The 51470-nt window shown below is 72.6% G+C and carries 61 protein-coding genes and 1 tRNA gene; 31 read left to right on the top strand and 31 right to left on the bottom strand.

Features of this window, described 5'->3' with window-relative positions; translation table 11 throughout:
- The 4 genes from SZ60_RS04105 to SZ60_RS17775 all read left to right on the top strand — a co-directional run.
- Nucleotides 1-1076, top strand: a 1076-nt coding sequence (locus SZ60_RS04105; protein WP_369700687.1) for a FecCD family ABC transporter permease, incomplete at its 5' end; no start/stop codon positions are given.
- On the top strand, nucleotides 1073-1948 hold the full coding sequence (locus SZ60_RS04100) for an ABC transporter ATP-binding protein (RefSeq protein WP_043593905.1): 876 nt from the start codon (nucleotides 1073-1075) through the stop codon (nucleotides 1946-1948). The genes SZ60_RS04105 and SZ60_RS04100, both read left to right, overlap by 4 nt.
- Before the next feature lie 42 nt (nucleotides 1949-1990).
- Nucleotides 1991-2824, top strand: a complete 834-nt coding sequence (locus SZ60_RS04095; protein ID WP_043593904.1) for an SDR family NAD(P)-dependent oxidoreductase — start codon at nucleotides 1991-1993, stop codon at nucleotides 2822-2824.
- A gap of 92 nt (nucleotides 2825-2916) precedes the next feature.
- Nucleotides 2917-3039: a hypothetical protein gene (locus tag SZ60_RS17775; RefSeq protein WP_255349700.1), complete on the top strand. Its 123-nt coding sequence runs from the start codon at nucleotides 2917-2919 to the stop codon at nucleotides 3037-3039.
- Here SZ60_RS17775 and SZ60_RS17080 read toward each other — a convergent pair.
- Nucleotides 3036-3188, bottom strand: coding sequence for a hypothetical protein (locus tag SZ60_RS17080; RefSeq protein WP_156155479.1), 153 nt, complete (start codon nucleotides 3186-3188; stop codon nucleotides 3036-3038). The two genes, SZ60_RS17775 and SZ60_RS17080, sit on opposite strands and share 4 nt — an antisense overlap.
- A 240-nt stretch (nucleotides 3189-3428) precedes the next feature.
- Between SZ60_RS17080 and SZ60_RS04090 the strand changes: the two genes are divergently transcribed.
- The 4 genes from SZ60_RS04090 (at nucleotide 3429) to SZ60_RS17390 (ending at nucleotide 8463) form a co-directional block, all read left to right on the top strand.
- Nucleotides 3429-4916, top strand: a complete 1488-nt coding sequence (locus SZ60_RS04090; RefSeq protein ID WP_052505145.1) for an alpha/beta hydrolase — start codon at nucleotides 3429-3431, stop codon at nucleotides 4914-4916.
- Nucleotides 4913-6526, top strand: coding sequence for a GMC family oxidoreductase (locus SZ60_RS04085; protein WP_082059854.1), 1614 nt, complete (start codon nucleotides 4913-4915; stop codon nucleotides 6524-6526). Before SZ60_RS04090 ends, SZ60_RS04085 begins: the two co-directional genes overlap by 4 nt.
- 171 nt (nucleotides 6527-6697) lie before the next feature.
- Nucleotides 6698-7999, top strand: a complete 1302-nt coding sequence (locus tag SZ60_RS17395) for a hypothetical protein (protein WP_043593902.1) — start codon at nucleotides 6698-6700, stop codon at nucleotides 7997-7999.
- A gap of 110 nt (nucleotides 8000-8109) precedes the next feature.
- Nucleotides 8110-8463 (top strand): DUF2809 domain-containing protein, encoded by a 354-nt coding sequence (locus SZ60_RS17390; protein WP_052505144.1) that lies wholly within the window; start codon nucleotides 8110-8112, stop codon nucleotides 8461-8463.
- A gap of 132 nt (nucleotides 8464-8595) precedes the next feature.
- Here SZ60_RS17390 and SZ60_RS04070 read toward each other — a convergent pair whose 3' ends face one another.
- The 3 genes from SZ60_RS04070 to SZ60_RS04060 form a co-directional block, all read right to left on the bottom strand.
- The gene (locus SZ60_RS04070) at nucleotides 8596-10749 is read right to left on the bottom strand and encodes an iron ABC transporter permease (RefSeq protein WP_082059852.1); all 2154 of its coding nucleotides are present in this window, start codon (nucleotides 10747-10749) and stop codon (nucleotides 8596-8598) included.
- An 8-nt stretch (nucleotides 10750-10757) separates the two neighbouring features.
- Nucleotides 10758-11732 (bottom strand): iron-siderophore ABC transporter substrate-binding protein, encoded by a 975-nt coding sequence (locus SZ60_RS04065; protein WP_231567044.1) that lies wholly within the window; start codon nucleotides 11730-11732, stop codon nucleotides 10758-10760.
- An 89-nt stretch (nucleotides 11733-11821) separates the two neighbouring features.
- Nucleotides 11822-12766, bottom strand: a complete 945-nt coding sequence (locus tag SZ60_RS04060) for an ABC transporter ATP-binding protein (protein ID WP_192118199.1) — start codon at nucleotides 12764-12766, stop codon at nucleotides 11822-11824.
- Nucleotides 12767-12894: 128 nt separating this feature from the next.
- On the opposite strand from SZ60_RS04060, the gene SZ60_RS04055 reads away from it, so the two are divergent.
- The 8 genes from SZ60_RS04055 to SZ60_RS04020 all read left to right on the top strand — a co-directional run bounded on the left by SZ60_RS04055 (nucleotide 12895) and on the right by SZ60_RS04020 (nucleotide 20118).
- The gene (locus SZ60_RS04055; protein WP_052505143.1) at nucleotides 12895-13374 is read left to right on the top strand and encodes a hypothetical protein; all 480 of its coding nucleotides are present in this window, start codon (nucleotides 12895-12897) and stop codon (nucleotides 13372-13374) included.
- Between the two features lie 71 nt (nucleotides 13375-13445).
- Entirely contained in the window at nucleotides 13446-14402 is a 957-nt protein-coding gene (gene bla / locus SZ60_RS04050) for a class A beta-lactamase (RefSeq protein WP_043593900.1), read from the top strand.
- Nucleotides 14403-14589: 187 nt separating this feature from the next.
- Nucleotides 14590-15726 (top strand): ABC transporter substrate-binding protein, encoded by a 1137-nt coding sequence (locus SZ60_RS04045; protein ID WP_043593898.1) that lies wholly within the window; start codon nucleotides 14590-14592, stop codon nucleotides 15724-15726.
- Entirely contained in the window at nucleotides 15726-16700 is a 975-nt protein-coding gene (locus tag SZ60_RS04040; protein WP_156155478.1) for an ABC transporter permease subunit, read from the top strand. Before SZ60_RS04045 ends, SZ60_RS04040 begins: the two co-directional genes overlap by 1 nt.
- Nucleotides 16697-17548 carry an ABC transporter permease subunit gene (locus SZ60_RS04035; RefSeq protein ID WP_082059850.1) on the top strand — a complete coding sequence of 284 codons (852 nt, stop codon included), beginning with the start codon at nucleotides 16697-16699 and terminating at the stop codon, nucleotides 17546-17548. The genes SZ60_RS04040 and SZ60_RS04035 overlap by 4 nt, the downstream gene beginning before the upstream one ends.
- A complete protein-coding gene (locus tag SZ60_RS04030) occupies nucleotides 17545-18630 on the top strand; it encodes an ABC transporter ATP-binding protein (RefSeq protein ID WP_043593897.1) in 1086 nt (361 codons plus the stop codon). The genes SZ60_RS04035 and SZ60_RS04030 overlap by 4 nt, the downstream gene beginning before the upstream one ends.
- A gap of 70 nt (nucleotides 18631-18700) precedes the next feature.
- Entirely contained in the window at nucleotides 18701-19018 is a 318-nt protein-coding gene (locus SZ60_RS04025; protein ID WP_137847784.1) for a hypothetical protein, read from the top strand.
- 23 nt (nucleotides 19019-19041) lie between these two features.
- Nucleotides 19042-20118, top strand: coding sequence for a DUF418 domain-containing protein (locus tag SZ60_RS04020; RefSeq protein ID WP_156155477.1), 1077 nt, complete (start codon nucleotides 19042-19044; stop codon nucleotides 20116-20118).
- A gap of 66 nt (nucleotides 20119-20184) precedes the next feature.
- Here the strand turns inward: SZ60_RS04020 and SZ60_RS04015 are convergent, their stop codons facing one another.
- Entirely contained in the window at nucleotides 20185-20469 is a 285-nt protein-coding gene (locus tag SZ60_RS04015; RefSeq protein WP_043593892.1) for a hypothetical protein, read from the bottom strand.
- A 177-nt stretch (nucleotides 20470-20646) separates the two neighbouring features.
- Between SZ60_RS04015 and glsA the strand changes: the two genes are divergently transcribed.
- Complete coding sequence (gene glsA / locus SZ60_RS04010; RefSeq protein ID WP_043593891.1) at nucleotides 20647-21585, top strand: glutaminase A; 939 nt, start codon at nucleotides 20647-20649, stop codon at nucleotides 21583-21585.
- 252 nt (nucleotides 21586-21837) lie between these two features.
- Here the strand turns inward: glsA and SZ60_RS04005 are convergent, their stop codons facing one another.
- The 17 genes from SZ60_RS04005 to SZ60_RS03925 all read right to left on the bottom strand — a co-directional run bounded on the left by SZ60_RS04005 (nucleotide 21838) and on the right by SZ60_RS03925 (nucleotide 32638).
- Nucleotides 21838-22293 carry an SRPBCC family protein gene (locus tag SZ60_RS04005; RefSeq protein ID WP_043593890.1) on the bottom strand — a complete coding sequence of 152 codons (456 nt, stop codon included), beginning with the start codon at nucleotides 22291-22293 and terminating at the stop codon, nucleotides 21838-21840.
- Between the two features lie 295 nt (nucleotides 22294-22588).
- Nucleotides 22589-23044 carry an Hsp20/alpha crystallin family protein gene (locus SZ60_RS04000; RefSeq protein ID WP_043593889.1) on the bottom strand — a complete coding sequence of 152 codons (456 nt, stop codon included), beginning with the start codon at nucleotides 23042-23044 and terminating at the stop codon, nucleotides 22589-22591.
- 126 nt (nucleotides 23045-23170) lie between these two features.
- Nucleotides 23171-23482 carry a hypothetical protein gene (locus SZ60_RS03995; RefSeq protein ID WP_156155476.1) on the bottom strand — a complete coding sequence of 104 codons (312 nt, stop codon included), beginning with the start codon at nucleotides 23480-23482 and terminating at the stop codon, nucleotides 23171-23173.
- Entirely contained in the window at nucleotides 23479-24075 is a 597-nt protein-coding gene (locus tag SZ60_RS03990) for a hypothetical protein (protein WP_043593886.1), read from the bottom strand. Before SZ60_RS03990 ends, SZ60_RS03995 begins: the two co-directional genes overlap by 4 nt.
- A 1-nt stretch (nucleotide 24076) precedes the next feature.
- On the bottom strand, nucleotides 24077-24412 hold the full coding sequence (locus tag SZ60_RS03985) for a hypothetical protein (protein WP_043593884.1): 336 nt from the start codon (nucleotides 24410-24412) through the stop codon (nucleotides 24077-24079).
- 99 nt (nucleotides 24413-24511) lie between these two features.
- Nucleotides 24512-24703 (bottom strand): hypothetical protein, encoded by a 192-nt coding sequence (locus SZ60_RS03980; protein WP_156155475.1) that lies wholly within the window; start codon nucleotides 24701-24703, stop codon nucleotides 24512-24514.
- Between the two features lie 125 nt (nucleotides 24704-24828).
- On the bottom strand, nucleotides 24829-25470 hold the full coding sequence (locus tag SZ60_RS03975) for a hypothetical protein (RefSeq protein ID WP_156155474.1): 642 nt from the start codon (nucleotides 25468-25470) through the stop codon (nucleotides 24829-24831).
- Between the two features lie 106 nt (nucleotides 25471-25576).
- On the bottom strand, nucleotides 25577-25876 hold the full coding sequence (locus SZ60_RS03970) for an Imm59 family immunity protein (RefSeq protein ID WP_043593879.1): 300 nt from the start codon (nucleotides 25874-25876) through the stop codon (nucleotides 25577-25579).
- A 15-nt stretch (nucleotides 25877-25891) separates the two neighbouring features.
- A complete protein-coding gene (locus SZ60_RS03965; RefSeq protein ID WP_043593878.1) occupies nucleotides 25892-26227 on the bottom strand; it encodes a hypothetical protein in 336 nt (111 codons plus the stop codon).
- Nucleotides 26228-26240: 13 nt separating this feature from the next.
- Nucleotides 26241-28502 (bottom strand): TNT domain-containing protein, encoded by a 2262-nt coding sequence (locus tag SZ60_RS03960; RefSeq protein WP_043593876.1) that lies wholly within the window; start codon nucleotides 28500-28502, stop codon nucleotides 26241-26243.
- Nucleotides 28499-28891 (bottom strand): DUF6507 family protein, encoded by a 393-nt coding sequence (locus tag SZ60_RS03955; protein ID WP_052505142.1) that lies wholly within the window; start codon nucleotides 28889-28891, stop codon nucleotides 28499-28501. The genes SZ60_RS03960 and SZ60_RS03955 overlap by 4 nt, the downstream gene beginning before the upstream one ends.
- Entirely contained in the window at nucleotides 28888-29310 is a 423-nt protein-coding gene (locus SZ60_RS03950) for a hypothetical protein (protein WP_043593874.1), read from the bottom strand. Before SZ60_RS03950 ends, SZ60_RS03955 begins: the two co-directional genes overlap by 4 nt.
- Complete coding sequence (locus tag SZ60_RS03945) at nucleotides 29300-30433, bottom strand: DUF6177 family protein (RefSeq protein WP_043593872.1); 1134 nt, start codon at nucleotides 30431-30433, stop codon at nucleotides 29300-29302. The genes SZ60_RS03950 and SZ60_RS03945 overlap by 11 nt, the downstream gene beginning before the upstream one ends.
- Nucleotides 30434-30603: 170 nt before the next feature.
- Nucleotides 30604-30674 (bottom strand) — tRNA-Gly (locus SZ60_RS03940).
- A gap of 166 nt (nucleotides 30675-30840) precedes the next feature.
- Nucleotides 30841-31353, bottom strand: coding sequence for a hypothetical protein (locus SZ60_RS03935; protein WP_043593870.1), 513 nt, complete (start codon nucleotides 31351-31353; stop codon nucleotides 30841-30843).
- Complete coding sequence (locus SZ60_RS03930; RefSeq protein WP_052505141.1) at nucleotides 31350-32087, bottom strand: hypothetical protein; 738 nt, start codon at nucleotides 32085-32087, stop codon at nucleotides 31350-31352. The genes SZ60_RS03935 and SZ60_RS03930 overlap by 4 nt, the downstream gene beginning before the upstream one ends.
- Nucleotides 32084-32638 (bottom strand): RNA polymerase sigma factor, encoded by a 555-nt coding sequence (locus SZ60_RS03925; protein WP_043593869.1) that lies wholly within the window; start codon nucleotides 32636-32638, stop codon nucleotides 32084-32086. Before SZ60_RS03925 ends, SZ60_RS03930 begins: the two co-directional genes overlap by 4 nt.
- A gap of 262 nt (nucleotides 32639-32900) precedes the next feature.
- Here SZ60_RS03925 and SZ60_RS03920 point away from each other — a divergent pair, with 262 nt between their 5' ends.
- From SZ60_RS03920 to SZ60_RS03900, 5 genes are read left to right on the top strand one after another with little or no spacing between them, the layout of a single operon-like run.
- On the top strand, nucleotides 32901-33374 hold the full coding sequence (locus tag SZ60_RS03920; protein WP_043593867.1) for an Asp23/Gls24 family envelope stress response protein: 474 nt from the start codon (nucleotides 32901-32903) through the stop codon (nucleotides 33372-33374).
- Nucleotides 33371-33562 carry a DUF2273 domain-containing protein gene (locus SZ60_RS03915; RefSeq protein ID WP_043593866.1) on the top strand — a complete coding sequence of 64 codons (192 nt, stop codon included), beginning with the start codon at nucleotides 33371-33373 and terminating at the stop codon, nucleotides 33560-33562. Before SZ60_RS03920 ends, SZ60_RS03915 begins: the two co-directional genes overlap by 4 nt.
- Nucleotides 33559-33966 carry a hypothetical protein gene (locus SZ60_RS03910; RefSeq protein ID WP_043593864.1) on the top strand — a complete coding sequence of 136 codons (408 nt, stop codon included), beginning with the start codon at nucleotides 33559-33561 and terminating at the stop codon, nucleotides 33964-33966. The genes SZ60_RS03915 and SZ60_RS03910 overlap by 4 nt, the downstream gene beginning before the upstream one ends.
- Nucleotides 33963-34553 (top strand): hypothetical protein, encoded by a 591-nt coding sequence (locus SZ60_RS03905; protein WP_052505140.1) that lies wholly within the window; start codon nucleotides 33963-33965, stop codon nucleotides 34551-34553. Before SZ60_RS03910 ends, SZ60_RS03905 begins: the two co-directional genes overlap by 4 nt.
- Complete coding sequence (locus SZ60_RS03900; RefSeq protein WP_043593862.1) at nucleotides 34550-35155, top strand: hypothetical protein; 606 nt, start codon at nucleotides 34550-34552, stop codon at nucleotides 35153-35155. The genes SZ60_RS03905 and SZ60_RS03900 overlap by 4 nt, the downstream gene beginning before the upstream one ends.
- A 76-nt stretch (nucleotides 35156-35231) precedes the next feature.
- Here SZ60_RS03900 and SZ60_RS03895 read toward each other — a convergent pair whose 3' ends face one another.
- Complete coding sequence (locus SZ60_RS03895) at nucleotides 35232-36212, bottom strand: NAD(P)H-quinone oxidoreductase (RefSeq protein ID WP_043593860.1); 981 nt, start codon at nucleotides 36210-36212, stop codon at nucleotides 35232-35234.
- 49 nt (nucleotides 36213-36261) lie between these two features.
- On the opposite strand from SZ60_RS03895, the gene dcd reads away from it, so the two are divergent.
- Nucleotides 36262-36849: a dCTP deaminase gene (dcd, locus tag SZ60_RS03890; protein ID WP_043593858.1), complete on the top strand. Its 588-nt coding sequence runs from the start codon at nucleotides 36262-36264 to the stop codon at nucleotides 36847-36849.
- Between the two features lie 311 nt (nucleotides 36850-37160).
- Here the strand turns inward: dcd and SZ60_RS16310 are convergent, their stop codons facing one another.
- The gene (locus tag SZ60_RS16310; RefSeq protein WP_197073497.1) at nucleotides 37161-38270 is read right to left on the bottom strand and encodes a helix-turn-helix transcriptional regulator; all 1110 of its coding nucleotides are present in this window, start codon (nucleotides 38268-38270) and stop codon (nucleotides 37161-37163) included.
- A gap of 176 nt (nucleotides 38271-38446) precedes the next feature.
- On the opposite strand from SZ60_RS16310, the gene SZ60_RS03880 reads away from it, so the two are divergent.
- Nucleotides 38447-39484 (top strand): aldo/keto reductase, encoded by a 1038-nt coding sequence (locus tag SZ60_RS03880; RefSeq protein ID WP_043593856.1) that lies wholly within the window; start codon nucleotides 38447-38449, stop codon nucleotides 39482-39484.
- 167 nt (nucleotides 39485-39651) lie between these two features.
- Here SZ60_RS03880 and SZ60_RS03875 read toward each other — a convergent pair whose 3' ends face one another.
- Together SZ60_RS03875 and SZ60_RS03870 are read right to left on the bottom strand one after the other, a co-directional pair.
- Nucleotides 39652-40497, bottom strand: a complete 846-nt coding sequence (locus SZ60_RS03875) for a tryptophan-rich sensory protein (protein WP_043593854.1) — start codon at nucleotides 40495-40497, stop codon at nucleotides 39652-39654.
- A gap of 81 nt (nucleotides 40498-40578) precedes the next feature.
- Nucleotides 40579-41040 carry a DUF3817 domain-containing protein gene (locus tag SZ60_RS03870; RefSeq protein ID WP_043593853.1) on the bottom strand — a complete coding sequence of 154 codons (462 nt, stop codon included), beginning with the start codon at nucleotides 41038-41040 and terminating at the stop codon, nucleotides 40579-40581.
- A 179-nt stretch (nucleotides 41041-41219) separates the two neighbouring features.
- Between SZ60_RS03870 and SZ60_RS03865 the strand changes: the two genes are divergently transcribed.
- Nucleotides 41220-41897 carry an SDR family NAD(P)-dependent oxidoreductase gene (locus SZ60_RS03865; RefSeq protein WP_043593851.1) on the top strand — a complete coding sequence of 226 codons (678 nt, stop codon included), beginning with the start codon at nucleotides 41220-41222 and terminating at the stop codon, nucleotides 41895-41897.
- Nucleotides 41898-42103: 206 nt separating this feature from the next.
- On the opposite strand, the gene SZ60_RS03860 is transcribed toward SZ60_RS03865, so the two are convergent.
- Both SZ60_RS03860 and SZ60_RS03855 read right to left on the bottom strand, forming a co-directional pair.
- On the bottom strand, nucleotides 42104-43096 hold the full coding sequence (locus SZ60_RS03860) for a hypothetical protein (protein WP_052505138.1): 993 nt from the start codon (nucleotides 43094-43096) through the stop codon (nucleotides 42104-42106).
- Nucleotides 43093-43671 carry a molybdopterin-dependent oxidoreductase gene (locus SZ60_RS03855; protein WP_043593848.1) on the bottom strand — a complete coding sequence of 193 codons (579 nt, stop codon included), beginning with the start codon at nucleotides 43669-43671 and terminating at the stop codon, nucleotides 43093-43095. Before SZ60_RS03855 ends, SZ60_RS03860 begins: the two co-directional genes overlap by 4 nt.
- 197 nt (nucleotides 43672-43868) lie before the next feature.
- On the opposite strand from SZ60_RS03855, the gene SZ60_RS03850 reads away from it, so the two are divergent.
- From SZ60_RS03850 to SZ60_RS03835, 4 genes are all read left to right on the top strand, one after another.
- Nucleotides 43869-44489, top strand: coding sequence for a superoxide dismutase (locus SZ60_RS03850; protein WP_043593847.1), 621 nt, complete (start codon nucleotides 43869-43871; stop codon nucleotides 44487-44489).
- A 166-nt stretch (nucleotides 44490-44655) separates the two neighbouring features.
- Nucleotides 44656-45915, top strand: a complete 1260-nt coding sequence (locus tag SZ60_RS03845; protein ID WP_043593845.1) for a sensor histidine kinase — start codon at nucleotides 44656-44658, stop codon at nucleotides 45913-45915.
- The gene (locus SZ60_RS03840) at nucleotides 45912-46649 is read left to right on the top strand and encodes a response regulator transcription factor (RefSeq protein ID WP_043593843.1); all 738 of its coding nucleotides are present in this window, start codon (nucleotides 45912-45914) and stop codon (nucleotides 46647-46649) included. Before SZ60_RS03845 ends, SZ60_RS03840 begins: the two co-directional genes overlap by 4 nt.
- The gene (locus tag SZ60_RS03835; protein ID WP_043593842.1) at nucleotides 46646-47611 is read left to right on the top strand and encodes a hypothetical protein; all 966 of its coding nucleotides are present in this window, start codon (nucleotides 46646-46648) and stop codon (nucleotides 47609-47611) included. The genes SZ60_RS03840 and SZ60_RS03835 overlap by 4 nt, the downstream gene beginning before the upstream one ends.
- 44 nt (nucleotides 47612-47655) lie before the next feature.
- Here SZ60_RS03835 and SZ60_RS03830 read toward each other — a convergent pair whose 3' ends face one another.
- Nucleotides 47656-48333, bottom strand: a complete 678-nt coding sequence (locus tag SZ60_RS03830) for a ScbR family autoregulator-binding transcription factor (RefSeq protein ID WP_043593840.1) — start codon at nucleotides 48331-48333, stop codon at nucleotides 47656-47658.
- A 214-nt stretch (nucleotides 48334-48547) separates the two neighbouring features.
- Here SZ60_RS03830 and SZ60_RS03825 point away from each other — a divergent pair, with 214 nt between their 5' ends.
- A complete protein-coding gene (locus SZ60_RS03825; RefSeq protein WP_043593839.1) occupies nucleotides 48548-49024 on the top strand; it encodes an N-acetyltransferase in 477 nt (158 codons plus the stop codon).
- Here SZ60_RS03825 and SZ60_RS03820 read toward each other — a convergent pair.
- Nucleotides 49014-49985, bottom strand: coding sequence for an EamA family transporter (locus SZ60_RS03820; protein WP_043593837.1), 972 nt, complete (start codon nucleotides 49983-49985; stop codon nucleotides 49014-49016). The genes SZ60_RS03825 and SZ60_RS03820 overlap by 11 nt on opposite strands.
- 71 nt (nucleotides 49986-50056) lie before the next feature.
- Here SZ60_RS03820 and SZ60_RS03815 point away from each other — a divergent pair, with 71 nt between their 5' ends.
- Complete coding sequence (locus SZ60_RS03815) at nucleotides 50057-50989, top strand: LysR family transcriptional regulator (RefSeq protein ID WP_043593835.1); 933 nt, start codon at nucleotides 50057-50059, stop codon at nucleotides 50987-50989.
- Nucleotides 50990-51085: 96 nt separating this feature from the next.
- On the opposite strand, the gene SZ60_RS03810 is transcribed toward SZ60_RS03815, so the two are convergent.
- On the bottom strand, nucleotides 51086-51470 hold a 385-nt coding region (locus tag SZ60_RS03810; RefSeq protein WP_156155472.1), incomplete at its 5' end, for a M23 family metallopeptidase.

Below are 51470 nucleotides of genomic sequence, written 5' to 3'. Positions count from 1 at the left end.
GTCGCCCGACCCGGGGCCCGGGCACGCCGTCGGGTCCGCGGCCGACGCCGGCATCCCCGGGTGTCGGCCCGCGCCTCCTGCGCTCGTGGCGCTCGACCGGCGGACGGCGACGCACGGCGACGCTGACGCTGGTCGTGGTGGCCGTCGTCGTCGCGATCGTCGCCCTCGGCATCGGCGACTACCCGCTCAGCCCTCCCGAGGTCGTGCGGGCCCTGTTCGGCGGCGACGGGTTCGCCTCGACCATCGTGCTGAACTGGCGGCTGCCGCGCGTCCTCGCGGCCCTCGTCTTCGGCGCCGCCCTCGGCGTCTCGGGCACGATCTTCCAGTCGTTGACCCGCAACCCGCTGGGCTCGCCCGACGTGATCGGCTTCTCGACCGGCGCCTACACCGGGGCGATCGTCGTCATCGTGTCGGGTGCGGCCTCGACGATCGGCACGGCGGCCGGAGCCCTGACCGGCGGGCTCGTGACCGCGTTGGTGGTCTACCTGCTCGCCTACCGCCGCGGCGTGCACGGGCTGCGGCTGATCATCGTGGGCATCGGCGTCACCGCCCTGCTGCACTCGGTCAACAGCTGGTTGCTGCTGCGCGCCCAGACCGAGGTCGCGCTGACCGCGTCGTTCTGGGGGGCCGGCTCGCTCGCGCTCGTCGGCTGGAAGCAGCTCGTCCCGGCGCTCGTGCTGCTCGTCGTGCTGACCCCGCTCGTCATGGGGTTGTCACGGCCGCTGCGCCAGCTCGAACTCGGCGACGACGCCGCCCGGTCGCACGGCCTCGGCGCCGAACGGTCCCGCCTGGCGCTCGTCGTGGTCGGCGTCGCGCTGACCGCCGTGGTCACCGCCAGCACCGGGCCGATCGCGTTCGTGGCCCTGGCCGCGCCGCAGCTGGCCCGCCGCCTGGTGCGGTCGGCCGGGGTGCCGCTCGTCGCGGGCGGGCTCGTCGGCGGGGTGCTGCTGCTCGTCGCCGACCTGGTCGCCCAGCACGTGGCCGCCAACCCGGTGCCGGTCGGCCTCGTCACCCTCGTGATCGGCGGGGTCTACCTGATCACGCTGCTCGTCTCGGAATCCCGGAGGTCCGCGTGAACGCCGACGCCACCCGCCCGCCCGCACCCGACGCGACCGGTGCGCCCGACACGACCGGTGCGCCCGACGCCGCCCGCGCCTCCGACGGGGCCCGCGCCTCCCGCCTCGTCGCCCGCGGAGCACACCTCGCCTACGACCGCCGGACGGTGAGCGAGGCCGTCGACGCCGACGTGCGCGACGGCTCGTTCACGGTCATCGTCGGGCCGAACGCCTGCGGGAAGTCGACCTTGCTGAGGGCCTTCGCGCGCCTCCTGAAGCCCCGGTCGGGGTCGGTCCTGCTCGACGGACGCGAGCTCGCGGGCGTGCCGGCGAAAGAGGTGGCGCGCATCGTCGGGTTGCTGCCCCAGACCTCGACCGCGCCCGACGGCATCACGGTCGCCGAACTCGTCTCGCGTGGCCGCTACCCGCACCAAGGGCTCTTCCGGCAGTGGACCGCGAACGACCGCGAGGCCGTGGACGCCGCCCTGGTCGAGACCGACCTGACCGAGCTGGTCGACGTACCGGTCGACGAACTGTCGGGCGGGCAGCGCCAGCGCGTGTGGGTCGCGATGGCGCTCGCGCAGCAGACCCCGGTGCTGCTGCTCGACGAGCCGACGACCTACCTCGACATCGCGCACCAGTACGACCTGCTCGACCTCTTCGCCCGGCTGCACGGGCAGGGCACGACCGTGGTCGCGGTGCTGCACGACCTCAACCAGGCCGCGCGGTACGCGACCGACCTGATCGTGATGGCCGACGGCGACGTCGTCGCGACGGGAACCCCGGCCGAGGTGCTGACCGAGCAGCTGGTGACCGACGTGTTCGACCTGCCCTGCGTCGTCGTGCCGGACCCCGTGACCGGGTCGCCGATGGTCGTGCCGCGCCGCCGCTGAGGCCGGGTGGGCACCCGGGGTGCCGGCGAGCAGGATGGACCCATGAAGATCGAACTCGACGGCACCACCGCACTCGTCACCGGATCGACCCAGGGCATCGGCTTCGCGATCGCCCGGGGGCTGGCAGCAGCCGGGGCCCGCGTCATCGTGAACGGACGCTCGACCGAGACCACGGACGCGGCCCGGGCGCGCCTCCTCGAATCGTTGGCGAGCGACGCCGACTTCGCGGCCCTCGACGACGAGACCCAGGAGGCGCGGGTCGTCACGCTCGCGGCCGACCTGGCCACCGAGGCGGGCGCCCGGGCAGCGGTCGCGGCCTTCCCCGAGGTCGACGTGCTCGTGAACAACCTCGGTGTCTTCGGATCGGCCGACGCCCTGAGCATCGACGACGACGAGTGGCGGCGGTACTTCGAGACGAACGTGCTGTCGGCCGTGCGGCTGACGCGGGCCTACCTGCCCGGCATGATGCAGCGCGGCTGGGGTCGCGTGCAGTACATCGCGAGCGACTCGGCGATCGTGACGCCGGTCGAGATGATCCACTACGGGGTGTCGAAGACGGCGCTGCTGGGGGTGTCGCGGGGGTTCGCGAAGGCGGCGGCGGGTTCGGGCGTGACGGTCAACAGCGTCGTCGCCGGGCCGACGCACACGGGTGGCGTCGAGGAGTTCGTGCGCGAGCTGGTCGGCGACGACCTGCCCTGGGAGGAGGCCCAGCACGAGTTCATGCTGAAGCACCGGCCGCAGTCGCTCATCCAGCGACTGATCGAGCCGGAGGAGATCGCCAACATGGTGGTCTACCTCAGCTCGCGCCTCGCCTCGGCGACGACGGGCGGGGCACTGCGGGTCGACGGCGGCTACGTCGACGCGATCGTCCCGTAGGGCCGGCAGCGATGTCGCACCACCGATGTGCTGTCGAACCACGCACATCGGCGGTTCGACACCACATCGGTGGTGCGACCCCGGGCCAAAGGGTGCGGAACGGACGCTTCGTCGTCGAGCGCGTCCTCGCGGCGAACCTGCAGATCGGCCCCCGGCAGACCGTGCCGGGGGCCGTGGTCTCGGAGCCCGGGCTGCGTTCGCCGGGCTCGGGCTAGCGGGTGCGGGCGGCGGGACGTCCGCCGCGACCACGACGGTCGGCACGCGGGGCACGGGAGGGCAGCACCGCCGCGACCAGGAAGAAGACGATGCCGAAGATGACGACGATCGACCCGATGACCATGAGGGCGATGATGACGGTTTCCATCCGCCCATCCTCCCGGGCGGGCGGGGCGCGCACAAGGCGCGACTGCTGAGCATCCGCCGCCCGCGCCTCCTCGGGGTACGCCTCCCAGCGTGCCGACCACCGTCCTCGGGCAGACAGTCGTACCACCGGCACGGTCCGCACGCCCTCTTTCGGCCCGATGTCGGCGGCCGGACGTAGCGTCGTCCTAGTCGGGACGACGGGGGACGTCGCCCGGCACCACGTCTTCTCCGAGGAGTCCGAGTGACCAGCGACACCACCACACGCCCCACCCTGTTCTGCCTGCACGCGCTCGGCATGAGCCGGCTCGAGTACGGTCCCGTCACAGACTCGCTCGGCGACGACTTCGAGGTGGTCGCCCTCGACCTGCCCGGCTTCGGCGACGCCTCCACGGTCGACGGCGTGACCGTCGACGACATGGTCCGTCAGGTCACCCGGCAGATCCGGCGCCACGGCGCCACCCGCTGGCTGCTCGTCGGCCACAGCATGGGCGGCAAGATCGCCTCGATCGTCGCCGCTCGCACGCTCGCCGGGCAGGGCGGCCTCTTCGGTCTCGCCGGGGTCGTGCTGCTCGCGGCGTCCCCGCCGTCACCCGAACCGATGAGCGAGTCGAACCGCGATCAGATGATCGCCGCGGCCGCCGACGGCCCGCTCGACGCCGACACGACCCGCTCCTTCGTCGACGACAACGTGGGCGCCCCGTTGCCCGCCGTGCTCGACGACCAGGCCCTCGCCGACCTGCACCGCACCTCCCCCGAGGCGTGGACCGCCTGGTTCGACCGCGGCAGCCGCGAGGACTGGTCGGCCGAGGTCGGCACCCTCGACCTGCCCGCCCTGATCGTCGCCGGTGGCGCCGACGGGCCGCTGGGCGAGGACGCCCAGCGCCGCCTCAACGGTGCCGTCTACCCGCGCGCCACGCACCTCACCCTCGACGGCGCCGGCCACCTGTTGCCGCTCGAGCGCCCGACCGAGGTCGCTGCGGCCGTCCTCGACTTCTGGCGCGACGACGCGGGGCGGGCTCCGGTCATGTCGGACGACTTCGCCCGCGTCATCGCGTCGAGCCGCACCGCCTCGAACACCCGCGGCATCCTCGCCCGGCGCGCCGTCGCCGACGACCCGCGATACGCCCCGCAGGTGCTGACCGAGGCGCAGCTGACCACGTTGCGTGCCGTGGCCTCCCGCGTCGTGCCGCAGGACGACCCCACACACGCGATCGACCTCGCCGCACGGGTCGACGCCCAGCTCGCCGCCGGCTACGGCGACGGCTGGCGCAACGCCGACCTGCCGAGCGACCCCGAGGCCTACGCGCTGGGCCTCGACGCCCTCGCCGACTTCACCGGCGTGACGGACGAGCAGCAGGACGAGCGGCTCGCCGCGATCGTCGCGGGCGATCCCGACGACGCCCTCGGCACCGTCGGCGACAGCGGTGGCGGCGACTCGCACCACGGCGGCGACCAGGACGACGCCGGCCTGACCGGCGGCACCCCCGGGGGGACGGGGCAGCCCAGCGCCGACGAGGCGCATCCGTTCTCGGTCGAGCAGCTCACCGCGTGGTTCGAGGACTGCCGCGTCGACCTGGTCAAGCTCTGGCTCGCCCACCCCGCGACGATGGAACGCATCGGCTTCGACGGTTTCGCGAACGGCCGTGCCGGTCGCGCCCTGCAAGGATTCAGCCGGCTCGGTGCCGGCCAACGAGAGGGCTGGGAACCAGCCATGGAGGTCACCCGATGAAGCTCGACGGACAACGCACGTACGACGAGTCCGAGGTCGTCGACGCGGTCGTGATCGGCACCGGCGCCGGCGGCGCCCCGATCCTCGCCAAGCTCGCCCTGCAGGGGCTCACGGTCGTCGCCCTCGAAGCCGGCCCGAACTTCGAGCCCGACGAGTACACGCAGGACGAGATCGAGGCCGTCAAGATCAACTGGATGGACGAGCGCCTCAGCGGCGGCGAGACCCCGACCGCCTTCGGCCAGAACAACAGCGGCAAGGGCGTCGGCGGTTCGACCCTGCACTGGGGTGCGTTCACGCCCCGCCCCGACGAGCGCGATCTCAAGCTGAAGTCGCTGACCGGCAAGGGCGAGGACTGGCCGGTCGACCACGCCGAGCTGATCGGGTACATCGAAGAGGTCGAGCACTTCGTCGGCGTCTCCGGGCCGGCCGACTACCCGTGGGACCCGTCGCGTTCGTACCTGATGCCGCCGCCCGCCCGCAACGCGTCGAGCGACATGATGATCCGCGGCTGCGAGGCCCTCGGCATCCGGGCCACGGATGCCCCCGCCGCCCTGGTCAGCCGTGACTGGCGCCAGGAGCACGTCGGCACCCGCCCGGCCTGCGTCGGTTGCGGCAGCTGCCACCAGGGCTGCCGCAGCGGCGCCAAGGTCAGCATGGACACCAGCTACCTGCCGATGGCCGTCGCGAACGGGGCCGAGATCCGCCCCGAGTCGATGGTCACGGGCATCGAGCTCGACGACGCCGGTGAGGTGTCGGCCGTGGTCTACGTCCGCGACGGGGTCGAGCACCGCCAGCGCACCGCCGCGCTCTTCCTCTGCGCGGGCGGCGTCGAGACGCCGCGCCTGCTGCTGCACGCCGGCATCGCCAACAGCAGCGACCAGGTCGGCCGCAACTTCATGGCCCACGGGGCCACCCAGGTCTGGGGCACCTTCGACACCGAGATGCGCGGCTACCGCGGGTACCCGTCGTCGATCATCACCGAAGACACCATGCGGCCCGAGGGCGTCGACTTCGTCGGCGGCTACCTGATCCAGAGCCTCGGCGCGATGCCGTTGACGCTGGCCACGACCCTGGCGCGCGGCGCCGGCCTCTGGGGCCCCGAACTCGTGAAGGCGCTCGACGACTACCGCTTCATGGCCGGCGTCGGCATCAACGCCGAGTGCCTGCCGAGCGAGCAGAACCGCCTGACGCTGTCCGACGAGGTCGACGAGTTCGGCATGCCCAAGGTCGTCGTCACCTTCACGCCGGGCGAGAACGAGAAGGCGATCGACGACCACGCCGTCGAGACGATGACCGCGATCGTCGAGGCAGCCGGGGGCCGTGACATCCGCGTGCTGGCCCGCACGGCGCACACGATCGGCACCTGCCGCATGGGCACCGATCCGACGACGGCCGTGGTCGACCCCGACGGACGCAGCTTCGACGTGCCCAACCTCTGGATCGCCGACAACTCGGTCTTCCCGAGCGCCGTCGTCGCCAACCCCGCACTGACGATCATGGCCCTCGGCCTGCGCACCGCCGACCGCTTCCTGGCGAGCGCCGGGCTGACGGGCACCGTCGCCGGCGAGCGCGTCGGCGCGGACGTCTCGCGCGTGGTCGACGCGGCCTGAGCCGCCCGACCCGACCCGCGCCTCCTGAGCCCCGAGCCCAGGAGGCGCGGGTCTCGTCGGCGAGGAACGCCCCCTGGCGCCGTCGGTCGGCTGGTCGGGGTCGTCCTCCCGGCGCGCGGCGTGGTCCCCGAGACGGACGCGGCCCGTCGGGCCGGTTCGTAGGCTCGAGACATGGCCTCTCCCACGCTGCACCGGGCGATCGCGGCATCGGTGGCGACCGTCGTCGTCGCGTGCGGCCTCACGTCGTGCTTCTTCGCCGAACCACCGCCCGAGGGGTCCGAGGAGTCCCTGGCCGAGCTCGCCGATCGGATCGCAGCCGTCGACGGTGTCGCCTCGGTCGAGACCCGCCTGCAGCAGCGTGACGCGAAGGACGACCCCTTCACCTGGGACGCCTACGTCGAGGTCACCGCGGACGGCCCCGACCTGGCGGTCGCCACCCTCGTCGACGGCGTGGTGGGCGACGGCGTCACGGGCACCACCCTCGACATCGACCTCGACGTCCCCGGCGGTCCGGGCCTCGCCCCGGTCACCGTCGATCCGACGTCGGAGGTCCAGGTCGGACTGGCGGGCGACCTGCGCGGCGAGAGCACCCTGGCCTCCGTCGACACTACCCGCTACGCCTACTCGGCGGTCGTCGCGCCTGGGAACTCGTTCGCGGACGCTGCGGCGGCGGTCCAGCCGCACCTCGGCACGGCCGGCCCGACCTTCGCCCTCCACCTCGACCAGGCGACGACCACGACGTCCGTCCCTTCGTCGGTGGCCCTGAGCCCCACCTCGCCGGCACCGACGATGCTCGCGACGATCGACGCGGTGCTGGCGCTCGACGGCGTCACCGGACTGGCCTTCACCCCCGGTGACGTCACCGCGAGCAGTCGACCGTCGCTCGACGTCTCGACCTACGAGCCCGACACGGTGCTCGCCGTCCTGCGGGGTGCGGCCGACGAGCAGGCCGACGCCGGGGTCGCCCGCCGGACCGAGTTCTGGGTGCGGAAGCCTCGGGCGACCACCCCGGAGACCGGCTGGATCGGCCTGCCGCTCGGCGCACCCGAGCCCGACGACGGTCCGGAGCCCCAGCCGGGTGACATCGGTGAGAGCCCGTTCGTCAACGAGGGCCCGCTCGCCGAACTGCCCGAGCAGGAGGCCGCCGTGCGCGCCTACGTCGAGGCATCCGTGGCGGCGACGGGAGTGCCGGCCGAGGTCGAGACCAGGCGCGAACTGTGCGAGACCGAGTACGGCACCCGGGTGGTCGGCTCGGTGCTCGTGCCGGTGTTCACCGTCCACGACGACGCACAGGGCCCGTTCGACGCCGTCGTCGACGGCTGGTCGGCCGACGGGTTCCACCAGGCCGGTCGCGCCATGGGCCGGGACTACTGGTCCGCGCCTCCGGGCCGTCCCGACGGCATCGAGTCGGCGAGCATCCGCGGCACGGCCGACGGCTTGTCGTTCGGCGTCCAGACCGGGTGCCTCCCGTGACCCCGCCCGTCGAGTGGTCGAGAAACGTCCCTCCCGCTGTGCCGGAGGACGGTTCGCGACCACTCGACCCGCGGGCCCGACGCTCGGGGGATGCTCGACGACTGCGGGCGGTGACGGCGGTCGCGGCGGCGGCGACCGTCGCCCTCGGCGTCGTCGCGAAGCTGGCCGTGCCCGGGCTGGCAGGCGACCTGCTCGGCTCGGCGCTCTACACGGTGCTGCTCGCCCTGCTGCTCGCGCTCGTCGCCCCGCGCCTGCCCGCCCTCGTCACGACCGGGGCTGCCACCGTGGCGTCGGTCGGGGTCGAGCTGCTCCAGCTGACCGGGCTGCCCGCCGCCGCCTCGGCCGCGGTCCCACCCGCGGCGTGGGTGCTCGGCTCGACGTTCACGCCGACCGACCTGCTCGGGTACCTGGCCGGGGGCGTCGCGGGGCTCGTGCTGCTCCGGGTGCTGCACCGCGCCTCCTGACGCCCGGACCCCGGGAGGCGCGGGTCGAGTGGGCAGGACACGTCCTTCGTCGAGGCGGGAAGGACGTCTTCTGCCCACTCGACCGGCGCGAGAGCCAGGGCCAGAGCCGGGGCCAGGGCCGGCGCCGGGGCGTCAGCTCGCCGAGGCCCGCCCGCGCCAGAGCAGCCAGACGAAGTACGGCGTGCCGATGACGGCGGTCAGCAGGCCGGCGCCGAGCTGTGCCGGGGCGATCAGGGTGCGGCCGAGCACGTCGGCGGCGCAGACCAGCACCGCGCCGAGCAGCACGGCCACGGGCAGCACCCGCGCGTGCCGCCGTCCGACCAGCGACCGGGCGGCGTGCGGGGCGACGAGCCCGACGAATCCGACCACGCCCACGGCGGCCACGGCCGTCGCCGTGAGCAGCACGGCGAGCGACAGGAAGACCAGGCGCGACCGCGAGAGCGAGACCCCGAGGAGGCGCGGGGTGTCGTCGTCCACCCCGAGCAGGTCGAGGCGGCGGCGCAGCAGCACGACCACGACGAGGGCGGCCACGAGCACCAGCGACACCGGCAGCGCGTCGTCCAGCCGGCGTCCGTAGGTCGAACCCGACAACCAGGTCAGTGCCTTCGCACCGTTGAACGGGTCGGTCAGGACGATCAGCAGGCTGATCGCCGCCGCCGTCGCCGTCGAGACGCCGATGCCGATCAACACGAGCCGGTTCTGCGGGAAGCCACCCCGGGAGGCGAGGCCGAACACGACCACGGCCGCCACGACGGCTCCGGCGAACGCCGCGCCGGCGATGCCCCAGCCGGTCGCGAGCGGCACGGTGGTGACGAGCAGCACGGCCCCGAGGCCGGCTCCGCCCGTCACGCCGAGGATGCCCGGCTCGGCGAGCGGGTTGCGCGTCACGGCCTGCACGAGCGTGCCGGCGAGCGCCAGCGCCGCCCCCGCGGCGAGGGCGGCCACGACCCGGGGGACGCGGGTGTCGAGCACGTAGGTGACGACGCGGCCGGATCGACCGGCGACCCAGTTGGCGACGTCGCCGAGCAGCAGCTTGGCGTCACCGAGCAGCACCGAGCCGAGGACGACGGCGACGAGGGCGGCGAGCACGACCACGACGACGACCACGAACCGCAGACGGGACACCACGGGGTGCCGGTCGGTCGGTGTGACGCCGCCGTGGTCGCGGGCACGGAAGGCCAGCACGACGAGGACGACGGCCCCGAGCAGCGAGGTCACGACGCCCGTCGGCACCTGGACCGAGGTCTCGGCCCCGACCAGGGCGCGCAGCAGCACGTCGGCGCCGAGCACGAGGGCGGCGCCGGCCAGGGCCGCGAGGGGCAGGAAGACGAGGAAGCGGCGGACGGCGGGCACGGCACGACGCAGCAGCCGGACGAGGGCGGGGGCGCAGAGGCCGACGAAGCCGATCGGCCCCGCGAGGGTGACGGCGGCGGCCGAGAGCAGCACGGCGGCGAGGACGGTCACCACGCGGGTGGTGCGGACGTCGACGCCGACGCTGCGGGCGGCGTCGTCCCCGAGCGCGAGGGCGTCCACGCGGAGGTTCACCGCGACGAGCACCAGCAGGCCGACGACGATCACCGGGGCGAGCTGGACGACGCCGTCGAAGCCGTTCTGCGAGATGCTGCCCTGGCCCCAGGCGTAGAGCCCGGCGGTCTGCTGCGGGAAGAGCAGCAGGAGGGCGCTCGTCACCGAGGCGAGGCCGAGGGCGAGGGCGCTGCCGGCGAGCACGAGCCGCACGGTGCCGGCGCCCAGCCCGGACACCGCGAGCACGAGCCCCGCGGCGAGCAGCCCGCCGACGAACGCGACGCCGGACGAGGCGAGCAGGGGCAGGCTCAGGCCCGTGACGGCGGCGATCGCGAGCGCGACGTAGGCGCCGGCGTTCACGGCGAGGGTGTCGGGCGAGGCGAGCACGTTGCGGCTCATCTGTTGCAGGGCCGCCCCGGCGGCGCCGAGGGCGACGCCGACCAGCAGGCCGGCGACCATCCGCGGGAGGCGCGAGGCCACCACCACGGACGCGTCACCGGCCGTCGCGGTGCCGGTCAGTGCCTGCCAGACCTGTCGGGCGCCGACGTCGGCGGTGCCCTGCGTGACGTCCACGAGGGCGAGCACCACGACGACGGCGACCAGAGCGACCGTCACGCCCACCGACCCGAGCGTGAGCCGACGGGGGGCGGCGAGCCGCGCCTCCTGGGCTCGTGCCGCGCGGAGCGCCCACTCGTCGGGCCCGGCGGCGGGCTCGCCGAGCCGGGGCGGCGCGGGGTCGGTGGGGGTGACGGTCGTGCTCACGGTGCCGGTTACTTCGTCAGGGTCGACACCAGCGAGTCGACGTAGGCGGTCATCGCGGCGGGGCCACCGAACATCCAGATGCCGTCGTCGAGGCGGTGCACATCACCGGACTGCACGAACGGCAGCGACGTCCAGACGGCGTTCGAGGCGAGCGACACCGCGAACGGGTCGTCGGCACCGGCGGCCGTGTTGTCGATGTAGAGGAACTGCACGTCGGCGGGCAGCTGCGTGAGGCCCTCGACGTCGGTCGTGGCGAGGCCGTACGCCTCGTCGCCCTCGACGGTCCAGGCGTTCGTCAGGCCGAGCTCTTCGGTGACGTCGGCGACGAGCGAGCCCTTGGCGTAGGGGCGGATGCTGACCTGGCCGGCGTCGACGTAGCCGTCGGCGAAGGCGAAGGGCTGACCCGCGAGACCGGCGTCGGCCAGGGCCTGCTTGCCCGCCTCGACGGCGTCGGTGAACTCCTTCTTCACCTCGGTCGCCTTGTCCTCGGTGCCGGTCGCCTTGGCGATGAGGTCGAGGTTGTCCATGCTGTGCTCGATCTGGCGCGAGGCGTCGGCCGAGGTGACCTGCAGCACGGGAGCGATCTCCTTCAGCTGCTCGACGGCGTCGGCGCTCAGGCCGTCGGTCGCGACGATGAGGTCGGGCGCGAGCGACGCGACCGTGTCGAGGCTCGGTTCGCCCCGGGTGCCGATGTCGGTCGGCTCGTTGGTCAGCGGCACGGCCGAGTCCCACTCGCTGTAGCCCTTCACGTCGGCGACGCCCACGGGTTCGACGCCGAGGGCGACGAGGTCCTCGACGACGTTCCACTCGGTGCCGACGACCTTGGTCGCCGGGCCGTCGAGGGTGATCTCGGCCCCCGTGCCGTCGGTCAGGGTGATCTGCTCGCCGCTGCCCGAGGTCGAGCCGGCGTCGGCCGACTCGGTGGTGCCGCAGCCGGCGAGGGTCAGGGCCGCGGCGGCCGCGACGGCGGTGACCGTCAGCAGTCGGCGGACGGGGCGGCGGGCGACGCCGCCGGAGGTCGGGGTGTGGCGGGGCGTCGTCAGAAGGCGCTGGGTCACGGGTGGTGTCTCTCTCATCGGACGGGCGTCTCGGCCCGGGTGTGGTGTCGGCCGATCGCGCGGGTGCGCAGGTGGCCGGTGGTGGGGTCGGTGTCGACGTCGATGCGGATGCCCCAGACGTCGGTCAGGAGGCGCGGTGTCAGCACGTCCCCGGGGTCGCCCTCGGCGACGATGCGGCCCTCGCTCAGCACGACGATGCGGTCGGCGAGCGCGGCGGCCTGGTCGAGGTCGTGCAGGACGACCCCGACCGCGATGCGGCCCGAGTCGGCCAGGTCGCGCACCAGGTCGAGCAGTTCGACCTGGTAGCGCAGGTCGAGGTAGGTGGTGGGCTCGTCGAGCAACAGCACGCCCGTGTCCTGCGCGAGGCAGCTGGCGAGCCAGACGCGCTGCAGCTGGCCGCCCGAGAGCTGGTCCACGCCGCGGTCGGCGAGGTCGGCCACGCCGGTGAGCTCGAGCGCCCGGTCGACGGCGGCGGGGCCGTCGGGGTCGGAACGCCCCCAGCGGCCGCGGTGCGGATAGCGGCCGAACTCGACGACGTCGCGCACGCTGAGGCCGCCGGGGGTCGGGCGCCCCTGCGTCAGCAGCGCGACGCGCCGAGCGAACTGCCGCAGCGACAGCTCGAACCCGTCGACCGTCTCGTCGCTCGCGCTCGTGCGGTCGAGTGGTCGCGAATCGTCCTTGCCCGAGGCGCGAACGACGTTCTCGGACCACTCGACCCCCGCAGGAGGCGCGGCGAGGGTGAGCGAGCCCGTGCGCGGCTTCTGCAGCCGGGCGAGGGTGCGCAGCAGGGTCGACTTGCCGCTGCCGTTCGGGCCGACGAGGGCGGTGACGCAGCCGGGGCGCAGCTCGAGGCGGGCCCCGCGGACGACGTCGACGCCGTCGTAGGCGACCGAGACGTCGTCGGCGCGGAGGGCGGCCGAGGAGGGTGCGGTGGCCGCGAGGGGCAGGTCGGTGGTCACGTGTTTAGGTTAGCCTAACCTCACCCCGGTGCCGCAACCCGACCTCTCGACGTCGAGCCGACCCGCGCGTCCCGGTCCCCACGGAGCGGGGCTTCCGGAGGAGACGGTCGATCGGACAGTATTCAGCGGTGCTCGTCCCCGCCTCGCGTTTCATCCGCTACAGCAGCACCCTCCTCGGAGCCCTCGTCGCCGCCCTCGGGATCGTCGCGGGCCCGGGGGGATACGAGGGCCCAGCGGACATCGGCATCGTGGTCGGCATCATTTCAGGCGGCGTCGTCGGGGGTGCGGTCCTCGTGGTGCGTGCGCTCTCGCTCGGCGTCCTGTGCGAGCCAGGAGCGTTCGTGGTCCGAGGACTCTTCCGCAACCGACGCATCCCGCTCGACGCCATCCGCCGGATGCCCGGGCCGGAATCGGTGGGCACCCTGCCCTGGATCGCCTGGACGAGCCCTCGCCTGCCCTGGCGCGCCACTCCCCTGACGGCGTTCTGGGTCTCGGGGCCGTTCGCGCCGCTGGTGTCGGTCGAGCCGACCAGGGCCCTGCTCCGGCTGCACCGTCACTGGATGCACCACCGCTCGGACGGTGTGGAGGGACACCCCGTCGTGTCGTGACGCCCGCGGGGTCGATGGTGGTCTCGCCTATCGTGGTTACCGCTCCTCCGCCCGACGACGAAACGAGCCGCATGCCCTCCCGCGCCTTCTCGGCCTCCCTCGCGATCGCCGCCCTCGGGCTGGGTCTCGGCCTGGCCGCCTGCTCGACGCCCGGGGCGTCGGCACCCGCCCCGAGCCCGACCGCCACGCCGGTCCCCCTGCCCAGCCCGATCGCGGCACCCGACCTCGCGACCCCCGAGGTCGAGGCCGCACTGGCCGACCTCGAGACGCGGTACGACGCCCGGATCGGTCTGAGCGTGCTCGACACCGGCTCGGGCGCGACCCTCGACCACCGCGCCGACGAACGCTTCGGGTATGCGTCCAGCCTCAAGGCGTTCGCCGCGGCGGCCCTGCTCGACTCGACCGACGACGCCGAACTCGACCGCGTCGTCACCTGGACCCAGGCCGAGGTCGACGCCGCGGGGTACTCGCCGCTGACCAGCACGCACGTCGCCGACGGCCTCCCGCTGCGGCAGCTCGCCGAGGCGGCCGTCCGGCAGAGCGACAACACGGCGCTGAACCTGGTCCTCGCCGAGCTCGGCGGCCCGACCGGACTCGACGCCGCCCTTGCCGCGCAGGGCGACGACGTGACCGACGTCGTGCACAGCGAGCCCGAGCTCAACCGGCTCACCCCGGGCAGCACGGCCGACACGAGCACGCCCGCCGCCTTCATCGCCACCCTCGCCCGCATCACGGACGGCGACTGGCTCGCCGCCGACGACCGCGCCACCCTGCTCGAGTGGATGTCGGGCAACGCGACCGGTGACACCCTGATCCGCGCCGGCGCTCCCGACGGCTGGCAGGTCGCCGACAAGTCCGGAGGCGCGGGCGGCATCCGCAACGACGTCGCGATCGTCGTCCCCCCGTCGGGCCATCCCGTGGTGATCTCGGTCCTCACCACGCGCAACGACCCCGCCGCGAAGTACGACGACGCCCTCGTCGCCGAAGCCGCCCGCATCGCCCTCACCGCCGTCGCCGCCGCCCGCTGACCCGGCCGGCCCCGCCCCTCCTCCTCGCCCCCGTCGGCAGCACACCCCGCCACCACCTGTTCGCCCCTCGTTCACGCGGCCTCCCCCGGGACGTCGCCGCGCCTCCTTAGCGTGCCCAGCGGGCCGCCCGGTCCCCCGTCGCCGTCCCCGGCGAGCCCCGGCCCCGCACCCGAAGGACCCACACCGCATGATCGACAAGCGCCTGCTCGTCTCGGCCGCCACCCTCGGCATCGCCGCCCTCGCCCTGACCGGCTGCTCGGCGAGCGCCGACGCCGACAGCGCGGGAGGCGCGGCGAACGGCACCGACGCCGCCACCGCCACCAGCGCCGAGGACTTCGGCGGCATGGACGCCCTGGTCGGCGCCGCACAGGCCGAAGGCGAGCTCAACGTGATCGCCCTCCCCGACACCTGGGCGAACTACGGGAAGATCATCGACGGGTTCGAGAAGAAGTACGACATCACCGTCAACTCGGACAGCCCCGACGTCTCGAGCGCCGAGGAGATCACCGCCGCCCAGAACCTGAAGGGGCAGGACACCGCCCCCGACGTGTTCGACCTCGGCTCGGCCGTGACGCTCGCCAACCTCGACCAGTTCGCGCCGTACGAGGTGTCGACCTGGGACGACATCGCCGACGACCACAAGGACGCCGACGGCGGATGGGTCTACGACTACACCGGCCTGATGTCGGTCGGCTACGACGCCGACGCCGTGCCCGCCCCCGAGAGCCTCGACGACCTGCTCGGCTCGGACTACGAGGGCAAGGTCGCGATCAACGGCGACCCGACCCAGGCCGGTGCCGCCGCCGCGGCCGTCGAGTGGGCCGCGCTGCAGTCCGGCGGCAGCGCCGACGACGTCAGCACGGGCGTCGACTGGTTCTCGAAGCTCGCCGACGCCGGCAACTTCCTGCCCACCGACCCGACCCCGGCGACCATCGCCTCGGGTGAGACCCCGGTCGTCTTCGACTGGAGCTACAACAACCTGGCCGCCGCGGCCGACGCCGGCGGACGCGACTGGAAGACGGCCGTGCTGCCCGGCACCGCCCTCGGCAGCTACTACAACCAGGCGATCAACGTCGACGCACCGCACCCCGCCGCGGCCCGCCTGTGGCAGGAGTACGTCATGAGCGACGACGCGCAGAACCTCTACCTCGCGGCCGGCGCCTACCCCGTGCGCCTCGCGGCGATGACCGAGGCCGGCACCGTCGACCAGGACGCCCTCGAGAAGGTCGGCGAGCAGCCCGCCGACACCGTGCAGTTCACGGCCGAGCAGACCGAGGCCGCCTCGAAGGTCCTGGCCGACACCTGGGCCACGGCGATCGGCTGATGGTGACGACGTCGACCCGCGCGGCGGACACGACCGCCGACGCGCGGTCGGCGCACGAGGGGGACGGCGGCGGCCAGCCGACCCGCGCCTCCTCGTCCTCGGACGGCGTCAGCCCCTCACGGGGTCGGCGCCGTCCGGCGGCCTGGTGGGGGTTGACCCCGTTCGCCGTCTGGGTGCTCCTCTTCCTGATCGTGCCGTGCCTGCTCGCGCTCGGAACGGGCTTCGTCGACGGCGACGGCGCCCCCACGCTCGACAACCTCGCGGCGCTCGGTGACCCGCTGATCGTGCGGGCCTTCGCCAGCTCGGCCGCGGTCTCGGCCGTCACCGCGGTGGCGGGGGCCGTCGTCGGAGCCGTCGTCTGCTGGGGCCTCACCTCGCTGCGCCCCGACGGAGCCGTCCGCAGCGCGATCGACGCGGCGTCGAGCGTGCTCGCCCAGTTCGGCGGCGTCATGCTGGCGTTCGCGTTCATCGCGACGATCGGCATCCAGGGCGTCGTCACGCGGCTGCTGGTCGACGTCGCCGGCGTCGACCTCTACGCGGACGGTGTCTGGTTCTACCAGGTGCCCGGGTTGCTGCTGCCCTACCTGTACTTCCAGGTGCCCCTCATGGTGATCACCTTCATGCCCGCCGTCAGCGGCCTCCGCCCGCAGTGGAGCGAGGCCGTCGCCACCCTCGGCGGCACCCGGTGGCAGCACCTCGTCCGCGTGGTCGCCCCGGTGCTCGCCCCGGCGTTCGTCGGCAGCCTGCTGTTGCTCTTCGCCAACGCCTTCTCGTCGTACGCGACCGCCGCTGCCCTCATCAGCCAGGGCGCCCAGATCGTGCCGCTGCAGATCCGCGCCGCACTGATCAGCGAGACCGTGCTCGGTCGCGAGAACGTCGCCGGCGCGCTCGCGCTCGGCATGGTCGTCGTCATGGCCGTGCTGATGACCGGCTACTCGCTGCTGCAGCGCCGCACCGAGCGGTGGCAGCGATGAGCGCCCGGACGACGCGCGCTCCGCGGTCGACGACGGCAGGAGGCGCGGGCACGGTCGCGCGCCGCACCGCCCTGGTCGTCGTGGGGGCCCTCTTCGCGGTGCCGATCGCGGCGATGGTCGCGTTCTCGCTGCGCAGCGCCGACGGCACGGGCCACGACCTGAACCACTGGCTGGCGATCGTCGACCCCGAGAACGAGCGGATGTACCGCAACCTCGTCGAGGGAGTCACGAACTCGCTGCTGCTCGCCGTCGTCTCGGCGCTGCTCGTGCTCGTTCTGCTGGTGCCGGCGATGGTGCTCGTGCACCTGCGCCACCCGCGCCTCGTGCGGCCCCTCGAGTTCGTCTGCCTCGTGCCGATCACGGTGCCGGCGATCGTGCTGGTGGTCGGCCTCGCGCCGGTCTACTCGGTCGTCTCGCGGGTGGCCGGCTCGGGCGCCTGGACGTTGGCGCTCGCCTACGGCGTCACGGTGCTGCCCTACGCCTACCGCGCGGTGCAGTCCGACCTGGCGGCCACCGACCTCCGCACGCTGACCGAGGCCGCGCGCACGCTCGGCTCGAGCTGGCCGCGCACGATGGCCCTCGTCGTCGTGCCGAGCCTGCGCCGGGGACTGCTCGCGGCGGCGTTCATCACCGTGGCCGTGGTGCTCGGCGAGTTCACCATCGCCTCGCTGCTCAACCGCGTGAACCTGCAGACCGCCCTGGTGCAGGTGTCCCGTTCCGACCCCTACGCCGCCGTGATCCTCGCCCTGATCTCGCTGGCGTTCGCCTTCGTGCTGCTGCTCGTGATCGGCCGGGTCGGAGCCCTCGGGGCCGCCCGCCCGATCCCCACCCGAAAGGCCCTCTCGTGACCGCCACGCTCCCCCGCCCCTCCCTCACGAGTCCGACCGGCGTCGGTGCGGGTGCCGCCGTGGCGTTCCACGACGTCACGAAGCAGTTCGCCGGGCACCGGGCGCTGACCGGGCTCGACCTCGAGCTGCAGCCCGGCGAGCTCGTCGCCGTGCTGGGCCCGTCGGGCTGCGGCAAGACCACCGCACTGCGCAGCCTCGCCGGGCTCGAGGACGTCACGAGCGGCCGCATCACGATCGACGGCCGCGACGTGGTCGGCGTCCCCACGCACCGCCGCGACGTCGGCATGGTGTTCCAGGCGTACTCGCTGTTCCCCCACCTGACCGTGCGGCAGAACGTCGAGTTCGGGCTGCGCATGCGTCGGGTCGACAAGGCCGCCCGCGCCACCCGGGCGGGCGAGATGCTCGACCTCGTCGGGCTCGGCGACCTCGGCGAGCGCTACGCCCACCAGCTCTCGGGCGGCCAGCAGCAGCGCGTCGCGCTGGCCCGGGCGCTGGTCACGCGACCCCGCGTGCTGTTGCTCGACGAGCCGCTCAGCGCCCTCGACGCCAAGGTGCGGGTGCAGCTGCGGGACGAGATCCGGCGCATCCAGCGCGAACTGTCCATCACCACGCTGTTCGTCACCCACGACCAGGAGGAGGCCCTCGCCGTCGCCGACCGCGTCGCCGTCATGCGCGCCGGGTCGATCGAGCAGGTGGGCACCCCGGAAGAGCTCTACTCGGCCCCCGCGACGGCGTTCGTCGCCGAGTTCGTCGGGACGAGCAACCGGGTGTCCGGCGAGGTCATCGGCACGCTCGTCCGCCTGGCCGGCTGCCCCGAGGTGCCGGTCGTGGGCACGCCGGACGAGGGACCGGTCTGGGCCTACGTGCGCCCCGAGGACGTGTCGTTCGTCGAGCAGGGCGGACTCGCGGGCGTCGTCGAGTCGGTGTCGTTCCTGGGCGCCGTGTGCCGCACCCGCGTGCGCGTGGACCGCGAGACCCTGCTGGTGCTCGACCACCGGGCCGACGAACGACGCGAGCCGGGGGTGCCGGTGCGCGTCTCGTTCACGCCCGCCCGCGTGGCCGTGACGACCCGTGCCTCCTGACGCACCCCACCGCACCGGGTCAGCCGGGCGACGGAGGCGGCACGGCCGAGCCCGCCGCTAGCCTCGGGGCATGCCCCCAGTGACCGGCCCTGACGACGCGCCCCGCGCCTCCTCGGTGTGGCACGCCGAGATCGTCACGACCCGGCGGCCCCGGCTGCTCGTCGCCGGACGGTGGCTCGTCTCGGTCGTCGTCGCGTTCTTCGTCGGCTCGTTCGAGGGCGAGTGGCCGGGCTTCGACGTCGTCGTGCGCGAGCGCTCGACCGGTCGCGAGATCCACCGTCTGCCTCCGCAGGGCCTCACCGGAGCCGACGAGTCGAAGGTCGACATCGAGGCGGACCTCGACCGGCTCACCTGCGACGAGTACCGCGCCGAGTGGAAGCTCACCTGACCCACATCTGATACTTCAGGTGGATGCGCACCATCACCGCGGGGGACGACCAGGAGGCGCGGGTCGGCTTGGCTGGGCACATGACCTCCGCTGCGCCCGCCGTCGACTCCCCACCCACCCCCGGCACCCGCTGGAGGTTCGTCGACTCGCTGCGCGGGTTCGCACTGTTCGGCATCCTGCTGGTCAACACGCTCGACATCACCCGCCTCGGCATCGACCTGGCGATCGAGAACGCCGGCCCGGTCGACGACCCGGCGCGCGACCTGCTGTACCTCACGGTGCAGACCCGGTTCGTGCCGATCTTCGTGTTCCTCTTCGGCATGAGCCTGTGGTTCGTGCTCGCCGGCGCCCGGTCGCGCTCGCCCCGACCCGCGCTCGTCATGGTGCGCCGCCTGGTCGGGCTCGTCGCGATCGGCGGGCTGCTCATGCTCGTCTACCCCGGCAACGTGCTGCTCGAGTACGGCGTCGTGGGCCTCGTCGTGCTGCCGATCGTCGTCTTCGCCCCGCGCTGGGCGACCCTGGCCCTCGGTGCCGCGCTGACCGTCGCCGCCTACGCCCTGACCGGTGGCGGGCTCGTCTCGACCCCCGGCCTCATGCTGCTCGGTGCGGGCGCCGCGGCGTGCGGCCTGCCCCGCGTGCTCGAGTCGGCCGGGCGCGGCGTCGCCCTGGTCTTCGCCGCGGCCGCGGTGCTCACGGTGCCGGCCCTGCTCTGGCAGGCCACGACCCCGGGCGACCCGCGCTTCTCGACGCCGGGCGGCATCGCCGGGCTGGTCATGGCCGTCGCCTACGCCACCGCCCTCGCCCTGCTCTGGCGCACCCCCGCCCGCCGCGTCGTCGCCGCCGTGTTCGAGCCGCTGGGCCGCATGGCGCTGACCAACTACGTCGTCGCGGCGATCGTCGTGGCAGTCCTCGCCCTCGTGGTCGACTTCGGGCACATGACGAGCGTCGTGCCGGGGGTGGCGATCAGCGTCGGGCTCATCGCCCTGCAGTCCGTGCTCAGCCGCCTCTGGCTCGCCCGGTTCGTGTACGGACCGGTCGAGTGGGCCTGGCGGAGCGTCACCTGGTGGCGGCCGGCCGCGCTGGTGCGCCGGGCGTCCTGAGCGACGCGACCTGCGCCTCCTCGGGTCGGCGGCGGTCCTGACGGAGGCGACCCGCGCCTCCTCGGGTCAGCGGCGGCTCCACGATGCCCGCACGACGGTGTCGAGGGCGCTCGAGAGGTCGGTGCACCAGAGGCGGCGACCGGGGTTCGCGGCGAGGGTGAGCTCGTAACCCGCCTCGGTCTGGGCGACCGATCCGATGACCACGAGGGCTCCGCGCTCCGACCGGCGCACGTCGACGATGCGCCAGCGGCCGCGGCCGATCACGTCGAGCCTCAGGTCGAGGGCACTGGCGAGCGGGCCCCGCCCCGGCCAGGCCGTGCCCGACCGGCGTCCCCCACCGTCGTTCAGCATGGTCGCCTCTCTCGCGGCCCGCGCCGATGCGGTCCGACGAGGTGCACGGTAGACACGCGACCTGACAGCGGGAGGGGTTGACTCCGACGGCCCGGCGTGATCCTTGTACCCCGACCCGGGCCCCGGTCGCTTCCTGCACGCCCGGACGCACGGGCCTCGGCCTGTCAGGGTGGAACGATGCCGTCCCCCATCCCGTCGTCCGACGCCGCGTCCCTCGAGGCCCTTCGCGCCTCCGTCCTCTCGACCCGAGGAGGCGCGGTGGACGACAGCATCCCCCAGCTCGCCGAGGCCGACCCCGAGCTCTTCGGGGTCGCCGTGGTGCGGCCCACCGGCGAGGTGGTCGCGTCCGGCGACTCGGGTCACGCGTTCTCGATCCAGTCGGCGGTGAAGCCGTTCCTCTTCGCCCTGGCCCTCGCCGACACCGGCGGAGCGGCGCTCGACGCGGTCGGCATCGAGCCGACCGGCGAGGCGTTCGACGCGATCGAGCTCGAGGGCGGGACGGGCCGGCCGCCGAACCCGATGGTCAACGCCGGAGCCCTGCTCACGGCCGCCCTGGTCGACGGCGACACCTGCGACGAGCGCACGGCGCGCATCCTGGCGGGCCTCGGGGCCTTCGCAGGGCGCGAGCTCGACTACGACCGCGAGGTCAGCGAGTCCGAGCAGCTGCACGGCGACCGCAACCACGCGCTGGCGCACCTGATGCGGTCCGAAGGCAGCCTCGAGCACACGGCCGACGACGCGGTCGCGCTCTACGCCCGGGCCTGCTCGGTGCTGGTCGACACCGAGGCCCTGGCCGTGATGGGCGCGACGCTCGCGTTCGGCGGGCGCAATCCCGTGACGGGTGAGCAGGTCGTCGACGCCCGCGTCGCCCGCGACGTGGTGTCGGTCATGGCGACCTGCGGGGTCTACGACGGGTCGGGCCGCTGGATGCGCGGCGTCGGGGTGCCGGCGAAGTCGAGCGTGTCGGGGGCGATCGTCCTGTCGGCGCCGAACCGACTCGGGGCGGCGGTGTTCAGCCCTCCGATCGACGAACAGGGGACGAGCGTCCGCGGTGCCGAGCTGAGCCGTCGACTGAGCGAGGAGCACGACCTGCACTCGTTCGGCTTCGGCGGCTGAGCGGCGCGACGGGCCGCCCTGCCGACGCGCGCCTCCTGCTCGGCCGAGCCGCGCCTCCTGCTCTGCCGAGCCGCGCCTCCTGCTGTGCCGAGCCGCGCCTCCTGCCGGTCCGAACCCGACCGCGCGCACGCCCCCGGACGTGCAGATCGCGACAACTGCCGTCCGACACGCCGCCACATGGTGGCGTCGTACCCGGAGAACCGGCGAATTGTCGCGATTTGCACACCCCGGAGGGGCGAGGCGAGCCCGGGCTCAGGCCTGGACGTCTCCGCGCCAGGCGCCGTCGACGTTGCCCTCGCGCTCGATGAACTCCTTGAAGTTCTTGAGGTCCTTCTTGATGGCGTGGTTGTCCGCGCCGAGCGTGTTGCCGACCTTCTCGAGGAAGCCCTCGGGGGTCCAGTCGATCTGCACCGTGAGGCGCGTCACGTCGTCGCTCAGCTTGTGGAACGTGATGACGCCGGCGTGGTCGACCTCGCCGCCCGTGCTGTTCCAGGCGACGCGCTCGTCGGGGTGCTGCTCGGTGATCTCGGCTTCGAAGGTCTTCTCGACCGGTCCGACCTTGACCTTCCACACCGTGAGGGTGGGGGTGGTCTGGGTGATCGACTCGACCTCGTCGAGGAACTTCGGGAACGACTCGAACTGGGTCCACTGGTTGTAGGCGACGCTGACGGGGACGTTGACGTCGAGGGTCTCGATGGCCTGTGCCATGGTGCACTCCTTGCTGACGGTGTTCAGAATTCATGGGCGGCGCCGAGTCGGCGCCGTGCCCTGTCGTGAACGGTAGGAGGCGCGGGTCGGCTTCGCCCACGTGCGGAGGCAACGGTCAGGTGGCGGGTGACACGGCCGATCGGGGCGCCGCACAGTACTCGCGCGGCAGCCGCAGAGGGGCGGAGCGGTCGAGCGGTGACGCCGCCGGAACGGGACCACCCCGCCACGACGGATCGTGACGGGGTGGTCGGGGTCGACGGGGTGACCGGGGTCGACGGCGTGGGCGCCGAGAGGGTCAGCTCGCCGTGTCGCGGGCCGGTGACGCGTCGATCGCGTCGACGTTCTCGTGCGCCTGGCCCGAGACGACCTCGATCTTGCGCGGCTTCGCCCTCTCGCTGACCGGGATGACGAGTGACAACACGCCGTTGTCGTAGTGGGCCGTGATGCGACTCGAGTCGATGCCCTCACCCACGCTGAACTGGCGGAGGTACGAGCCGTGCGGCCGCTCCTGCGCGAGCCACTTGACGCCGTCGCGGGTGTCGGGCGTGCGGTTGGCCCGGATGGTCAGCAGCTGGCCGTCGACGTCGACGTCGACCGACCCCGGGTCGATGCCCGGCATGTCGGCGTTGAGCACGTAGCGGTCGCCGTCGCGGTAGAGGTCGACCGGCATGACCCTGGGCCCCTGCCGCAGGCCCGTGAGGGCACCGGTGAGGCGGTCGAGCTCGGTGAAAGGATCGAAAGACATGGCCATGATGAAGAGTCCCCTTTCGGTTGATCGGTATCACCCGGGACCAGGTGGCCCCGGCTCGTTGACGACACGAATGTACCTCTGACCAGCGTTTCGTACCTCAAACGCAGCTTGAACCCTGCCGAGAGATCACTGAGGACGCTGCGCCTGCCGACGGGCGGCCAGCTCGGCATCGATCTCTTCGATGCGGGCCAGGTTGCCCAGCAACCGGAGGAAGTCGGCTGCGGCTGCCTCGACGTCGTCGTAGGTGCGGATGCTCTGTTCCTCGACGAGGCCTCGCTCGTCGAGGAAGTAGGTGCTCCACACCTCGTCCCGTCGAGCGAGGACGAGCGCGAAGGGCTTCTGCGTCGAGGCGTCCCCGATGACGGCATTCAGGTGGCCGAGTCCGCCGGCGTCGACCTGGGTTCGGAGAGCGGCCAGGGTGCGCGCGACCATCGTCATGACGGTTCTCCTGCTCGTCGGCGTCGGTCTCGGAGTTCGTCCCGGATCTCGAGCTTGCGATGCTGGGACCTCAGACGGTCGAGGAAGTCGGCCACGGCCGAGACCTCGTCGGGAAACGTGTGCAGGCTCCGTTCCTCCACGGCAGCTCGTTCGTCGACGTAGAAAGTGCTCCACACGCCGTCACGTCGCGCCACGACGAGACAGTCCTGGCGCCTGAGGTACACGTCACCGAGAGCGACACGGACGCGGTGCAAGCCCTCCGCCTCCATCTGCGCAGGCAGCGACGCGAGGTCGGTCATCGACGCACGTTCGACGCGCTCGAGGTCGCGCTCCCGTTGCAGGTCGCGGAGGAGCTTCTTCAGCCGGAGCAGGACGAGGAAGTCCTCCAGGGCCTCGGACTCGCTCGGGTAGGTCCGTACGCTCCCGTCGACGACCGCCGCGCGCTCGTCGGTGGAAAAGGACACCCAGGCATCGTCGCGTCGGGTGACGACGAGGCAGTCCGTCCTGTTCGCGGGGTCACCGTCGATGACGTGTCCTAGGTCGTCGAGTCCCTCTGCCGCCATGACGGCGTGCACCGATTCGATCGTCGCCATGTCAGGCCTTCCCCGGTGGGTCGTCTCGTGACGCCCGCCACGTCTCGTGGGCGAGCCTGTTCTTCTCCCTGATGCGCGACATGAGTGCGTCCTCGTCGGCCCTCAGCCTCATGAGACGCAGGAAGTCGTCCAGAGCGTCGGAGAGTTCCTCGTACGTGCGAACGCTGGTCTCCTCGACACCGGCACGTTCATTGGTCGAGAAGGAGGTCCAGACGCCGTCCCGTCGGGTCAGGACCAGGGCGTCCGCCGAAATGGCGTGATCATCACCGATCACGTAGGCGAACCTGTCGAGCCCCTCGGCCTCGATCGTCGCGACCGTTTCTTGGAGTGTCGTCATCCCCTGGGGCCCCTCGGCGGTCGTCGATCCTCTGCCTCGAGGACGGCCAGGGTCTCGTCACATGGCTGCACGACGTCCGCTCCTTCTCGCCGGGCACGCTCAGTCATGGGGCTCCAGGCCCTTGTCGAGGAGGGCCTCCAACTCCTTCAACCGGGCGACGTTCTGCAACTGGGACATGAACTCCGTCACGGCAGAGCGTTCATCCGGATACTCGACGAGTGTCCGCTCTTCGACGACACCTCGTTCGTCGCGCAGGAAGGTCACCCACACCCCGTCGATCTGCCCGATCACGCGCGCGCCGGGGACGGGCAGGGACGTGTTCCCGATGAGGAAACGGAGGTGCCCGAGCCCGGCCGCTTCCACTCCTGCTCTCAGTCCGTCCACGTCGGTCCTACTCATCAGCCCTCGAGCACCGGCTAGACGTCCTTCTCAGCCGCGGCCTCGGAACGAAGCCGCTTGACGAGCGCCATGCCGTCGAGCAGAACGAGGAACCCCTCGACTGCCGACCGCTCGTCCGGATACGTCCGGACGCTCTTGACCCTGGTCAGCCCTCTTTCATCCCTGACGAAGGTGCTCCAGCCATCTTCGCCCTGGGCGATGACGAGTGCGTATGGACGCTGTGTCTCCCCGTCACCGATCAGAAAGTTCAGGTACCCGAGCCCGAGTTGATTCACGCGGTTCGGCAACGAGGCCAGAGTGTTCGAGTCGCCGTCAGTCATGGATCTCCTCGAGGAGGCAGTTGATCCTCCCGTGTAGTCACCATCGATGACGTGGTCGAAGCGAAGGAGACCATCATCCTCGAGGAGGGCCTTCAACTCCTCCAACCGGGCGAGGTTCCGCAGCTGCGACATGAACTCCGTCACGGCAGAGCGCTCATCCGGATGCTCGACGAGGGTCAGCTCTTCCACGAGACCTCGTTCGTCGCGCAAGAACGTCACCCACACCCCGTCGATCTGCCCGACCACCTGCGCACCCGGAACGCGCAGCGAGGTGTCGCCGATGAGGAAATTCAGATGCCCGAAATTGGCCGCTTCCACTTCTGCTCGGAGTCCGTTCACGTCGCGCGCGTCAGGGGGCTCCAATGTCGTCCAATCTCGTCGACGTCCGGTGTTTTCGGTCCGACAAACGCATGACGCAGAAAGCTCCGGCCACTGGACCAACTCGTCAACTCTGCCCATCGGCCCGGCCGCGGGCTGCCCGCTCTTTACGGATTTCTGCGATTCGTGCCATGTTTCGCAAGAGGCGAATGAAATCCGAGCTCGCTGCCTCCTGATCGCCGTAAGTCCGAACGCTCTGCTCCTCGACGAGTCCTCGCTCATCGACGTAGAACGTGCTCCAGATCTCAGCCTTCTTGGCGATGACGAGGGCGTAAGGTTTGCTCGCTTCAGGATCACCGATCACGTAATTGAGATGACCGAGCCCGAGGGCCTGCACCTGCGACTCCAAGGATTCCCTGCCGCTCATTCAGACGGCTCCTTGTCAAGCCCGGTCGAGCCGGCCGTCCTGCGACTGCTGCCACGTTTCGTGGGCGATCCTGTTCTTCTCCCTGATGCGCGACATGAGCGCATCCTCGTCTGCCCTCAGCCGCATGAGACGCAGGAAGTCGTCCAGAGCGCGGGACAGGTCTTCGTAGGTGCGAATGCTGGTCTCCTCGACACCGGCCCGCTCGTTCGTGGAGAAGGAAGTCCACACGCCATCCTGTTGGGTGAGGACCAGAGCGTTCGTCGAGCTGCCGTGATCGTCGCCGATCACGTAAGGGAATCTGTCGAGCCCTTCGGCCTCAATGGTGGCCACAGCAGCCTCGAGCGTCGTCATGTCGTTTCCGTCCTCACGTGATGGTGATGTCCTTGAGAAGGCCGAGCCCGATCAAGAGATCGACGCCGAGGGGCATGCGGTACTGGATGCCGCCACCCCGCTCCCCGAAGGCCGTGGCTATCGTTCCGGCCTGGACATGGACGTCGTCCCAGCTCATGGTGTACCTCTCCATGATGACGTCTACGGCAGCCTTGGCGTCGGGATCGGTCGATCGATCGTACGCACCTCGGATGTCGTTCAGATCGCCGGTCACCTCGTATCTGTGGACCGTGTCCTCGACCCACGGGAGGGCGCGCCAGCTGTGCGGCACGCTTTCCCCAGACGGAAGGAGCGGAGAGGTGAACCGGCCGTCGCCCGGACCCTCGCGGTCGATGATCGAACCTACGGGGATGTCCGGGTCGCGGGTCAGGACCGGGCTACCGTCCTCATGCCGCACGAACCCTTCCTTGGGTGCGAACTTGTCCCACCACACTTTCCCGTCCGGCCCGAGGAAGCTGGTCTCGCGAGGTACCTGCTGCTCGATCGGCCACTTGCCTTCGTCCCGGAACGCCGCACCCGCCTTGGGGTCCATCACGTCCAGGTAGTCGGCCAGCTGGTCACGGGTCATCGAGCTACCGTCGATGATCGGGGTGAGGTCCCTCGTCCCCGTGGCGTCGGTGATCGGACCCGTCGGGGCGTCCTTGACCGGGGCTGGCTGAGCGGGGGCGTCGCCGCCCGAGCCACCCGTTCCGGCATCGCCGTCGGCGTGACCGGGCTGGTCGGCCGCGGGGGCGTCGTCGGCGTGACCCGCGCCTCCTGCGTCCTCGCGGACCGGCGGGGCGGACGCGTCCTCGCGGACCGGCGGGGCGGACGCGTCGTCACGGACCGGCGGGGCCGACGAGTCGTCACGGACCGGCGGGGCGGACGCGTCGTCGCGGACGGGCGGGGCGGACGCGTCGTCACCACGGACCGGCCCGGGCGTCGTGTCGGGGCCGTCGACGCGCGTGGGCGGTGGCGCGAGGCCGTCGGCGCGGACGCCGACGACGTCGTCGAGGCGGGTGAGTTGCTCGTCGAACCGCGAGGGCGCGGCGTCCGGCCCGCGACCGGCCTCGCCGTGCCCTCCGGTCAACAGACGCGTGGTCTCCGACATGGCGTTCAGGGCGTGACCCGCGTGCGTCAGGCCGATCCGCGACAGGGAACCCTCGGGGGCACGGAGCGCAGCTCGTTCCGCGGCGCCGCCGAGCCGTGCGAGGCCCGTCGCCGCCTTCGTCCCGCCGACGGCTGCGCCTCCGACCGGGACGAAGAACGAGGCCACGCCGAGGGTGGCGTAGGTGCCGGCCGCGACCGGGTCCTCGTCGTACATCTCGGGCGTGCCCACGATGCCCTGCGTGACGCCCTCGATCGTGGTGCGGTACCAGTCGACGGCCGGCTGGGCGGCCGCCGGCACCGTGCCGGGAGGGGCGTACGCCAGGGCGAGCATCGGCACACCCGAGATCGCGATGGCCCCGAGCCCCTGCAGCAGGCCGCCCCAGGCCTTGAGTCCGAACTCCTTGGTGACGCCCGTGCCGCCCTGGATGTCCCAACCCACCAGGGCACCGGCGCCGTAGGCCGCCTCGGCGATGAACATGCCGAGGCCCGTGCCCATCGATTCGGAACAGGTCTTGTGCGGGTCGCCCGGGGCGCCGTAGGGCAGGTCCTTCATCGAGTCGAGCTGCTCGGCCGACAGGCCGACCTGCTCGGGGAAGCACATCGGGTCGGTGCGCAACGCGTTGATGCCGTTCTCGCACTCGGCTCGGGCCGCGTCGATCTTGGCGACCTCGGCGTTCACCTCGCCGAGCAACTCGTCGTTGCGGTTGCGCGAGGGGATGTGGTCGTACCACTCGACCGTGGTCTCGTCGGGGCCGCTCGAGATGTACGAGTTGTAGCTCTCGGTGCTGTAGGTGACGCCGCCGGACACCTCGGCGGTGAAGGCCTCGGCCTCGGTGACGAGCTCCTTGAGCCGGGCGACGGGCGCGGCGACGGCCGTGGCGAGGTCGTCGAGCAACGTCGCGACCTGGCCGAACGTGTCACCGAGGGTCTGCGTGCTCGTGCCGACCGGGTCCATGGCGACGAACAACTGCTCGGCCTCGGGCGCCGCGTAGACGCCCGACAGCCCGGACCAGGAGGTGACGACGCCCGCACCCTTCTCGGCGATGGCGGTCGCCGTGCTGCGGAAGGTGGCGGCGGACGTCGAGATCGCCGCCGGGTCGATGGTGACGCCGGGGATCGCACCGGGGACGATCAGCGAGGGGCTCATCGGGGCACCCCCGGGGTGGAGACGGGCGGGATGCCGGCGGCGCTCTGCTCGCTCGCCAGCGCGGGTGCCTCGGCGGCCGCCGTCACGGCAGCGGACTGGGCGTTCGCCGCCATCTCCTCGTCGCCGGCGACGTAGGCGATGGTCGCCTCGGCGGCACCGGTGCCGCACGACTCGATGCGGTTCACCACCGACGTGAGGGTCGTCGCCTCGGACTCGATCAACCCGAGCACTGCGTTGGCCACGCCCACGAGGAGGTCGCCGACACCGCCGCTCAGCTCTTCGTGACCGGTCTCCAGGCCTCCGGCCGCGGTGCCGAGCTCGCCGGCCGAGACCTGGACGTCGGCCAGGACCGCCTGCACCCCGCTGGGCGAGATCGACCACGAGCTCATGAGCGTGCCCCTTCGTCGGTCGGCGCGGGCGCACCCGTCGCGGGCGCAGCCGTCACGGGCGCAGCCGTCGCGGGCCTCGGCCCACCCGGAACCGCCTCGACCACGACGCGCCCCCCGGTGTTGCGGACGAGCGCCTGGACCACCGCGTCCGACACCGGGTCGGTCCCCGGCGCATACGCCTCGGTCAGCCAGCTGCCCGCCGCGACGTCCACCCCGAGCAGGACGGAGGCGTCGGCCGGGTCCTCGACGTAGGTGCTGCGCACGATGGCCAGGACGAGCCCGTCGTCGGTCGCGATCTGCAGCCCGCCGCCGTTCCAGAGCTTGCCCAGGCCGAGATACGGGTCGATCTCGGCGGCTGCGCGGGCACCGTCGACGGCGGTCACGGGCTCGGGCGTCACCACGGTGTACTCACGAGGCACGGTGCACCCCCGGCGGGGTCATCGCGGCGAGGATCTCGTCGGCGCCGACGACCTCGACCGCGTCGGCGAACCGGTGCCAGCGAGCAGCGGCGGCGACACCGTCGACAGCACCAGCACCGCCACCGACCTCGGCGTCACCGGCCGGCCCCTCGTCGAACGACACGAGCACAGACGGCGTCCGCGACGACCCGAGCACCCGTCCACCCACCCGGCGGACCAGGCCCTCGACGTCCAGCTGCATGCCGCGCACGCTCCGCGCCCCGACGACGGCGGCGAGCGGCTGCGGCGCCACCCGGTCGTGGGCGGACAGGGTCCCGTCGGCCCGGCCGGACATCGACCACGCCGTGGCGAGCAGGACCTGCTGTCGACCGGCCACGTCGGCGAGGGCGTCAGCGACGACACCGGGCGCGACGGCACCGGTCACGACGATCCGGGTCTCCTCGATCACCCCGTCGTCGCTGCGCGCGATGCGCACCCAGCCCCGGTACCTCGGCCCGGAGGCGCCGCCGCCGGCCACGTGGAACCGCGTCTCGGAGGGCATGCGGCTGCGCGCGGCGGCCGTGAAGAAGTCGCGGTCCCAGGCCGTGGTGGCCGGTTCGGTCGTCCCCCACAGGGTCCGCGTGCCCGGCGCGAGGGCCTCGACGAGTCGTTCGAGCGTCCCGCCGAGTCGGGCCTCGGCCCGGGCCCGGTGGTGGGTGACGACGGCGAGCTGCGTCCACGGGACGGCGTCGGGGTCGACGGTGCGCCCCTCGTCGAGCCGGACCGCCGACGGTGCCTCGTCCTGCGGCAGCGGGTAGCCGTCCTCGGTCACGCCGAGCCCGTGCGCCGGCGAGCGCACCGGCTCGAGCGTGATCGCCCGACGCAACGAACCGTCGGAGGCGCGGGTCAGCCAGACCCCGCCGAGCACGTCGAGCAGGTGGAACAGCGAGTACGTGAGCCGCGACCCGGGGTCGGTGACGAGAGCGACGCGGGTGCCCGGCCCGGCACAGTCGACGAACAGGGCCGAGAGGCCGCTCGACACCCCGACGACGGGCTTGCTCGACCGCGACTCGACCCAGCCGGGCCCGTGCGTGTCGAGCATCGGGTGCAGCAACGAGACGGTCGTCGTGGCATCGTCGGTCATGGCTTCCCCCCGGTAGCGTCGACGTCGATCGTACGCGGGCGGCGCTCCCGGCCGCCGTCGGCCGAACGCCCCACGGGCGCGTACCCCGATGACGCGGGAAGAGACCTGACGGCGGTGGCGACCAGGCCGTCAGCCCGGCCGTCGCGTCACGTCATTCAAGAGAACAAGAGAGCGAGTGACGGGAATCGAACCCGCGCTATCAGCTTGGGAAGCTGAAGTTCTACCATTGAACTACACTCGCGCGGCGCCTCGGAGGCGCGTCAGACCACTATAGCGGCCCGCGCCTCCCGTGCTCCCTGTGCCCTGCCGAGCGTGTGGAACCGCCGGATGAACATCGCACCGCCGAAGTCGACGGTGCGACGTCCATCAGGCGGTGCGACACCGCGCACCACCGGCAGGAGGCGCGCTCAGGCCCCGGTCGCGACCGAGACGATGCGCAGGTCGACCGATGCCGGCGGAACGGGCTCCCCGCTCACCCGGTCGAGCAGCGCCTGGGCGACCGCACGGGCCACGAGCGGGCCGGAGCCGCTCTCGTCGACCGCGATGTCGAGGGTGATGCGGGTCTCGAGGTCGGCCACGGCGATGCCGACGAGCGGCACGGGTCGGCCGGGAGCGGCGGCCTCGGCGGAGGCCGGGTCGGCGCGCTCGGCCTCGGGGATCTCGGAGGCGGGGACGCCGGTAGCGGTCGACGTGGCTCCGGCGATCGAGGCGTCGCTCTGGACGGTCGAACCCACGACCCCTCCGCCACCGACGACGGCGCTCAACCCCTGCAGGGCCGAGCGGACGACGCTGCCGAATCCGGGCCGGGCCCGGACGTGCACGACGCCGTCGACCGACGCCGCGATCTCGCCGAGCTCGGCGGCGAGCAGGGACAGGTCGGCCGGGCTGATCGGGGCCCGCAGGCCGTCCTCGTCGCTCATGCCGCGCCTCCTTCGCTCTGCAGGTGGACGTCGTCGACGACGACGTCCACGCTCTCGAGGGTCAGTTCGGTCTGACGGGACAGGCTCGACGACACCGCCGACTTGACTGCCTCGGCGAGCGCGGGCAGGGGTTCGCCGAACAGGCCGCTGACGACGACCTCGACCCGGACGAGCGCCCCGGGCACGCTGACGTCGCCGTGGATCGTGCACGAGATGACCATGGCGCCGTCGACCCCGTCGCCGGCCTCGCGGATGAGGGCCCGCACCGCGCCCTCGGTGATGTGCAGGGTGGACCGCTCGTCGATCGAGGCGAGCGGGATCTGTCGCCCGGCCCGCGACTCGAGTCGCACGCGGTCCATCACGCCCGAGATCCAGCTCGGGTCCGGTGCGGGGCTCGCCTCGGCGTCGGACTCGAGCAGTCGGGCCCCCATCGCCCGCAGGCGTTCGAGGGCGGCGAGCTGGGCCCGGGCCTCGGGCGACTCCTCGATCTCGGGGTCGTAGGGCTGCCGACCGGCGTCGAGGTAGTCGACGAGTCGCTCGGGCGAGACCCCGTCGTCGGCAGCGTCGACGACCTCGCCGGGCGCCGGGTCGGCATCGACAGTCGCACCCGGGTCGATGGCCCGGCCCGGGTCGACGGATTCGCCCGGGTCGACGGCCTCGCCGAGGTCGACGGGCACGTCGGGCGGGGTCGGGTCTTCGTGGGCGTGGTCGGTGCCGTGAGGACGGTCACTCATCGCCAGGCCTCCATCTCGCGGGTCAGGGTCTCTCGGGCCCGGGCCAGTTGCCCCCGGACCGCGGTCACGGTGGTGCCGGTCCGTTCGGCAATCTCGGTGTACGACTCGCCACCGACCTCACGCAGCGCCCACACCCGCCGTTGGCTGGCCGGGAGCCGCGCGAGCGCCGCACGCAGCGCCTCCATGGCGTCGTTCGACGACGCCCGGCGTTCCGGATCGGTCGTGGGCGTCGCCGCCGGCAGCTCGAGGTCGTCGACGTCGTCGGTGAGGCGGCGCGACCGAATCAGGTCGAAGGCCTTGCGCGACACGATGCGCATCATCCAGCCCTTGACCGCGGCGGGCGTCTGCAGGGTCGGCAGTTCACGCCAGATCGTGATGGACGCCTCCTGCACCGCGTCGGTCGCGTCCGCTCGTGAACCGGTCAGCCGGGTCGCGTACGCCGTCATCAGCCCCAGATGGCGTCGGAGCAGCACCTCGAAGGCCCGCTCGTCGCCCTCGGCGGCGCGCGACGCGAGCACGGCGTCGGTGGCCTCGGTCAGGTCCGCCGCCATGTCCGCCTCCTCTGCTGCTGCGTTCGCCCGGGCCCTCGGGACGAGGAGGCGCGGGTCACGACCCGTGGATGAGTACCGACGCGTTCCGTGACGTTCGGGCCCCGCAACGCGTCTCATCCCTGGATACACCGGAACCACCTGAACCGGTACCGGTTCTCCGGCGCGTCGGTGTCCGCCCTCGGCACCCCCCATCGGGTAGGACCGAAGGGTGGCATCGACACGGCCCGCATCGAACACCTCGAACGACGAGAAGGAGTCACCCATGGCACCCGCCGACACGGCCCCCCGCAGCACGGTCCCGAGCAGCACCGTCCCGGGCAGCACCGTCCCGAGCACGACCACCACGCCGGGCAGGACGGTCGTGGCCGACGGCGTCGTCGCCAAGGTCGCCGGCATCGCCGCCCGCGAGGTGCCCGGCGTCTTCGCCCTCGGTGGCGGCACCGCTCGCGCGTTCGGTGCCCTGCGAGACGTCATCGGCACGACCGACCTCGGTCAGGGCGTGCGCGTCGAGGTGGGCGAGACCCAGGTCGCCGCCGACGTCACGATCGTCGTCGAGTACCCGGCTCCGATGCACACGGTCGCCGAGCAGGTGCGCGCGGCCGTGGCCCGGACGATCGAGCAGCTCGTGGGCATGGAGGTCGCCGAGGTGAACGTCGCGATCGACGACGTCCACATCCCCGGTGACGACGACGCCGACGCCGACGCCGACTCCACCCGCGAGAGCCGCGTCTCGTGACCGCCACCACCACGGGCATGGCCGTCGGCGCCGTGCTCGCCGTCTCGGCCCTGGCCTTCGGCTTCTGGGGTCTCGTCCTCGTCGCGGTCTTCATCGCGGTCGGGGCGCTCGTCGGACGCGTGATCTCGGGCAAGACCGACGTCAAGGGCCTTCTCGACGCCCTGCGCGGACGGCGTTCGTCGTCATGACCGCCGCCACCACCGCCTCCTCCGCCGTCGAGCGCACGCCGGCCGTCTCCGACGACGTCCGCCGCACCGACCCCGTCGTCGCCGGGCACGTCAGCATCCCCGGCAAGGTGTTGCAGAAGGTGGCCACGGCCGTCGTCGCCGAGACCCTGCGCGTCCGTCGGGCCGACGTCCGCGTCGAGGCGGCGGACGATGCCGGGCGCCTCGCCCTGCGCGTCTCGACGCCGGTGCGCGTGCCCATGCTCTCCGAGGCCATGACGATGCCCGAGGGCGGGGTCGTCGCCGTCGTGCGCGACCTGCAGTCCACCCTGACCCGCCGGGTCGCCGACCTCGCGGGGCGGACCGTGTCCCGCGTCGACGTGACGGTGAGCGGCAGCCGTCTCGAGCGGACGGGGCACACCTCGTGAGCGGGATCGACCCCGGCCTGTACCGCCGCGTCCTGCGGCGCGAGCTGCACTCGTCACGCTCGGGCAGCACCATCGTCGTGCTCGTGCTGCTGACACTCGCCGTCGGGTACGTCGGCGTCGAGGCCGTCTACGCCGCGCTCGGGCGACCGGCTCTGCTCTTCTCCCCGGTCGACGTCCTCGCGACGCTGACCTCGTCCGTCGACGGCGGCGGCACCTCGGGCCTCGTGCTCGGCGCGGGTGTCGTCGCGGCGATCGTGGGTCTCGTCCTGATCGGCCTCGCCGTGACGGCCGGCCGTCGCGGACGCCACACCATCGACGACGACCGCGTGGCGGTCGTGGTCGACGACCGCGTCATCGCGTCGTCCCTCGCCCGGACCGCCCGGACGTCGGGTCGCCTGTCCGAGCAGCAGGTCTCGGCCTGGGTCTCGAGACGCCGGGCGCAGATCGACCTCACGCCCTCCTCGGGCCTCGCGGTCGACGACGGCGCGGTCGAAGCCGCTTCCCGTTCCGAGCTCGAGTCCGTCGCCTACCGCCCGGCCCTGTCGGCCCGGGTCCGCACCACCGATCAGGGACGGCTCGGCGCATGACCTCCAGCAACCGGTTCGCGAACCGCCTCTTCCTGTTCGTCGTCGGGCTCGTGACCCTGGCCGTCGGCGTGTTCCTCGTGATCGTCGCCCTGCCCGGCGGCGGCGTGCTGCGCGACCTGCTGTCGCCCGCGTCGTCGGCCGTCGACGACGCCGTGGCGACGACGCCGATCGACCCGACCGGCGGGACGGGCGGCAGCTGGCTGCCGCTGGCCCTCGCCCTGCTCTGCCTGCTGCTGGTGATCGTCTTCGTCGTCGCGATCTTCACCCACGGGCACGGTCGCACCGACAGCGTGGTCGTCCACGACGACCCGGCCGGCTCGATCGCCGTGTCGAGCTCGTTCGCCGACACCGCGATCACCGACGCACTCCGCGACCGACGCGACGTGGCCGCGGTCGGCGTCTCGGCGTGGACGGTCACGGGCCGACCGGCCCTCAAGGTGCGCGTGCGCCTGACGGCGGGGTCGTCCCCGGCCCCCGTGGTCGCCGCGGCGTCCGACGTCGCCCGCGGGCTCGACCGCGTGCTGGGCGAGACCGTCCCCGTGCTCGTCGAGATCACCGGGGCCTCGGCGGTGCGCAAGGGAGCCGACAGCCGCGTGTCCTGACGACCCGCGCCTCCTCGGTCGGGCGACCGGCGCCTCCTCGGTCAGGCGACCCGCGCCTCCTCGGTCGGGCCGGGCGTCAGCGGACGGCGAGCAGGATCTTGCCGCTGTGCCCGCCGGACTCCATGCGCTTGTGGGCCGTGGCGACGAACTCGAGCGGGTAGACGCTGTCGAGCACCGGCCGCACCGAACCGGCCTCGACCAGCGGCCAGACGTGCTCGCGCACCTCGGCCATGATCGCGCGGCGTTCGTCGAGCGGGCGGGCGCGCAGCGTGGTCGCCCAGACCCGTCCGCGCTTCGCCATCAGGCGCGACAGGTCGATGGTGGCCGACGCACCACCCTGCACCGCGATGACCATGACGCGGCCGTTCACGGCGAGCGCCTCGACGTCGCGGGCGATGTAGTCGCCACCGACCAGGTCGAGCACGACGTCGACGCCGCGGCCCTCGGTCAGCTCGTCGACGACCGCGACGAAGTCCTCGGTCTTGTAGTCGATGCCGCGGGTGGCGCCGAGCTGTTCGCAGAACGACGTCTTGTCGGCGGACCCGGCGGTGGCGTAGACGGTCGAGCCGAGCGCCACGGCCATCTGGATGGCGATCGAGCCGACGCCGCTGGCGCCGCCGTGCACGAGCAGGGTCTCACCCGGCTTCAGCCCGGCGCTCATGAAGACGTTCGACCAGACCGTGGCGACGGCCTCGGGCAGGCCGGCCGCCTCGACGAGGTCGACGCCTCGCGGCAGGGGCAGCACCAGGCCCTCGTCGACCTGCACGCGGTCGGCGTAGCCCCCGCCCGGCAGCAGGGCCACGACGTAGTCGCCGACGGCCGCGGCGGTGACGTGCTCGCCGGTCGCGACGACGGTGCCGCTGACCTCGAGCCCGGGCCAGGACGGCGCCCCGGCGGGCGACGGGTAGTGCCCCTCACGCTGGTTGACGTCGGCGCGGTTGACGCCCGCGGCGGCGACGTCGATCACGACCTCCCGGGGGCCGGGCACCGGCTCGGCCACCTCGGAGACGACGAGGGCGGAGGGCCCTCCGGGCACGGGGACGGTGATGGCACGCATGCGTCCATCCTCCCCCCGCTGCCCGGCACGCGCTGACTAGTCTTGTCGCGTGCTGCTCTCCGACCGCGACATCAAGCTCGAACTCGACGCCGGGCGAATCGGCCTCGACCCCTACGACCCGACGCTGATCCAGCCGTCGAGCATCGACGTGCGGCTCGACCGGTTCTTCCGTCTCTTCGACAACCACAAGTACCCGTTCATCGACCCGGCCGACGAGCAGCCCGAGCTGACCCGCCTGGTCGAGGCGAAGGCCGACGAGCCCTTCATCCTGCACCCGGGCGAGTTCGTGCTGGGCAGCACCTACGAGTTCGTGACCCTGCCCGACGACGTCGCGGCCCGTCTCGAGGGCAAGAGCTCGCTCGGGCGCCTCGGCCTGCTGACGCACTCGACCGCCGGCTTCATCGACCCCGGTTTCGGCGGACACGTCACGCTGGAGCTGTCGAACGTCGCGACCCTGCCGATCAAGCTCTGGCCCGGCATGAAGATCGGCCAGCTCTGCTTCTTCAAGCTCAGCTCGCCCGCCGAGCACCCCTACGGTTCGTCCGAGTACGGCTCGCGCTACCAGGGCCAGCGCGGCCCGACCGCCAGCCGGTCGTTCCGGGGCTTCGTGCACACGGACGTCTCCGCGCGCGACTGACCGCCACGGGCTCGTGCCTCGCCCTCGTGCCTCGTGCCTCGCTCGTCGAGAACGCAGGAGGCGCGGGTCGCTTCCCCGACGGACGCCCGCCCCACACATGGGAAGGGGGTGCGGAAGGAACCCGACTCCCTCCGCACCCCGGCGACACGAGAGAAACCCGACGTCGATCTCGTGCGCTGTGACTCGCGGTCCTGAACCTTTCACCGCGAGGCCATTTCATTCTGCGGCTCTCCGCTCCTCGGGCAAACCCGGCATTGTCCGAAAAACGAAATGAAAGCTCAGGTTGCGAAGCGGTGGCGAAAAGTCACCCGTCACCCCTCGAGGGTGTCGCGGGGTGACCGCCCGAACTCGGCCGTGTACTGGGCCGCGAAGCGGCCCGCGTGGGCGAAACCCCAGTTGAGCGCCACGCCCGCGACCGTGTGGCCGAGGGTCGGATCGGCCATGACGAGGTCCCCGTGCGCGCCGCGCAGCCGCGCCCGCCGCAGTTCGGCCATGGGCGTCGAGTCGAGGTGGCGACGGAACGCCAGCTGCAGGGCGCGGGGGGTCACCCGAGCCGCCTCGGCGATCTCGACGACGCCGATGTCGTCGTGCGCGTGCTGCTCGATGTAGTCGCGAGCCCGACGCACGGTCGACGGGAGGGGCGTGACACCGTCGTCGCCGCCCACGCCGACGACGTTCGTCTCGAACGTCTCGAGGTAGGCCGCGACGAGCGACCGGAACGCCGAGCCCCGCACCAGGGAGCTCGCCATCGCCGCGTCGTTGCGGATCACGTTCTCGTGGACGTGGACCACGAGTTCGGACCAGTAGCGGGCCATCGCCGCGGACACCGCCTCGGTGGCCGTCGACCGGAGGCCCCCCGGGGCGGCGAGCCGCATGGCGCCCAGCTCACGCTCGACGGCAGCGCGGTCGAGCAGCACCTGACCGAGCACGAGGTCGAACGACTCCATGACCTTCGCCTCGTGCGAGGGAAAGGCGAAGGGGGCACCGGGGTCGACGCGGATCTCGTGGTCGCGGGTGCGCAGCGACAGCCGGCCCGCCATCACTCCGCCGGCCACGAGGAACCCGGCGGGCTCGCTCTCGGTCAGCAGCCGGCCACGCCGGTACTCGAAGCGACACAGCGCGAATCGCGTCTCGCCGGACACGGCGCGACTGTAGGTGAACGGCTCGGGGCCTTCGCCTTCGAGTCTCGTGATCTTGTAGTTCTTGCGGATCAACGCGTGGGCGACCTCACGATCAGAGGTCGAGACGCTGCGGACCCGCGGGTCGACGAACGCCTCGACGGGCAGCGCCCTGGGGGGCGCCGCGGTCGAGTCGGTGGTGGTGCGGGTGGGCGCGGTGTGCGCGGGCACGGTGGGCGTGGGCGTGGTGCGGAGTGCAGCTGATCCGGCGACTGGTGAGGCCGCCTGCGGTGTGGACGTCACGGTCGTTCCCCTCGGGTGGGACGGTGATCCGGGGTGGTTGGTCCCGGGTGGTCCTCCCGACGTCGGTGTCGAGTGGCCTACCCGAGAGTATCCAACAGACGAACTGGACGCGCGCCGCATCCCGGGGCAGGGCACCGCCCGGTCGGGTGCGGTCGCAGTCCGCGTAGCGTCGGGCCATGGACTACAGAACCCTCGGAAACAGTGGAGCCTCGGTGTCGGAGCTGACACTCGGCACCATGACCTTCGGCGCCGAAGCCGACGAACCGACCTCGCACGCCATCCTCGACGCCTTCATGGCCGGAGGCGGCACGCTCGTCGACACCGCCGACGTCTACAGCGCCGGCACCAGCGAGACCATCATCGGCCGCTGGCTGGCGAGCCACCCCACCGACGCCGACCAGGTGGTGCTCGCGACCAAGGGACGCTTCCCCATGGGCGACGGGCCCAACGACGTCGGCCTGTCGCGTCGTCACCTCGCGAAGGCCCTCGACGCCTCGCTGACCCGGCTCGGCGTGGAGCACGTCGACCTCTACCAGATGCACGCCTGGGACCACCTCACCCCGATCGACGAGACGCTGCGGTTCCTCGACGACGCGATCAGCGCGGGCAAGATCGGCTACTACGGCTTCTCGAACTACCTCGGGTGGCAGGTGACGAAGGCCGTCGGCCGCGCCGAGGCCCTCGGTTTCGCCCCGCCCGTCATGCTGCAGCCGCAGTACAACCTGCTCGTCCGCGATATCGAGCACGAGGTCGTCCCCGCCTCGCTCGACGCCGGCATCGGGCTGCTGCCCTGGTCGCCGCTGGCCGGCGGCTGGTTGAGCGGCAAGTACGTCCGCGACCAGGCGCCCACCGGGGCCACCCGCCTCGGCGAGGACCCGAAACGCGGCATGGAGGCCTGGGAGGCGCGCAACGCGGACGAGCGCACCTGGACCGTCCTCGACGCGGTCACCTCGATCGCCTCGGCGCACGACGCCTCGGCCTCGCAGGTCGCGCTGGCCTGGTTGCTGCGTCAGCCCGCGGTCACCTCGGTGATCCTCGGCGCCCGCACGGTCGAGCAGCTCGACGACAACCTGGGTTCGTCGGCGCTGGCCGCGGCCCTCACCGACGACGAGGTCGCCCGCCTCACCTCGGCGAGCGCACCCCGGGTCGACGACTACCCCTACGGCACGGCAGGGGTCGCCCAGCGCGACCGCAAGATCACCGGCGGCCGCTGACCAGGAGGTGCGGTGCGCCTCCTGCGGGCACCGCGCCTCCTGCAGTCCCCACACGACGCCAGGAGATGGTCAAGGCGCCAGGTATTCCCCTGGCGTCGTGACCATCTCGCGGTGCGGTGCGGTGCGGCGGCACGCGTGACCGAGCAGGGCAGCCCGGCGGACGGGGCTCAGCGGTGCAGCGAGGCGGTGGCGCCGACCCGGCCTCGTGCGGCCCGCACGGCGATCGTGACGACCAGCACGACGGCGGCGGCGACGATCGCGGCCACCCCGGCGACGACGTTCTCGGGTTCGCCGGTCAGGCGGCCGACCGCGATCCAGGCGAGTCCCCACGACAGCGACAGGGCCGGAGCGATGCGGCCGCGGCCGGCGAAGGCCAGCACGACGCCGACGAGAGCGGCCACGCCGAGCACCACCGACGACCAGAACCCGGCCGCGAAACCGAAGCCGTCGAAGCCCGCGTCGACCAGGCCGGCGGCGATGTTGGCGACGGTCGCGACGCTCACCCACCCGAGGTAGAGGCCGAGCGTGCCGTCGGTGACGACCGCGTCGACCCATCCGCTCGACGCGGTGTGGAACAGGATCACGAAGATGCGCGCGAGCACGAGGAGCAGCGCGACGATCACGACGGCGCCCAGCCAGACGCTGCCGAGCTGGACGGCGGCGAACAGCCACGCCGCGTTGAGCAGCAGCGAGGCCGCGACCCAGTAGCCCAGGCGACGGTGCCGGGTGACGGCGCGCTGGCCCGGGAGGGCCTGGTAGATCGCGTACGCGACGAGGCCGAGGTAGATGACGCTCCAGATGCTGAAGGCCGTGGTCGCCGGGGCGACCGTCGTGGCGGTCGCGCTGAGGGCACCGCCGGCCGCGTCGGACACCGAGACGCCGCCGAACGCGCCCGATCCGTAGGCGGCCAGCACGATCGCGAGGACCGCGGTGACGACCACGACGATCTGGCGGACGACGTCACGCGACGTCGCGGGGTCGGCGGGGGCTCGGGTGCTGGTGTCCGTGGTCATGAGGGGGACGCTAGTCGCGCCCGCCTCCCGATCTCTTAGTTGCTAAGAGGATTGTCAGGGAGGCGCGGTGCGGGCGGGCGGTCAGCCCACCGGCACGGGCGGCCCCGCGATCAGCAGCACCACGAAGACGACGACCACCGCGACGACCAGCAGCACGAGGGCGAGGACGAGGTGCCCGAGCATCCAGCGCAACAGGCGGTCGAGGGGACGTCGGTCGCGCGGGTCGTCGGTCGCCGTGCGGCGCCAGGCACCGGCGAGGAGGCCGCGGTGGTCGATCCAGCGCTCGACGGGCAGGGAGGCGAAGGGTACCACGGCGCTGGCGAGGGCGGCCAGGGTCACACCACCCGACCAGCGCTGGTTCACCGCGACGACGACCCCTGCCACGAGGTACGCGAGGAACACGAAGCCGTGGATCGGCCCCGCCACGCTGACCGGCCAGTCGCCGACCCCCACCGCGTACTTGAGGATCATGCCCACGATCAGCAGCGACCAGGTCACCACCTCGGCGACGGCGAACGAACGGAAGAGGGTGCGAGGCGACACGAGCTGCTCCTGGTGAGGGGCCGACGGGGTACAACCCCCATGGTCGCAGCCCGCGGCTGGACGGTGGCCGTCCGAGCGGCGACCGACGAGGACGCGGAGGCGCGGGGCGAGGCGACCACGCGGCCTCCGTACCCCTCTGGCTGGGTGCCGGCCCGCGCCTCCTCGGTTGGATGGGCTGCATGACGACACTCGCGATCATCGGAGCAGGCAAGGGGCTCGGCGCTGCCGTGGCCCGACGATTCGGCGCGGAGGGGTTCAGCGTCGCGCTGATCTCACGGCACCAGGGCCGGCTCGACGCCCTCGCGGCCGAGCTCGAGGCCGACGGCGTCACCGCGCAGGGCTTCACCGCCGACGTGCGCGACCCGTCGAGCATCGCGGCCGCGCTCGAGCGGGCGACCGAGCAGCTCGGGCCCATCCAGGTGATGCAGTACAGCCCGCTGCCGCAGAAGGACTTCATGCGCCCGGTGCTCGAGACCATGCCCGCCGACCTGGTCGGCCCGGTCGAGTTCTCGATCTACGGTCCGGTCGCGGCGGTGCACCAGGTGCTGCCCGGCATGCGGTTCCTGCCCGACGGCGGCGGCACCATCCTCTTCGTCAACGGCGGCTCGGCCGTCACGCCCGGCGCGAAGGTCACCGGCACGTCCATCGCCTTCGCGGGGCTGACCGCCTACGCACAGCTGCTCCACGACGAGCTCGCCGGCGAGGGCATCCACGTCGGTCAGTTGATCATCCCCGGCGGCATCGAGCCCGAGAGCAGCGACAAGAGCCCAGAGGCGCTGGCCGAGCTGCTCTGGCAGCAGCACGTCACGCGCGGCGAGCTCCGCACCACAGCGCCCGAGAAGGGCACGCCCGCCTGAGGTCCGGCGCTCGGGCGGAGGGCTGGCACCTCCGCCGGACGGCCATGAACCCCGTTCCGAACGATGCACCCGCTTTCTTCTGGGTTCATCGTTCGGAACGGGGTTCTTCGCTGATCAGGTACGGACCGCATCGGCACACCCGAGCGTGGGTGCGGGCAGCGGCGGGGGTGCGGGCGCGGGCGGGGCCCGGGTCGGCGGGGGCCGGCTCAGACGCCGCCGAAGCGCTCGGTCCGGACGCGGGTCGGGGCGTGCCCGAGCTCGACCAGCCACCCGGCGACGACCGCCACGAACGAGTTCGCTCCGCAGACGTAGACGAGTGGGTGCTCGGACGCGGGCAGCACCAACCGCTCGAGTTCGTCGCGCGTGAGTCGGCCGGCCCGCCTGTCGTGCCCCTCGGGAGCCGTGCGGCTGTAGACCCAGTCGACGACGAGGGGAACCAGAGGCCCGGTCGCGTCGCGACCCGAGGAGGCGCGCGCGGCCTCGTCCAGCTCGCTGACGTACCACCGCGAACCCGGGTCGCGCACCGAGGCGAGCAGCCGCATCGGGGGTGCGTCCCGACCTCGTGCCCGCACCATCGCCATCAGAGGTGCGACGCCCGACCCCCCGCCGACCAACTGCACGGGGGCCGACGTCGGCGGGGTCGCTCCCTCGGGCTCGGGCAGCACCGCGTGCACGGCCGACTCGGGGTCGAACTCGGTCGGCGGCCAGACGAACCAGCCCCCGATCGGGCCGCGCACCTCGATCGGGTCGCCCGGCTCGGCCGCGTCGACGAGGTAGGGCGAGACCTCGCCGTCGTCGAGACGCTCGACGGTGACCTCGATCTGCGGGACCGGGCCCGCGCCTCCTCCGCCTCGCGCGCCGCCGGCCGCCGGATCGGCGCCGTCACCGTCGACGTCGGAGGCCCCGGAGGCCCCGGAGGTCCCGGACGCCCGGACGTCGCTCAGCGAATACGACCGGACGGCCGTGTAACCGTCCTCAGCGGTCAGCCGCAGGTCGACGTGCTGTCCGGCTCGCGCGGGGCGGAGGCCGGGAACCGCCAGGATCAAGGACCGGGCCCGCGACGTCCGCGCGACCGACGAGACGATCGTGGCGGGCAGCCAGGCGTACGGATCACCCGAGGGACCGACCCCGGCGGCTCCGCCGACCCCATCAGCCCCGGCGACCCCGGCCTCACCGGCCCCGGCGACGGACTCGCTCACGCGTACCGTTCTTCCTTCCACGGGTCGCCGTGCGGGTGGTAGCCCATGCTCTCCCAGAAGCCGCGGCGATCGGTGGCCATGGTCTGGATGCCCTGCAGCCACTTGGCGCTCTTCCAGAAGTAGAGCCCGGGCACGAAGAGGCGCGCGGGCCCGCCGTGCTCGGCGTGCAACGGCTGCCCCTCGTAGGTGTCGACCACCCAGGCCTTGCCCCCGAGCAGCTCGCTGAGCGGCAGGTTGGTCGTGTACCCGCCGTGGCTGGTCGCCATCGCGAACTCGTGCGTGGTCTCGAGGCCGTCGAAGAGGGTGTCGAGCGAGACGCCGCGCCAGTGCGTGCCGAGCTTCGACCAGCTCGTGACGCAGTGGATGTCGGTCTCGATCGCCTCGTGCGGAAGCGCCTGGAAGTCGGCCCAGCTGAGCGAGCGCTGCCCGGTCTCGGTCGCGACCTGGAGCTCCCACCGCTTGATGTTCGGCGTGGGGCCGGCCGACAGGACCGGGAACCCGCTCTCGAGGTACTGCCCCGGGGGCAGTCGCGGGTCGGCCACGCGCCGCCTGCCGAAGCCGGTGAATCCTGCCATGGTGCGCCTCCTCGGGGTGGAGCGGGGTCGTCGGTCGGTGAGACGTGCACCCGTCGCGGGTGCGTCCCACGCCCGTCAGCCTACGCACGACCCTCGACGGTGCCGGGCCCCGAGGCTGCGTCCGCGCTGGGAGAACGTTGACCCCGGCATGGGTGGAGGTCGTACGGTGGATGCAGGTCAATTCGAAAGGACCCCACATGGCTGAGTACACCCTGCCCGATCTGCCCTACGACTACTCCGCTCTGGCGCCGCACATCAGCGCGAAGATCATGGAGCTGCACCACTCCAAGCACCACAACACCTACGTCACCGGTGCGAACACGGCCAACGCCGCCCTCGCCGAGGCCCGCGAGACCGGCAACCTGGCGAACGTCAACAAGCTCGAGAAGGACCTCGCCTTCAACCTCGGTGGCCACGTCAACCACTCGATCTTCTGGACGAACCTCACCCCCGAGACCAGCGAGCCCACCGGTGACCTGCTCGAGGCCATCGGCCGCGACTTCGGCGACCTCGAGAAGTTCAAGGCCCACTTCACCGCCACCGCGCTCGGCGTGCAGGGCTCGGGTTGGTCGGTGCTCGCCTACGACGTGCTCGGCCAGCGCCTCAGCGTCTTCCAGCTCTTCGACCAGCAGGGCAACGTGCCGTTCGGCCTCGTCCCCCTGCTGATGCTCGACGTCTGGGAGCACGCCTACTACCTCGACTACCAGAACGTGCGCGCCGACTACGTCAAGGCCTTCTGGAACATCGTGAACTGGAGCAACGTCGAGGCCCGCCTCGCCGCCGCGACGACCAAGACCGACGGTCTGATCACGCTCTAGTCGCTCCACCCGCACCACGCCGACGGCGCGTCCCCATCCCGGGGCGCGCCGTCGCCGCGTCCCGGGGGCCCGACGGCTCGTCCCCACCGCGGTGCGTTCGTCCTCAAGGATGAAAACCCCGCAGGAGGCGCGCGCGGCCGGTCGACGACGCCTTACGGTCATCGACATGGACACCATCCCCGACGACCTGCGCACCTGGGTGCCGCGCCTCGCGGCCCCCGTCGCCGCCGCGGTCTTCGTGCTGCTGTGGACGATCGCCGAGGCCGGCCGGGGCGAGATCGTCGAGAACGTCGTCCTGTTCGGCCTCTTTGGCCTGGCCGTCGGCCTCGCGGTGTGGATGCCGTGGACCTCGATCGGCTTGACGGTGGCGATCCCGGCCCTGCAGCTCGCCGGCTGGGTGCAGCCCCCGACGGACACCACGTGGCCCACGTACCTGGCCATCGCGTTCGTGGCGTTCTTCGCCGCGTTCGCCCGGTCGATCGCCGTGCGGCTGGTCGCGCTGGCCGCCGCCGGCCTCGCCTCGGGGCTGGCCGCGATCGCGATGGCCGTGCCCACCCTCGCACGGCCGTACGTCTGGTCGTCGTGGGTCGGCGGCGGCCAGGGCACGAAGACCGACGTGATCACCCTGGCGGCCTCGCTCTTCGGCGCCGCGGCCGCGGCCTGGGCCGTCGGCATCTTCCTCTCGAGCGTGCTGCGCGTACGCCGCATCGGGCTGGTGCTCGAACGGACCGAGACACGCTTCCACGAGACGGACTTCGAGCTGCGCCTCGCCCACGACCGTGCGCGGATCTCGCGTGACGTGCACGACGCCCTCGCCCACTCGCTCGCGGTGGTCGTGTCCCAGGCCCAGGGCGCCCTGGCGCTGTCGGCGACCCGCCCGGAGGTCGTCGAGCAGGCACTGCGGACGATCGCGGACGTCGGCCGCACCTCGTTGGTCGACGTGCGGCATCTGGTCGAGCGCATCCAGCAGGACGCCGACGACGTCACGCCTCGCGAGACCCTCGCCGACCTCGACCGACTCGCGACGACGATGCGCGACGTGGGCATGACCGTGACCCTGCGGCACCTCGGCGACGCCACCGAGTTGTTGCCCTCGCAAGAGCTCGCGGTCTTCCGCATCGTGCAAGAGAGCCTGACCAACGCCCTCAAGCACTCCGGCTCGTCGAGCACGGTCGACGTCGCACTCGACTGGCGGGGGCCAGGCCTCGCCCTGCTGGTGACGTCCTCGGGCGACGACCCGCTCGTCGCCGCCCGCCGCGGCACCGGCCGGGGCACCGGCATCGCCAGCATGACCGAACGTGCCCGGCTCGCCGGCGGCTGGCTGACGGCCGAGCTCGGCGACGACGGCGTCTTCGTCGTCACCTCCTTCCTGCCGACTCCCGAACCGATCGGACTCCTGCAGTCCTGGACGGAGCAACCCGCATGACCGACGTGACGACCGCGACGACGCGCACCGCGCCTCCTGCCCTCGTGAGGGTGGTCGTCGTCGACGACCAGCCCCTGTTCGCCTCGGGGCTGCAGATGCTGATCGAGGCGCAAGCCGACCTGATCTGTGTCGGCACGGCCGTCGACGGGGCGGCCGGAGTCGCCCTGGTCGAGCGGGAGCGGCCCGACGTCGTGCTGATGGACCTGCGCATGCCCGTGATGAACGGCCTCGAGGCCACCACGCGCATCGTGGCGGCGGCCGGCACCGACCCCGACTCGGCCCCGCGCGTCGTCGCCCTGACCACGATCCAGCGTGACGAGGCCGTGTTCAGCGCGTTGAAGGCCGGGGCCTACGCGTTCCTGACCAAGGACGCCACGCCCGACGAGGTGCTGACGACGATCCGCGCGGCAGCGGCCGGCGAGCCCGTGCCGACCGCGGCCGCCGCTCTCGACGTCGTGCACGCCTTCGCCGTGCCGACCCCGTCGCCGAAGCGGCGGACCGAGCCGCTCGAGGTGCTGTCGCCCCGCGAGCGCGAGATCTTCCTGCTCGTGGCACGGGGCCTGAGCAACGCCGAGATCGCCGAGAGCGCGTGGCTCAGCGAGGCGACGGTCAAGAGCCACGTGCGCGCCGTGCTGCAGAAGCTCGGCATGCGCAACCGTGTGCAGATCGTCGTCTTCGCCTACGAGAACGACCTCGTGGGCCCGGCCCGCGACGACGAGGGGGCCACGCGATGACCGACGAGAAGAGCGTCCCGACCCGCGACGTCCCGCCCGGCGGCGTCTCGCCTCGACAGCGACGCGCGAAACGCGTGACGCTCGCAGCCGTGGTCGCGGTGGTCGCCGGCGTCGTCGCCTACGGCATCCCGGCCAACGCCGCCTACGCCCTGCCCGACCTGCCGGCGAAGGACGTCGACGCGTGGACGATGCCGCTCGACCGATACGTACCGGTCGGCGAGACCTCGTCGTCCTACGCCCTCCTGCTCGTCGCGCAGCAGTGCATGGTCGCGGCCGGCCACGACGACTTCGTGGTGCCGTGGCGGGACGTGGCGGCGGGCGACCGGGCGGGCGAGCTGTCGATGAACGGCTCGCTGCGCCTCCGGGCCTTCGACCTGGCGACGGCCGAGACCCGTGGCTACCACGCCCTGTCGGTCATCGACGCGGGAGCGGCCGCCTGGTCCGAGTTCTCGTCGCAGCCCTGGACGGCCGAGAGGTCCGCCCGGTTCGACACCTGCGTGCAGCGCGCTCGCGAGACGGTGCCGTCACTGGACGACTACTCGAACCGCACCCAGTCGCTCGTCCGCCTGAACAACGCCGCGTTCGAAGGAGCCCGCCACGATCCGACGGTGACCGCGACCTGGGACGACTGGCGCGGGTGCATGCAGGACGCCCGGGTGGGCGACGTGGCCTCCGACCCGTCGGGCATGCCCACCCTCGAGATGGCCGACCGGTTCGAGACGCTCGACTCGAGCACGTCACCGACCGACGACGAGACCGAGATCGCGACGGCCGACGCCCGGTGCCGTGAGTCCTCCGGCTACCGCGACGCCCTCTACGAGGCGGAGTGGCAGCGGCAACTCACCGTGCCGCACGACGACGGTGAGTTGCTCTCCGGGATCGACACGGCGGCCCTGGCCGCGGACGACGCGGAGATCCGGCGGGTGCTGGCCGAGCTCACCCCGCCCCGGCCGCCGTCCTGACCGGCCCCCTCCTTGAGGGGACTGGAAAACCGGTCGGCCAGTATCTAACCTGGGTGCACAGAGGACACGTCGGGGGACGGGGGCACATCCGACGGCCTGATCAGCGGGGGCAACGAGCTGGTCAGGCCTTCGTGCCCGGGGGCCACGACCGTCGGCAGCACGAAGGCCCACATGTCGCGCAGCCGGTCGAAGAGGTCGGCCCGGCCGGTCAGGGCCTGCGACACGATGTGGACGCCGGCGTACGACCCGACGACGAAGCGGGCGACGCTCTCGACGTCGGTGTCGGCACGGAAGTCCCCGTCGGCGACCGCCCGCTCGACGAGACCCGAGATCTGGGCCTGCCAGTCGAGGTACGGGTGCTCGACCCGGAGGTCGCGGCTCGGCGACTGGGTGGTCAGGCGGATGCCCGCGGTCACGAGCACCTCGGTGGTCAGCTGCGTGGCGAGCGACGCGCACGAGAGCATGAGCGCCTCGGCACCGCTGCCCGCGGTCTCGGACACCTGGTCGGCGTAGGCCCGCGAGAGGGCGTGTTGCTCGGCGATGACCGCGTTCGCGAGGTCGGCCTTCGAGCGGAAGTGGAAGTAGAGCGCACCCTTGGTCACCGTGGCGGTCTCGGCGACGAGGTCGAGCGAGGCCTCGCTGTAGCCGTGCTCGTCGAAGACGACGGCGGCCCCTCGGATGATGGCGGCGCGGGTCGCCTGGGCGCGTTTCTGCTGGGGCATCGGGTGGGTTTCTCCTGCGGGTCGAGACGGTGCCCCTGTGAGGCATCGCACGGCCGCCCCCCGCCGGCCGCTGCACACGTTACCGGGGCGACCTGCGCCCTCCGACAGCCGCCGGGGTACGCGTGGCGAAGCGTTTCGGGGTACGACCGACCGGTCCGCCTACGGCTCGTGACGTCGCGTGCCGCGCCTGGTCACGGCGCGCTAGCGTGCGGTCATGACGCTCAGCCTCGTGCCCATGCCCACCTCCCGCCTCGTGCCCTGGATGCGGCGCTCGACCGCCGAGTACGAGAAATCCCGCGTGCTCGCCGGCGAGACCCCCGAGCAGGCCGCCGAGGCCGCCCGACGCTCGTTCGGCGAGGCCTTTCCCGACGGGGCGCCGGCCGAGGGGCACCTCGTCTACGACGTCATCGACGACGCCCGGCCGGGTCACCCCGTCGGCATCCTCTGGATCGCACCCCGAGTGCCCGGCTCGTCGGACTGGTGGGTCTTCGACGTCGAGATCGACGAGGCCCACCGCGGCGCCGGACTCGGCCGGGCGACGATGCTCCTCGCCGAGCAGGCCGCCGCCCGTCACGGCGCCGAGACCCTCGGCCTGAACGTGTTCGGCTACAACCAGGTCGCCCGCCACCTCTACGAGTCGCTCGGCTATGAGACGACCGCCGTGCAGATGAAGAAGCCCGTCACCGCCTGAGGGGCGACCCGGGAGGCGCGGTGCCGGTCTCGGGGACGGGCACCGGCTCGGGCGGGGCGACCCGCGCCTCCTCGGGGTCGCCGTCGCGGGCGCGGGCCCTCGGCACGCGGCTGGCGTAGAGCACACCGCCGACCACCGCCACGCCGGCGACGAGCTCGACCAGGTCGGGCACCTCGCCGAACGCCAGCCACGAGGCCAGCACGCCGACCACGGGCACCAGCATCGAGAACGGTGCGACGGTCGCCGAGGGGTAGACCGAGAGCAGGCGCGTCCAGATGCCGTAGCCGACGACCGAGGCGATCAGCACGAGGTAGAGCAGGCAGAGCACCGACGGCAACGCCTCGAGCGTGAGGACCGTGCCGAGGCTCTCGCCGATGCGCTCGGGGCCCTCGACGACGAACGACAGGGCGAGCATCGGCACCGGCGCGACGATCGACATCCACAGCGTCAGGTGCATCGGGTTCGGCGGGGCGGCCCGTCGGACGGCCACGTTGCCGATCGCCCAGCCGAGCGCGCCGCACAGCGTCAGCACGACGGGCAGCAGCGCCGCGACCTGCGACCGGTGGCCCGCGATGACGACGAGCCCGACGACGGCGATGCCGATGCCGATCGCCTGCCGACGGGTGATGCGTTCACGGAGCCAGAAGCCGGCGATCACGACGGTGAACGGGGCCGAGGCCTGCAGCAGGAGCGAGGCGAGCCCTGAGGGCATGCCCGCCGCGATGCCGAGGTAGAGGAACGCGAACTGCAGCATGCCGAGCGTCGCCCCCACCAGCAGGAGGCGCGACCACGGGATCGCCGGACGCGGCACCAACAACACGGTCGGCACCGCGAGCAACGTGAAGCGCAGCGCCACGAGCAGGAACGGCGGGAAGTGCTCGAGGGCGATCGCCGTCACGGGGAAGTTGATTCCCCAGCACACGGCGACGACGAGGGCGAGGAGGCGGTCGCGGACGGTCACCGGTCCATCGTGGCGTGCCGGACCGTTCAGGACCAGCGCAGATTGCTGCGACGTCTTTGTAGGCTGCCTTCATGGACCTCACCCACCTCGACCTGCTGCGAGAACTCGCCGACCGCGGCAGCGTCACCGCCGTCGCGGCCGCGACGCACCGGTCGCCCAGCGCCGTGTCGCAGCAGCTGAAGACGCTTCAGCGCCAGCTCGGGGTCGAGCTCGTCCGTCGCGCCGGCCGGGGCGTCGTGCTGACCGACGAGGGCCACGCCCTGGCTCGGGCGTCGGTCGGGGTCGCTACCGCGGTCGCCGAGGCCGAGGCGGCGTTCGACGCCGTCCGCGGAGGCACGGGTGGCGTGGTGCGGGTGTCCGTGTTCGCCTCGGCGGCCGAGCTCCTGCTGCCCGGAGTGCTGCACCGCATGCGATCGCACCCGGGCATCGAGCTCGACGTGGCCGACCGCGACGTCTCCGAGGACGAGTTCGCCCCGCTGACGGCGGACTTCGACGTGGTGCTCGCCCACCGGTCGGACGGCGTGCTGCCGCCGGGCCGAGCATCGACGACCGTCGTGTCGCTGCTGCGCGAGCCCCTCGAGGTCGCCCTCCCCCTCGGCCACCCACTGGCCGACCGCCGTCGGGTGGCCGTCGACGACGTCATCCGCGAGCCCTGGATCGGGGTGCCCGAGGGCTACCCGATCGACCGCGTGCTGGTGTCGATGGCCCTGCAGTCGGGCGTCGCACCCGAGGTCGTCCACCGCACGGTGCACCTGCCCCTGATCGAGAACCTCGTCGCCGCGGGGCACGGGGTGGCACTCGTGCCCCGCCACACGTCCGCGTCGCGCGCCCCCGGAAGGTTCCACCTGGCGACGCTCGAGAACGTCCGCGCCGGGCGCCATCTCGAGGCCCTGATGCGACCGGACCGGGCCGTCCGCCCGGCCGTCCGCACCGTGGTCGACGAGATCCGGGCCGAGGTCGCGTCGATCCAGGTGCACGACGACCTGGCGGGCGCGGCCGACTAGCGCGCGACGGCGGGCGAGTTCGGCGGAGACGGTCGGATGCGGACGCCCGGAACCGCCGAACACGCCCGCCTCACGGCAGCTGACACCCGACGGTCGTCAGCGGACGCCCTTCGACGCGAGGAAGACCACGGGGTCGGTCGCGACGTTGCCCTGCCGCACCTCGAGGTGCAGGTGGCAGCCGGTCGAGCCGCCCGAGGTGCCGACGCCGGCGATGTTCTGGCCGGCCTGGACCTGCTGGCCGACCGAGACGTAGATGCCGTTCCGCTCCATGTGGGCGTAGGCACTGCTGACCCCTCCGCCGTGGTCCACGACGATCAGGTTGCCGTAGCCGCTCGACGGCCCGGCGTAGCTGACGCGTCCGGCCGAGACCGAGTAGATCGGCGTGCCGCAGGCCGCACCGAAGTCGGCGCCCGCGTGGAGTCGACGATCGCCCGTGATCGGGTGGATGCGATAGCCGTAGGCCTGGTACGAGCTGTACGAA

Origin of the sequence: Frigoribacterium sp. MEB024 (assembly GCF_000878135.1) — a bacterium.
In the GTDB taxonomy this organism is placed as follows: Bacteria; Actinomycetota; Actinomycetes; order Actinomycetales; family Microbacteriaceae; genus Frigoribacterium.
Note: the sequence above shows the minus strand (reverse complement) of the source record. Positions and strands in the feature narration are given on the sequence as shown.

What these genes read in the sequence shown, in the direction of transcription:
- SZ60_RS03845 (WP_043593845.1), top strand. Translation starts at nt 44,656, where the DNA reads ATGGACACCATCCCCGACGACCTGCGCACCTGGGTGCCGCGCCTCGCG.
- SZ60_RS03945 (WP_043593872.1), bottom strand. Translation starts at nt 30,433, where the DNA reads ATGACCGACGATGCCACGACGACCGTCTCGTTGCTGCACCCGATGCTC.
- SZ60_RS03850 (WP_043593847.1), top strand. Translation starts at nt 43,869, where the DNA reads ATGGCTGAGTACACCCTGCCCGATCTGCCCTACGACTACTCCGCTCTG.
- SZ60_RS03955 (WP_052505142.1), bottom strand. Translation starts at nt 28,891, where the DNA reads ATGAGCTCGTGGTCGATCTCGCCCAGCGGGGTGCAGGCGGTCCTGGCC.
- SZ60_RS17395 (WP_043593902.1), top strand. Translation starts at nt 6,698, where the DNA reads ATGGCCTCTCCCACGCTGCACCGGGCGATCGCGGCATCGGTGGCGACC.
- SZ60_RS03835 (WP_043593842.1), top strand. Translation starts at nt 46,646, where the DNA reads ATGACCGACGAGAAGAGCGTCCCGACCCGCGACGTCCCGCCCGGCGGC.
- SZ60_RS04020 (WP_156155477.1), top strand. Translation starts at nt 19,042, where the DNA reads ATGCGCACCATCACCGCGGGGGACGACCAGGAGGCGCGGGTCGGCTTG.
- SZ60_RS03925 (WP_043593869.1), bottom strand. Translation starts at nt 32,638, where the DNA reads ATGGCGGCGGACCTGACCGAGGCCACCGACGCCGTGCTCGCGTCGCGC.
- SZ60_RS04040 (WP_156155478.1), top strand. Translation starts at nt 15,726, where the DNA reads ATGGTGACGACGTCGACCCGCGCGGCGGACACGACCGCCGACGCGCGG.
- glsA (WP_043593891.1), top strand. Translation starts at nt 20,647, where the DNA reads ATGCCGTCCCCCATCCCGTCGTCCGACGCCGCGTCCCTCGAGGCCCTT.
- bla (WP_043593900.1), top strand. Translation starts at nt 13,446, where the DNA reads ATGCCCTCCCGCGCCTTCTCGGCCTCCCTCGCGATCGCCGCCCTCGGG.
- SZ60_RS04095 (WP_043593904.1), top strand. Translation starts at nt 1,991, where the DNA reads ATGAAGATCGAACTCGACGGCACCACCGCACTCGTCACCGGATCGACC.
- SZ60_RS03930 (WP_052505141.1), bottom strand. Translation starts at nt 32,087, where the DNA reads ATGAGTGACCGTCCTCACGGCACCGACCACGCCCACGAAGACCCGACC.
- SZ60_RS04035 (WP_082059850.1), top strand. Translation starts at nt 16,697, where the DNA reads ATGAGCGCCCGGACGACGCGCGCTCCGCGGTCGACGACGGCAGGAGGC.
- SZ60_RS17080 (WP_156155479.1), bottom strand. Translation starts at nt 3,188, where the DNA reads ATGGAAACCGTCATCATCGCCCTCATGGTCATCGGGTCGATCGTCGTC.
- SZ60_RS03970 (WP_043593879.1), bottom strand. Translation starts at nt 25,876, where the DNA reads ATGAGCGGCAGGGAATCCTTGGAGTCGCAGGTGCAGGCCCTCGGGCTC.
- SZ60_RS03825 (WP_043593839.1), top strand. Translation starts at nt 48,548, where the DNA reads ATGACGCTCAGCCTCGTGCCCATGCCCACCTCCCGCCTCGTGCCCTGG.
- SZ60_RS03855 (WP_043593848.1), bottom strand. Translation starts at nt 43,671, where the DNA reads ATGGCAGGATTCACCGGCTTCGGCAGGCGGCGCGTGGCCGACCCGCGA.
- SZ60_RS03895 (WP_043593860.1), bottom strand. Translation starts at nt 36,212, where the DNA reads ATGCGTGCCATCACCGTCCCCGTGCCCGGAGGGCCCTCCGCCCTCGTC.
- SZ60_RS03935 (WP_043593870.1), bottom strand. Translation starts at nt 31,353, where the DNA reads ATGAGCGACGAGGACGGCCTGCGGGCCCCGATCAGCCCGGCCGACCTG.
- SZ60_RS03815 (WP_043593835.1), top strand. Translation starts at nt 50,057, where the DNA reads ATGGACCTCACCCACCTCGACCTGCTGCGAGAACTCGCCGACCGCGGC.
- SZ60_RS04015 (WP_043593892.1), bottom strand. Translation starts at nt 20,469, where the DNA reads ATGCTGAACGACGGTGGGGGACGCCGGTCGGGCACGGCCTGGCCGGGG.
- SZ60_RS03990 (WP_043593886.1), bottom strand. Translation starts at nt 24,075, where the DNA reads ATGGCGACGATCGAATCGGTGCACGCCGTCATGGCGGCAGAGGGACTC.
- SZ60_RS03900 (WP_043593862.1), top strand. Translation starts at nt 34,550, where the DNA reads ATGACCTCCAGCAACCGGTTCGCGAACCGCCTCTTCCTGTTCGTCGTC.
- SZ60_RS03880 (WP_043593856.1), top strand. Translation starts at nt 38,447, where the DNA reads ATGGACTACAGAACCCTCGGAAACAGTGGAGCCTCGGTGTCGGAGCTG.
- SZ60_RS04045 (WP_043593898.1), top strand. Translation starts at nt 14,590, where the DNA reads ATGATCGACAAGCGCCTGCTCGTCTCGGCCGCCACCCTCGGCATCGCC.
- SZ60_RS04025 (WP_137847784.1), top strand. Translation starts at nt 18,701, where the DNA reads ATGCCCCCAGTGACCGGCCCTGACGACGCGCCCCGCGCCTCCTCGGTG.
- SZ60_RS04000 (WP_043593889.1), bottom strand. Translation starts at nt 23,044, where the DNA reads ATGGCCATGTCTTTCGATCCTTTCACCGAGCTCGACCGCCTCACCGGT.
- SZ60_RS03830 (WP_043593840.1), bottom strand. Translation starts at nt 48,333, where the DNA reads ATGCCCCAGCAGAAACGCGCCCAGGCGACCCGCGCCGCCATCATCCGA.
- SZ60_RS03840 (WP_043593843.1), top strand. Translation starts at nt 45,912, where the DNA reads ATGACCGACGTGACGACCGCGACGACGCGCACCGCGCCTCCTGCCCTC.
- SZ60_RS03985 (WP_043593884.1), bottom strand. Translation starts at nt 24,412, where the DNA reads ATGACGACACTCCAAGAAACGGTCGCGACGATCGAGGCCGAGGGGCTC.
- SZ60_RS03920 (WP_043593867.1), top strand. Translation starts at nt 32,901, where the DNA reads ATGGCACCCGCCGACACGGCCCCCCGCAGCACGGTCCCGAGCAGCACC.
- SZ60_RS04005 (WP_043593890.1), bottom strand. Translation starts at nt 22,293, where the DNA reads ATGGCACAGGCCATCGAGACCCTCGACGTCAACGTCCCCGTCAGCGTC.
- SZ60_RS03960 (WP_043593876.1), bottom strand. Translation starts at nt 28,502, where the DNA reads ATGAGCCCCTCGCTGATCGTCCCCGGTGCGATCCCCGGCGTCACCATC.
- SZ60_RS03965 (WP_043593878.1), bottom strand. Translation starts at nt 26,227, where the DNA reads ATGACGACGCTCGAGGCTGCTGTGGCCACCATTGAGGCCGAAGGGCTC.
- SZ60_RS03995 (WP_156155476.1), bottom strand. Translation starts at nt 23,482, where the DNA reads ATGACGATGGTCGCGCGCACCCTGGCCGCTCTCCGAACCCAGGTCGAC.
- SZ60_RS03865 (WP_043593851.1), top strand. Translation starts at nt 41,220, where the DNA reads ATGACGACACTCGCGATCATCGGAGCAGGCAAGGGGCTCGGCGCTGCC.
- SZ60_RS03875 (WP_043593854.1), bottom strand. Translation starts at nt 40,497, where the DNA reads ATGACCACGGACACCAGCACCCGAGCCCCCGCCGACCCCGCGACGTCG.
- SZ60_RS04085 (WP_082059854.1), top strand. Translation starts at nt 4,913, where the DNA reads ATGAAGCTCGACGGACAACGCACGTACGACGAGTCCGAGGTCGTCGAC.
- SZ60_RS03910 (WP_043593864.1), top strand. Translation starts at nt 33,559, where the DNA reads ATGACCGCCGCCACCACCGCCTCCTCCGCCGTCGAGCGCACGCCGGCC.